The following is a 57,671-nucleotide window of genomic DNA, read 5'->3' on the forward strand; positions in this document are numbered from 1 at the left end:
TGCCGTACGCATCGGGTAGGTGAAAAACAGCCGAATGAGTTGGGCTTATACGATATGAATGGTAATGTATGGGAATGGTGTGAAGACTGGTACGGAAATTATAGTAGTGTTTCTCAGAGAGACCCGTCAGGAGCTACTAGTGGTTCTTTCCGGATGCTCCGGGGCGGTAGCTGGAGCGACGGAGCCAGGAGCTGTCGCGGGTCGTATCGTAGCTACAACACGCCTGGCGACCGTTACTACGACCTCGGCTTCCGGTTAGTATGTTAGTTCCCAACCTTCCGGTCTTAAATCGAGCTAAAAAAGAGGGAAGAAGTCGTACGGAGGGTCTCTCGGAAAGGGCGGTTGCCGCCGCCCAAAAGGGAGATCGGACGGGAGACGGTGGGTGGTACAGGCCAAAAAGGAGATTTAAATGGATCTGCCTTCGTAATCGGTACACTGCTGACGGGCAACCTTTTGGGGCTGATGGCCGGAACTCTGTTCCCGAGAAAAATTTGACAAGGAAAAACAATAGTAGATTTTATCCGAACACAAGATTCGTTCATGAATACTGTAAGAGTATCAGTCCTTTTTGAGTAAATGAAAAAGAAAGTTTAAAAAAGGTAGGAATTCTAAAAAGAGAATATAATTTTGAAGTATAAAATGTTCGGAAGGCCAGAGAGATTCGATAGGCGGACGGATTTTTTAATGAAGATAAATTTTTTCCGATGAAAAGTGTTTTAGGAATAGTGTTATTATTTTTCGTTTCTTTGGCGGAGGCCCAGCAGATTTCAGTACAATCGTTCCGGAAACTGGAGAACGATCTTTCGGCCCGAGGGAGTGAGGGGCGTACGGACCAAAATGGAGACCGGTGTGCGATTATTAAAGTGGTGACGCCGGGAACGGACTTTGTGTTTGAACCGGATGCTTTGGGAACGATGGGGACGGTGCAGAAAACAGGGGAGATCTGGTTGTATGTACCTTATGGGGCGAAACACTTGACAATTAAACACTTGGATCTGGGTATATTGCGGAATTATGCTTATCCGGAACGAATAGAAAAGGCTTGTGTATACGAAATGATATTGACGACGGGGCGGGTGAAGACGGTTGTGGAAGAAGATGTCGGCGGACAGTGGTTGGTGATTATGGCCGAACCTCAGGAAGCAATGGTGTATATTGACGAAATCTACGAAGCCGGGGAGGCCGGACGGGTACAGAAATTTTTACCCTTAGGACGGCATACGTACCGGGTGGATTGTGCCTTATATCATCCGGAGGCGGGACAGGTGGAACTTTCTGCCGAGAATAAACAGGAGTTATCTGTTCGCTTGCGCCCCGCATTCGGCTATGTGGAAATAAATTCGGAACCCGAAGCGGGAGCCCGGGTATGGATAGACGGGGAAGAGGTGGGACGAACCCCTTACCGGAGTGAGCGCTTAAAGAGTGGGGAGCATTCTGTAGAAGTGGTAAAAGCGATGTATGCGCCAATTCGTCAGACGATAAAGGTCACGGACGGAGAGACGCTTCCACTGCGGCTGAACCTGTCGGCTAATTACGGATTACTGACCGTTACGACCGACCGGGAAGCTGAAATCTGGATCAATGATGAAAAGAAAGAACAAGGAAGATGGAACGGTCGGTTGACTGCAGGCATGTATGTGGTGGAAGCTCGTCGTCCTTCCCACCGTGTCGTTCGTCAGTCTATAGAAATAAAAGCCGGAGAAAACCGTGAGTTAACTATCGGTTCGCCTGAACCGATTTACGGAACATTAAATATCAACAGCAATCCGGGAGGAGCCGATATTCTTTTAAACGGAGAAAGTTGCGGAACGACCCCTCAGATTGTTCGGCAGGTATTGATCGGAGAGAATAGAGTGGAATTAATCAAACCGGGATATGAGAAAATAACCCGCTTTTGTACGGTGGAGGAAGGGAAAGTGTCGGCACTTGACCTGACGTTATCACCGGAGAGTGCGAAAGTTTGGAACGAGGCAGACATCGACTTTTCGGGCGTTCCTTCCTACACTTCCAGAACAAATCCCCTTATCCTGGGACAACAGGCTTATGTCTTGTTTGTCCAGCGGGAGTGTTCTCCCAGCTATACGGCCTCTGTCTTTGCTAAAGACGAAGCTCAAAGTCGTGTTTCCGGAAGGACGATAAACAAATATTACCACTTTAAAGCCCATAAAGAAACGGTTTCTGTAAGGGGATTTTACAAATATGATTTTCCTTCGAAAAAGTGGATTGCCTGTGCCCTTCCTCCTTATGCAGCCCGTACGGTAGAAGTGTCAGAAAATATAAAATTTCCGTTGGGCGAAAGTCGGGTAGATTGGGGATTAGCAGCTATGGGGAATGCTATTTTTACTTTAGGACAGGATTATATTTATCAGTCGGGGCTGGATAAATGGGCTCCTGTTCCGGTTGTATGGAGGTGGACTACAAAGTATTGGTTTCAGCATAAGATTGTTTTCTCTTCCTCGGAAAAGAATGGGTATTCGGTATCCGTATATGATCCGGAGGAAAATCGTTCGGAATTAGTGCTGACGATTCCCGCCAAGAAAGGGTATTTTGCTCATTTTGCCGTGGAGGAGGGAAAAATGTATTTTGTGGTCGGACCGGCGAACAAAAAGAAGATAAATACGGTTCAGGTATATTTTATTCATGTCGGAAAGAAAAAGGCGGAACAAATAAAGGGCGTGGACGATGCATTTTACAAAAAGTTAATGGAGTCATCGGCAGACCCATATAAAATAGAATTAAAAACAAGTAATTTATAAAGTTAGCTTGCATGAAATTTATATTATTTATGGTATTGGTTATGGGTATTTCTTTGGCGGAAGCCCAGCAGATTTCAGTACAATCGTTCCGCAAACTGGAGAACGATCTCTCGGCCCGTACGGAGAAGCGTGTAGATCAGAACGGGGATATATGTGCTATCGTCAAGGTAGTTGCACCGGAACAGGGATTTTACTTTGACGGGGACGGGAACGGGATTGTTGCGGTGGAACGGAAAATCGGGGAGTATTGGGTGTATGTTCCTTATGGCTCCCGCTATCTTACCGTAAAACACGACAAACTGGGAGTGCTCCGGGCTTATGCTTATAAGGAGCGGATAGACAAGGCTTGTGTATACGAAATGGTATTGACAACGGGTAAGGTGATCACGACGGTGGAGAATGCCCTGACGGAACAGTGGCTGGTGATTCGGGTGGAACCTAAGGAAGCCATGGTTTATATAGACGATGTGTATGAGGCGGCTACGGAAGGGGTGGTACAGAAATACATGAAGTTCGGGCAGTATTCATACCGGATTACGGCTCCTTTGTACCGGACGGAAGCCGGTACGGTGGAAGTAAAAGCCGATCAAAAGGCGGAGTTGGATATACGGTTGAAGCCTGCTTTCGGATACCTGACTCTTACTTCACAGCCGGAAACCGGGGCAAGGGTATGGGTGGATGAGGAAGAAGTCGGACTCACTCCTTATAAAAGCGGACGTTTGAAAGAAGGAAAACACCGGATAAGGGTGGCCAAAAACTTTTTTCATCCGGTAGAACAGGAAGTGAATCTGACGGCCGGATCCACGGAAGATTTATCTCTGACCATGCCGTCGGCTTATGGCTTTCTAGCGGTCACTTCGCAGCCGGAAACCGGTGCGGACGTGTATATCGACGGAGTAAAGGTGGGACAGACTCCCTATAAGAGCGAGCGTTTAAAGAGCGGAGAATACCGGGTACAAGTGGTGTGTTCGATGTATCAGCCGGTGGAGCAACTGGTGACCGTATCTGATAATCAGACAGCTACCGTAGACGCCGGACTTTCGGCTAATTTTGCTTCGGTTACCGTGACGACGGATCCGGAAGCGGAATTGTGGATCAACAATGAGCAGAAGGGAAAGGGAAAATGGAGCGGTCGGTTGAGTGCTGGGGTATGCGTTGTGGAAGCCCGCAGACCTTCCCACCGGACAGTTCGGAAATCATTGGAATTACAAGCGGGAGATACCAAGGCGATTGTGCTGGAAGCTCCTCAGCCGATTTATGGAGCTTTGAATGTCAGTTCTGTGCCCGCAGGAGCGGAGATTCGCATAGACGGGAAAAAATGGGGGAATACTCCTTTGGTACTTCCGAAAGTGTTGATTGGGGAGTGCCGGCTGGAAATTTTGAAAGAGGGATATAATTCCTATGTCCGGAATCTCCGGATTACCGAAGGAAAGCTCGAAGAAGTAAAAGCGGAACTGGAAGTTTTCCGCTTTACAGCTGCGGAATTGAATGCCAAGGGAGACTCTGCAGCCCTGCTAGGCCAATACGAAGAGGCTGCCGGTTTTTACAAGCAGGCTTGTGAGCGGGGAGACGGAAGAGGATATTACAATATGGCCGTTTTATACAAAGACGGAAGGGGAGTGGAAAAAAATTCGATACAGGCTGTGCTGTTTTTTAAGCGGGCTATGGAAGCCGGGGACGAGAAAGCTTTACAGGCGAATGGAAAATTGTTTCAAAAAGGAAAATGGAGAAAGAGGGCAGCTCCTCCTTTTTCTGTCCGCTATGGGGGAATTAGTTTTGCCTTCGGACAAAAAATATATGTAGGAGGCCGGTATGGCACTGATTTTTGGGAATACGATACGGAACAGGACAAATGGTCGAAAAAAGGAAAACTGCCTCAGGAAATTTATGCTCCGGTATTTTTTGTTATCGGCGATAGAGGATATATGGGAGCGGCTTCCGGTTATAAGGGATCCCGGAAATTTTGGGAGTATAATCCGCAGACGGATAGCTGGATGGCAAAACGGGATTTTAAAGGGAATATCAGTTATAACACTTACGGATTCGCTTACCAAGGGAAAGGATATGTGGGAGAGCGGAAAAAAAACAAGTGGTGGGAATATGATCCGCGAACGGATCAATGGACGGAAAAGGGAGCTGATCCGGGAGGATATCATGGATTTTCGAATGCAGAGAAGGCCTATATTCTGGCAAATAAAAACCTCTATGAGCTGGATCCGGTAACGATGCAGAAAACGGCTGTACCGGATTATCCGGGTGCAACGCTTCATTTTGTCGGATGTGCCACTACCCAGTATTTGTATTTTTCCGGGCATATAACCGGGAAAAACAGATCCTTCTATGGCTTTGACATAAACCATAAACAATGGCAAATCTTGCCGGAAGCAGATTTTAAAGATTTCCAATGCATTTGTACCGGGCTAGGCGATAAATTGTACGTTTTTGAAGGGGAATCTACCTGGGAATACGACCCCTCGGAAATCCTGCTTCTTGAAAATAGTGGGGGAAACTCTTCGAAAACCTCCATCGATCGCAGTCAGGGAAATACGCCTCCTACGACTACGACGGAAACTAAAACATATAAGATAGGGGATTTATATGAGCGGGGAGGTTTAAAAGGTATGGTCTATCGGGTAGAAAAGGGGGGACAACACGGCTGGGCCATTTCTTTCCATCAATTAGCTGATATTTCCTGGAACGAAGCAAAAAGCTGGTGTGAAGGAAAAGGCTGGCGTTTGCCAACTCTGGAAGAAATCAAATTTTTATATTCCATAAAAAAGGCGATTAATACTTTGTTTTCCTATCTTGAAGGTACGCCTTTAGACAAGATATATTGGACTTCTACAGCTTATGGGGGAGGACTGATGTATACCTGTAGTTTTCAAACGGGTATATGTAATAATGGAAGTAAAGACAATAAACGGGCTGTTTTTGCAGTTTATAAATTTTAAAAGCGAAACGATGAAATTACTCTTGTTGCTTTTGTTCTTTTTCACTTTAGGAGGGGTACAGGCCCAACAAATTTCGGTTCAATCTTTCCGGAAATTGGAAACCGATTTATCGGCTCGGGGAAGTGAGGGACGTACGGACCAGAATGGGGATCGTTGTGCGATTATCAAGATCGTGACGACAGAGACCGGATTTGATTTTGATCCGGATGCTTTGGGCAGTATGGGCAGTATACAAAAGAAAGGGGAAGTCTGGTTGTATGTGCCCTATGGGGCCAGGCGACTGACGATCCGGCATGCCCGTTTGGGGATTTTGCGTGATTATCTTTATCCGGAACGGATTGAAAAGGCTTGTGTGTACGAAATGGTGCTGACAACGGGAACAATAGAAACAATTGTACACGAAATTGTACAAAAACAATATTTGGTTGTCACAACAGAACCGGAAGAGTCATTAGTATATGTAGATAACGAATATGTAGGAAGCGGACAGGAAATGGTACATAAATTATTGTCTTTGGGAAAACATACCTATCGGGTGGAAGCTCCGATGTATCACACGGAAGCGGGAACGGTAGAATTGACGGCGGAAAAGAAGTCAGAACTTCGTGTCGCATTGCGTCCGGCTTTTGGATTTATTAAAATTGTTACGGAACCGGAAAACGGAGCTCAGGTGATCGTGGATGAAGAGTTGACAGCTTTGATAACCCCTTGCGTAACGGAAAAAGTGAAAAGCGGTACTCACCGGATTAAAGTGATAAAATCCATGTATCAGCCTGTTGTCCGGGAGGTGACTGTGGAAGACGGGAAAACCAGCCTGGTGCATATCGATTTGCAACCCAATTTTGCCGAGCTGACGTTAATAGGAGAAGGGGGAGCTTCTTTGTGGGTCAATGGAGAGGAGAAAGGGACGGGAAGCTGGAAAGGAAGAGTGAATGCCGGGTTGTGCAGTATCGAGCAACGCATGCCTTCCTGTCGGACTCAACGGAAAGATATCGAAGTAAAAGCCGGAGAGGAGCTGACCTTGAAATTGGAACCGCTGGTCCGGATATATGGTATTCTGGATGTCAGCAGTGAGCCGGCGGGGGCTACTATTTATGTGGACGAGGAGGTTTTCGGGACTACCCCCAATTTGATTCAGAAAATGGGAGTAGGAGAGCATAAGATCCGGCTAGCCCTTGAAGGGTATAAGGACGAGGAAAAAACAGTGATGATACAGGAAGGAAAAATCTGTGCCCTGAACATGGTTTTGGAAAAAGGGCTTTCTCCGGAGACGGTGATGATTCAGGGAGAGGCTTTTTATCAGGCTGGTAATTATTCGGAGGCTTATATTTGTTTCCGGAAAGCTGCAGAAGCCGGAAATATTATTGCCCAGAATTGGGTCGGAATATTGTTGGAAACGGGGAAAGGCGTCAGGGAAAGTAAAGTACAGGCGGCTAATTGGTATCGGCGGGCGGCTTTGCAAGGGAATGCGGATGCTCAATATCATTTAGGGCGTCTGTATGAAAACGGAGAAGGGGTGGAAAGAGACCCGGCTCAGGCAGATTCCTGGTATGAGAAAGCGGCTGCTCAGGGGCAGGAAAAGGCTGCGGCTGCTTTAAAGCGAAGGAGGGGAGAGAGGGATACTTTCGTTTGTGGTGCTGTTTTTGTGGATCCCCGCGATGGACAACAGTATCCGACGATACAAATCGGGAACCAATGCTGGATGGCTAAAAATATGAATGTCGGGGAATGGGTAAAAATTCGGGATGTACAGACCCATCGGAAAGCAGGTATACAGAAGTTTGCATACGGGGATCAGCAGGCGAACAATGAGGTTTATGGCGGATTGTACACCTGGTGGGAAGCGATGTTCGGAGAGAGCACAAGCGGCATTAAATATGTAGAAGGCAGTTGGACGGAAATTCAGGGTATTTGCCCGGATGGATGGCATATACCCAGTGAAGCGGAATGGAACATGTTAGCGGGAAATTCACTCGGGCAACTGATACAAGGGATGCTTGCCGGAGGTTACCGTTCCCCGGAAGGAAGTTTTTTAAAGGCCAGTGCATACGGGTATTGGTGGTTGTCTACTTCTGTGAATAGTAATGAAGCTTATGGATTGGAACTGGAGTCTAACAGGAAAAAATATAAATTGAGTAAAAAAAGTGGAGAAAAAGAAAGGGGATTTAGTGTGCGTTGCATTCGTAATTAATATAAAACCGAGATAATATGAAAAAGACAGTCGTTATTTTGCTATTGGTTTTTCTGCCTTTTTTGGTGTGGAGTCAGAGTAAAAGAGAATTGGAAGAGTTTGCCCGTAAACAAGAACAGGAACGGGAACAGTTAAAGCAGGAACAGAAAAAGGGGCTTAGCGATTTGCTTGCTGAGTATGAAAAATATGTGAAAGCCGAACAGGAAGCCTATGCTGCTTTTAAAAAGCAGGTGGAGAAGGAATGGGGAAAAGGAAATGCCGTAGAAAGTACCAATAAAGATTGGGTAGAATATTCGGATGACCATAAAAGCCGGACTGTGGTGGATTTTGAAAAAGGGGAAGCGAAAATAGAAATAATTGTAGGAGAGAATGAGGTACAGGATACGGGGGAATTAAAACGGAAATTGGAAGAAGAGGTGACCCGTTTGATGGAGAACAGGGGGACTTCTAAAGATTACGATACGGAATACGAGAAACGGCGGCAATTGAGTGAAGAACCGGTATTGGCAGGGCAGGTGGAGACCCCGGAAGGCGGAAAAATTTCCAAGGAAAATCTTCCGGAAGCGGTGAAAGAAATTGTAGAAAAAGGAGAGCCCAAGATCGAAAAAGTAAAAGGAGAAGACGGGGAAGAGCGGGAAGTCGTTGTATTTTCCTTGCCTTTAGCTCCCGATCATATCCGGGTAAGGGCCAAACGTTATGAAACAGAGGTAGAGAACTTTTGCCGGAAATACAGCTTTGATCCGGCTTTGGTATATGCGGTTATTCATACGGAATCTTATTTTAATCCCAAGGCTAAATCTTACGTTCCGGCTTACGGTTTGATGCAAATCGTGCCCCATTATGCAGGCAAAGACGCTTATCGCTATGTTTACGGAAAAGACAAACGTCCTACGGCTAATTATTTGTACGAGCCTCATAATAATGTTGAATTAGGGACTGCTTATTTGCATTTATTGTATACGCGTTCTTTTCAGCAGGTAAAGGATTCCAAAAGCCGGATGTTGTGCGTGATTGCCGCCTATAATACGGGAGCTGGCAACGTAAGCCGGGCTTTTACCGGTAATACTCGCTTAAGTAATGCTATTTCTAAAATAAACAGCTACAGTTACGAGGATTTGTATGCTTATCTTTCCAAGCGGTTGCCGGCACAGGAAACCCGGGATTATATCCGGAAAGTAACAGAGAGAATGCAGCAATATAAGGAATGGAGATAAACCCAGAGACGGTGTTGTTTATCTTAAGGTAGATTTATTTGCTTCCCCTTCTTCGGTTGTTTGCGTTTTTCAGTCGTGCTTCACTCGCTTTTCTGTAAGCTCAAGCTCCGTTAAAACACCAAAACTTCCTCCTTTTAGACAGGCTTTGCCTGCCTAAAGTCGGCGGACAAATGGTGTTTTTTACACTCCGCTTTCGCACAGAAAGACGCTCCTTCCCGCAATGACTGAAAAACACAAACAACCTCCGATGCCCGCCACATCCTCCCCTCGTTACTTCTTTAAATGTTTTCCCGAAGCGCCTGTGTTTGAAGCCGGAGCCTTGTTTCGGGAAAGAGGTATGGCGGGAGAGAGCGTAATTTTGTCAGGAAGTCGTACTGTTAAAAAACGCAGGGTTGTCCGCCGACGTTAGGCACACGAAGTGTGACTAAAAGGAGGAAGCATCTGCGTTTTAGGGGAGACTGACTATACAAAATAGCGAACGGAGCCTCCAGCTCTTTCCCGAAATAAGGCGGAGGAATACCTAAGAAAAATAAACAAGTAAATTAAATCTGCCCTTCACTTTTGGGTTTTAAAGCTGTTTGAAGGCAAAAATGACGTATGAAAAAATTTGATTCCATACGTCATTTTTTAGATTCTTGAAGATTTAAAGACTGTCCTTAAAGCACTTTTTATCGTTAAACGATGAATCAGTAGGACACCCTTCCTCGTCCCAGAGGGTTATTTTAGCCATTTATCCAACCAGGCTTTAAATGTTCGTTGCCAGAGAATACCGTCCTGACAGCCTAACACCCAATGACATTCTTCCGGGAAATATAAATATTGGGCCGGAATACCGCGCATACGAGCAGCATTGAAAGCAGCCATTCCCTGAGAGGCGTCGATACGGAAATCTTTTTGTCCATGAATCACTAAAATCGGAGTATCCCAATTGCCCACAAATTTATGGGGAGAATTAGCATAAGTACGTTGAGCTATCTTGTTATTTTTTTCCCAAGGAGCTCCGCCTAAATCCCAGTGGGCAAACCACATTTCTTCGGTCGTATAATATTGCATTTCCAGATCGAAAATACCGCAGTGAGCGATAAATGCTTTAAAGCGGTTGTTGTGATGACCTGCCAGATAATAAACGGAATAACCGCCATAAGAAGCTCCGATACATCCCAGCCGGTTTTCGTCGATATACGGTTCCTTTTTAGCTTCGTCGATAGCTGAAAGATAGTCTTTGATATTTTGTCCGGAATAGTCTCCGCTGATTTGCTCCAGCCACTCCTGACCAAATCCCGGCAGGCCGCGCCGGTTAGGTGCTACGATGATATAACCGTTGGCAGCCATCTGCTGGAAATTCCAGCGGTAGCTCCAGAATTGGCTGACTGTACTTTGGGGACCTCCTTCACAATACAGAATGGCCGGGTATTTTTGATTCGGGTCGAAATGGGGCGGATAGATCATCCACACCAGCATATCTTTGTTGTCGGTGGTTTTTACCCAGCGTTTTTCCACTTTTCCCATCGTCAGTTGGTCCAGGAGCGGTTTGTTGATAAAGGAAAGCTCTTCATCTTTGCCGGTAGCTGGGTCTGTCCGGTAAATTTCTGCGGGTTTACTCATAGAAACCTGAGTGGTGATCAGGCTTCCGTTTACCGGAACTACGGAAGTATAATTGTGAATGCCGTCCGTGTGTTTTTTGATTTCCCCGCTCGTTGTATTGAGGGAATAAATTTCGTCTGTTGCGTGGTAGTCCGAGATAAACCAAACGGTATTATTATCCTTATCCCAAGCCAGATTGCCCACACTTTGGTCAAAATTTTTCGTAAAGTCCTTTTTCTTTCCGGTTTCCAAATCCATGACGAAAAGCCTGTTTTTATCAGCTTCATAGCCGTCCCTTTCCATACTTTCCCAAGCCATTTTTTTCCCATCCGGGGAGAGAACCGGGTTTTTATCGTATCCCATCATCCCTTCGGTCAGGTTGACGGTCGTTCCGTCAGCCGTGTTATAAGCGTAGAGGTCGGTATTGGTGGAAAAGGCATAATCGATACCATATTTTTTACGGCAGGTATAGATAAGCTTTTGGCCGTCCCGGGTCCAAGCCAGTTGTTCGGTTCCTCCCCACGGACGTACGGGGGATTCCCATTTTTCGTCCTTCATGATATCCTGTCCGGAAGTAATGGGCTGGGCGGGAGTATAATCGGCGATAAAAATATGGGTATATCCTTCTACCCAGTCGTTCCAATGCCGGTAGAACTGATCATTGATGATCCGGGCTTTGGCTTTTGGAAGGTCCGGGTGCATATCCTGTACAGTCGGTTCCATTTTTATGTCTTTGTAGTAGGCGATTTTACTCCCATCGGGGGCATACAAATAACCGTTAATACCTCCTTCGATCTGAGTAATTTGTTTTGCTCCGGAACCGTCCGGATTCATTTCCCAGAGTTGTCCTTTCGCCAAATAAGAAATTCTTTTGCCGTCCGGAGTCCAGTTGGCATCCGATTCATTGTAATCGGTATCGGTAATTTGGGTGATTTTCCCGTCTGCCAGATTCATAACATAGAGGTCCGTATAAGAACGGTCTTCCTCTTTGTTGAAATAAGTTACTCCATAGACAGCCTTGCTTCCGTCCGGAGAGATGGCGGGATTACTGATACGACCGAAAGACCAGAGTACTTCCGGTGTCATGATGTCGGAACTGAGTTTTTGTTCCGGCGTTTTATAACCTTTCCGGGCTTCCGGATTTTCTTTTTTATTATCGCAAGCCATAAGTGATAATAAGATCAGGGTGGGGTAAATAATATTTTTCATAGGTAAATGATGAGGAGTCCGTAGACTGATTGAAAAAACATTGTGTTTGTGTAAACAGTTTATTTATAGCTTATTAAATTATTTATATACACTCTTGAAGGGCGGAAATTTCCAAAAATCCAAAGAAAAAGGAGAAAGTTAATAGGTTCCGCACTTATCACTTTCTCCCTCTGTGTTTATCCTCCGCACTTTTTATTTTCGGCGGCTCATTTAACTTTCTGCAATTTCTGCATCTGTTGGATGGTATTCAGAACCGTTCATAGCGGCTACGATTTTCAGGCGCAACTCTTCTGCCAGTTCGGGATTATCCATAATCATTTGCTTAACGGTTTCGCGGCCTTGGCCGAGTTTACTATCTCCATAAGAGAACCAGCTTCCGCTTTTCTTAATCACATTGTATTCCACCCCTAAATCTACGATTTCGCCGGACAGAGAGATTCCTTCTCCGTACATGATATCGAATTCGGCTTTCCGGAAAGGAGGTGCCACTTTGTTCTTGACCACTTTTACACGGGTATGATTTCCGAGAATTTCTTCTCCGTCTTTAATCGGACCGATTTTCCGGATGTCCAGTCGTACGGAAGCGTAAAATTTCAAGGCGTTTCCACCGGTTGTCGTTTCGGGGTTTCCGAACATGATTCCGATTTTTTCCCGAAGCTGGTTGATAAAAACGCAACAGGTATTGGTCTTACTGATCGTTCCGGTCAGTTTTCTCAAAGCCTGCGACATCAGCCGGGCTTGTAAGCCCATGACGCTGTCGCCCATGTCCCCTTCGATTTCCGCTTTCGGCGTCAGGGCAGCTACCGAATCGATCACAATGATGTCGATGGCTGCTGAACGAATCAACTGGTCGGCAATTTCCAAGGCTTGTTCCCCGTTGTCCGGTTGGGAAATAAAAAGATTTTCCGTATCGACACCCAGTTTCTCTGCATAAGCGCGGTCGAAGGCGTGTTCTGCATCGATGATGGCGGCTATTCCGCCTTGTTTCTGTGCTTCTGCAATGGCATGGATAGCCAGAGTCGTTTTGCCGGAAGATTCCGGACCGTAGATTTCAATGACCCGTCCTTTCGGATATCCTCCTACTCCCAAAGCTTTATCCAAAGAAATTGAACCGGATGGAATAACCGGAATATTTTCGATTTCGTTTGCTCCCAGCTTCATAATGCTCCCTTTCCCGAAATTCTTTTCGATTTTGTCCAATGTAAGTTGTAAGGCTTTTAATTTGTCTTGATTGATTTCTTTTGAAGTCATGCTATTTAAATTAATGATAAACAATAAATATACCGGTAAAAAAAGAACTGCAGTTCTTTTTGCTAACCGATAATCTGAGAGACATGATCTTTCGTATTCACTTTAGTAATGATTCTTTCGATCCTGCCTTTTTCGTTTATAAGAAAGGTGGTACGAAGTACCCCCATATATTTTCGTCCGTACATGGATTTTTCTGCCCATACGCCGTATTTCTCCAGAATCTGCTTCTCCGTGTCGGCAATTAAATGAAAAGCCAGGTTGTATTTGGCTATAAATTTCAAATGGGAAGCCGGCGAATCGGGGCTTACTCCTACGACTTCATATCCCTGGGCTGTCAGGCTGGCATAATGATCATTCAAATTGCAGGCTTCTGCCGTACAACCGGAAGTATTGTCTTTCGGATAAAAATACAGAATGAGTTTTTTACCTTGAAAATCATTCAGTGAAATTTCTTTTCCCTCCTGATTTATACCTTTGAAGTCCGGAGCTTTATCTCCTTCTTTTAATTGAATCATGCTGATTTTTTTTCTTTTAGAATTTTCTTTTTTTCAACGCTTTTCCCTTCTTTTTCCGGGAAGACCACTTATACAAAAGTACGAATATTTTGTTGAATACGGATGTTTTTCCCCTTGTTTATTTACGGCTTATGGCTTAAAAAATCTTATCTTTGCGCATAGAATGTAAAGAGGGAAAAATGGAATTTATAGAAAGCTATCATCTGACCGGTTTGTTGATCGGGATATGTACTTTTTTAATTATCGGTTTATTTCATCCGTTGGTAATTAAATGTGAATACTATTTCGGAACACGCTGTTGGTGGATGTTTTTATTGTGGGGAATAGGAGGGATTATCGGAGCCTTATATGTCAGGGAAGTGTTTTGGTCTTCCTTGCTGGGCGTGTTTGCTTTTTCTTCTTTTTGGACCATTTTGGAAATCTTCGAACAAAAAGGCAGGGTGAAAAAAGGCTGGTTTCCGATGAATCCGAAGCGGAAGGCGGATTATGAAGACAAGTAAGGGGAATTTAGTTTGAAAAAAACATGGAAGAATATTTACAGCAATTGAGTGAAAGTTGTCGCCATACTTTGGTGGAATGGCTGGGGATGGAATTTACGGCCATTGGAGAAGGCTGGCTGGAAGTGCGTATGCCTGTAGACCACCGTACCTGTCGTCCGGACGGAGCTTTGCACGGAGGAGCGAATATGGCATTGGCGGAGACGGTAAGCGGGGCTTTGAGTTCCATATCGGTACCCCGGGAATTGCGTTATCAAGTATACGGTATTGAGATCAATGGAAACCACATAAAACGGGCTAGCGGACGTTATGTGACCGGCAAAGCGTTTTTCCTTCATAAAGGAAGGCGCACCCACGTGGTACAGGTGGAAATACGGGACGAAGACAATACATTGATCACGGTAAACCGGGTGACCAATATGGTGGTAGAAGGATAAAGGAAAATCTCACGGCCGTTTAGCCCAAGCGCTCATAACCCCATTGTTTCAAGGCGAAATCCCAGTTCTTTTCTACCAGTTCTATCGTGCGGTCTTCGTATTTGTAAGCATTCTTTTTATATCCCTTTTTCTTATCCAGGTAACGGGCAATATCTGCTTTCGCATTTTCAAAACCCGGAAGGGACAAGGTTTTATAAATCTTTTCCGTTATAGCTAAGGCGTCTTTTTCGTAGTCTTCGAATTTGATTTCGATCAGGTTGCCTGCTGGTATGAGTTGTTTGTCCTGTTCGTACCTCCGGTAAAGGCGTTTGTATACTTCTAAGATGTTATTTTCCAGTTCTTCATCGGAAATATGTTGTAATTTGAGAGGTTGTATGGTATTGCAAAAAAAACTTCGGGTGGATTCAAATACTGTGTAGGGATTTCGTACCAGATAAATGAATTTAGCATTGGGGAACATTTCCAGAATTTGCCGGATATGTCCTGTATGGGGCGGGTTTTTGGAGAGAAATTGTTCTCCTTTGGTATTCCAGAGTGAAATTTTAATAAGTTTCAAAAAAGTAGTTTTAAAAAGCTGTTTTTCTTCTGCCGTAGCCTTTTCCATCGTAAGGTATTTGTCACAGTATTCCAGCATATTTTGGGGCAGAAACCAAAAATTATAGTAGCTGTAAGGGAACATATTGGAAAGAGCGAATTCTTCTTCCTGGGGGAGGTCGACGTTCAGTTCCATATTATCTGTGGGACGTTTGTCGGGCATCAGCCAGGACATGGTCTTTTTAAAAAAGGGTTGTCCCCATAACATCAGGTGAGGGAACACGGTCTGATAGGTAGTGGTGTAGCCGAAATGTTTATCATGGGCCAAGACATTGTGGACGAAGGTTGTACCGCTGCGCCAGTGTCCGAGAATAAAAACGGGTTCCGCATTGACGGGCAGCTCTTTCAGCCTTTTTCGGTAGCGGCTGGCTTCCAGCCCGTTCAGTCGGCTTAAAAGCCAGCAAATCGCTTTGGTCAGCCGGTATTTGGTCCGGTAACCCTTGTCGATTGTTTGGTGTGCCGTGATTCCTTTAAACGTTTTCCAGTCGGCTCCTACTAAAGTATTGACTGGTAGCTTCTGAAATTCGAGTAAACCCATCTTGCTGTCTTACAATTTAATTTTTTCCGGATCTTATAATTTTTTCAGCACATCTTCTACGGAAGAGGATACTTTATTGGTTTCGGCTTTGCAGTTCGTGATGTATTTGCCGTTGGCCGAGTAGCCGATACAAATGACAATTAAGCCTTGCTTGCAGAGGGTATCTGCAACTTTTTCGATATCGGTGATTTCCCGGCTGTTCAGAACCACTACGGTTTTTCCGATATCAAACAACCGGCGTTCCAGCGTATAACCGAATTCTGTGGCCGCTTCTCCGGAAATAGCATATATATGCCCTTGCTGCTCGTAGAGACGGGCGCGGGATTCCGGACTTACGATCGAATACCCGTCCCTCATATACCGACGGTCCTCTTCGGTTATATTGGTCGATAAATCCCGGGCATTTACCTTATCGATGATCATACCGACTGCACAGGTATTGTTTGTAATCGGGTCGATCAGAATAAAAGCTCCTGTGTTTTTGTTTTTCCGGTAAGGATCGAAAAACAAAGGTTTATTGGAAGTAAATACGACTCTGCCGATTTCATTCAGTTCCAGAGTATCCGTCATGGATTGTTCCAGGGTATTTACATTGACTTTATAGCGAATCTGGTCGATTTTGACACGGGTTAGATTGGTCGTGTGTTTAATGAAGAATTGCTGTTCCGGATCCATTTTCGTTTCATCCATCCATACCAACATGGCCTCAAAATTACGGTCTATAAAAGGTAAATTGTCCGGATGCACTAACATTTCTCCCCGGGATACGTCAATTTCATCTTCCAGGGTAAGGGTAATGGCCTGAGGAGGAAATGCCATGTCCAATTCCCCGTCATAAGTGACGATCGATTTTATCCGGGATTTTTTCATGGAGGGAAGGGCGATTACTTCATCTCCTTTCCGGACAATACCGGAAGCTACCGTACTGCTAAAACCTCTGAAATCCAGATTGGGGCGGAGTACATATTGAACGGGATAACGGAAATCCGTAAAATTCTTATCGCTTTCGATCTTTACTGTTTCCAGGAATTCCAATAAAGGTTGTCCTTTATACCATTTCATATAAGGGGAGTGTTCTACCACATTATCTCCTTTTAAAGCCGATAGGGGAATACAGTGTATGTCCGGAATACCCAGAGGGGTGGCAAAATCCCGGTAATCGCTCACGATTTTATCAAACACCTGCTGGCTGTAATCCACCAGGTCCATTTTATTGACGGCCAATACGAGGTGTTGTATGCCCAGTAGGGATACCAGATAAGTGTGACGCCGGGTCTGAGTAATCACACCGGTTCGGGCGTCTACCAGGATAATGGCCAGATTGGCAGTAGAGCCTCCCGTAATCATATTGCGGGTATATTGCTCGTGTCCCGGAGTATCGGCAATGATGAATTTCCGGTTGTTAGTGGAGAAATACCGGTATGCGACATCAATGGTAATTCCTTGTTCCCGCTCCGCTTTCAATCCATCGAGTAATAAAGCGTAGTCGATATTATCCCCTGCGTTTCCGTACCTTTTGGTATCCCGTTCCAGGGCGTCGAGTTGGTCCTCGTATAATTTTTTACTGTCGAACAACAACCGGCCGATTAGGGTGGACTTTCCGTCGTCTACCGATCCGGCAGTCAATAGACGTAATAGATCCTTTTTCTCGTCCCGGTCGAGGAATTCCTTTATATTTAATTTTTCTGCCATTGCGCTTGAATTTACGATTTATGCCCGGAAGCTTCCGGAAACAGCTTCCGGTTTATCTAGTAAAAAAAGGCTTTATGCCTTTTCCGTTTTCCGGACGTTTTCTGTTTAAAAATACCCTTCCCGTTTCTTTTGTTCCATACTGGCGTCTTGGTCGAAGTCGATCACCCGCGTAGTCCTTTCAGATTTGGTTGTAGTCATCATTTCTTCGACGATTTTTTCTATGGTGTCTGCTTCGGATTCCACAGCTCCTGTCAGGGGATAACATCCCAAGGTGCGAAAGCGTACTTTTTTCATTTCCATCTTGTCGCGGTATTCTTGGGGCATACGCTCATCGTCTACCAGGATCAGATTGCCGTCTATATTGACGATCGGACGTTCTTTAGCAAAATAGAGGGGCACAATGGGTATATTTTCCATTCGGATATATTGCCAGATATCTAATTCTGTCCAATTGGAAAGGGGGAATACCCGGATTGATTCTCCCTTGTGAACCCGTGCGTTATAGAGGTTCCACAATTCAGGCCGTTGATTTTTAGGGTCCCACTGATGGAATTTATCCCGGAAAGAATAAATCCGTTCTTTTGCCCGGGATTTTTCTTCGTCCCGCCTTGCTCCTCCGAAAGCAGCGTCGAATTTATATTTGTCGAGCGCATTCAGCAAAGCCTGGGTTTTCATCAGGTCGGTATGGACTTTGCTACCGTGTGTAAAAGGGCCTACACCTTCTTGGAAGGCTTTCATATTGGATTCCACGATCAGGTCCCAGTCGTATTCTTTGGCATATTTGTCCCGGAATTCGATCATTTCCTTAAACTTCCACTTCGAGTCGATATGCATCAGAGGGAAGGGAACCTTTCCCGGGTAAAAAGCTTTTTCTGCCAGCCGCACCATTACGGAAGAATCTTTTCCGATAGAATAAAGCATGACCGGATTTTCAAATTCCGCCACCACTTCCCGGATAATGTGAATGGATTCCGCCTCCAGTTCTTTGAGATGAGTTAATTTATATTCTGACATATTTCTTGTATAATCAATAGAATCTTTCCTTCTGCCGGATTTCTTTCTTGCCGATTGTTTTATAGGCGCATAAAGATTTCAAGGCACAAATTTAATTTTCGCTTCAATGGCTTCCAATAGTATTTTTACCGATTCTTCCAAGGAATGACAGGAAGTATCTATTTCCAAAAAAGGATGAAGGGGAGCTTCGAAAGGAGCGGATATACCTGTAAAATCCCGGATTTCTCCTTTTCGGGCTTTTTTATACAGGCCTTTAACATCTCTTTTTTCGCACTCTTCCAGAGGGGTACTCACATATACTTCTAAAAAATCGTCTTTTCCGATGATTTCCCGTGCCATTTGCCGGATAGCTCTTGTGGGACTGATGAAAGCCGCAATCGTTACAATTCCGCAGTCTACAAATAATTTGGAAACTTCTGCAATCCGCCGAATGTTTTCCGTACGGTCGGCTTCGGAAAAACCCAGATTATTGTTAATACCGCTGCGGATATTGTCTCCATCCAGAATACGGGTCAGGAATCCCCTCTTGTATAATTCCCGTTCTAAAGCGATAGCCAATGTACTTTTACCCGAACCAGAAAGACCGGTAAACCAGATCATTACACTTTTCTGTCGCAACAGTTGTTCCCGGTCCGATCGTTGTAACATTTGTTCGAATATCGGGTAAATATTGGTGTTTTTTTCCATACGATATAAAAAATTTATACCCTGTCATTTGTTTGGCTTTGGGGATATTTGCTGTCTTAAACTTCTGCTTTGCTTCATTTATTTCCTTTGCCAGACAGGTCTTACATACGTGTTTAGCTGTGGTTGGCCTTCTTTTGCCGATTCCTTTTTGTTCTTTTTACTATTTAAGCTTATTTTATTCTCCTTTTCATAAAAATAACCTTTATCGGAAGGATAAAGGCAGTCTGGAAAGGATTTTTTATTTACCGTTTACTTTTCATCTTCTATACTGGTTTTACAAACCTTTCCTATTTTACAATAAACCAAGGATTGTGTAGGTCTTCTTTATTGTATTGAAGCGGAGTTTTTTCGTCTGTCTGGTATATATTTTTACCAGCCGCTAGTGCGATTGCATGTCCTGCTGCCGTATCCCATTCCATGGTGGGAGCAAAGCGGGGATAAATATTGGCGGTTCCCTCTGCAACCAGGCAAATTTTCAGAGAACTTCCGATAGAGGTTAATTTCACCTGTTTATATTCTGCTTTCAGATGTTCGATAAATTGCTGGGTCTCCGGTGTTAAATGAGAACGGGAGGCTACGATCGTATAAGGATAATTTCCTTTTACGAGAGGCAGACGAAGGGCGCGGGAACGAACTTCTGCAATAGCAGAAACACGCAATGGTTCTACTGCCAGAGCTTTATAGGCGCCGTTTTCCAGAGAACCGTAATACAATTCTTTTTTTACCGGTACATATATAACTCCCAAAACCGGACTTCCTTCAGAAATCAGGGCGATATTGACGGTAAACTCCCCGTTCCGCTTGATAAATTCTTTTGTGCCGTCCAGGGGATCCACTATCCAGAAGGTTTTCCATTGCTGCCGTTTTTCATAGTCCGCAAGCATTCCTTCCTCACTCAATACGGGGTAAGAAGTGTTTTCTAATAAATTAACAATCGTTTTGTGTGCTTCTTTATCGGCTTGCGTCAAAGGAGAATCATCTGCTTTCCGTTCAATATCCAGATGAGAAGTCGGGTCATTGTATATTTTCAGTATTGCTTCTCCAGCTCTTAAAGCGGCTTCTATAGCCAGGTTTAATAATTTTTCCATCCTTCTTTCTTTCTGTAGCCGTGCAAAGATAGTATTTATTTTGGAAAATGAGTTTATCCGGAATACGGGTTTCTCGGAGAAGATATTTTTCTTTACAAATGTGTAAAGGTATGGGGGGATAAGGAGAAAGATTTCCCAAAACTATGGGGTACTTTGTATCGGATGAATCTCCTTTTAACGAATTGCTGATGAACGAACCCTTCCTTCTGACGTATTTTCTTTTGTCAGCCGTGGGGGCGTTCATCAGCAATGATTTTACTTCCTTTGAGAAGTATTCTTTTTTGTTCCTTTAATTCAGTCCTCTTCGTTTCAATAATGGTTCGATAGAGGGGTCTTTGCCCCGGAATTCCCGGTACAATTTCATGGCATCGTCGCTACCTCCTTTGGCGAGAACATATTGGCGGAAAGCCAAAGCTTTTTCCGGGTTAAAAATATCTCCGGTTTCCTTAAAGGCTTGGAAAGCATCGGCATCCAGCACTTCCGCCCAGGTATAAGCATAATAACCGGCCGAGTATCCGCTGTCGAAAATATGAGAGAAATAAGTACTTCTGTAACGGACGGTGATTTCCGGTATCAGCCCCAGCTTATCTAAGGTTTCTTTTTCAAATTTTTCTACATGGATAGGCTCTGTTGTCTTCACTGTATGATAAGCCATGTCCAATAAAGCGGCTGCCATAAATTCCGTGGTGGCAAAACCTTGATTGAAGTGACTGCTTTTTTGCAATTTATCGATCAGTTCCTGCGGAATAGGTTCGCCGGTTTTATAATGACGGGCATATACTTTTAATACTTCGGGATCTCCGGCCCAGTTTTCCATAATTTGAGAAGGGAGTTCTACAAAGTCGTGCACGACATTTGTGCCGGCCACACTGGGATAAGTACATTTGGATAACAAACCGTGCAGGGCATGCCCGAATTCGTGGAAAAGCGTCTGGACTTCATCGAAAGTTAACAAAGCCGGTGTTTCTCCGGTCGGTTTTGTAAAATTACATACATTGGTAATAACGGGAGTCGATTCCAGTAAAAAAGATTGGGAGCGGAAAGCGTCCATCCAGGCCCCTTGACTTTTGCTGGGACGGGGAAAATAGTCGGCATAGTAAATTCCGATAAAGCTCCCGTCGGCATCTTTCAATTCGAATGCTTTGGCTTCCGGATGGGGAAGAGGTAAATCGGTGCGTGGCTCGAAAGTGATACCATACAACTTATGGGCGGTGTAGAATGCTCCTTCCCGTACTTGTTCCAGCGGGAAATATTGCCGGAGTTCATTTTCATCCAGGCCGTATTGAGCTTGCTTTACTTTTTCAGCATAATACCGCCAATCCCAAGGCTGGAGTTGGAACGAACCATCGGTTTTGTTTATCATTTTCTGGAGAGTTGCGGCTTCTTTTTTAGCGACTTTAAGTGCTGCTTCCCAGATTTGATTACACAAACTATATACATTTTCAGGGTTTTTAGCCATGTTCTCGTCTAAAACATAACTGGCATAATCCGGAAATCCCAATAGATTTGCCTTTTCCGTCTTCAAGGCGATCAGCTTACTGATTACTTCTTTGTTGTCGTATTCGTTGTTATTATTTCCCCGGTTGGTATAAGCCCGGTAGATTTGTTCCCTTAAATTCCGGTTATCTGCATATTGCAGAAAAGGCATCACACTCGGATTATGAAGTGTAAATACCCATTTCCCTTCCAGGCCGGCTTCTTTGGCTGTCTCAGCAGCTGCGGCAACTACCCCTGCCGGCAGCCCTGATAAATCTTTTTCGTTGTCGATAACCAACCGATAATTATTGGTTTCCTTCAGCAGATTGTTTCCGAATTTAATAGCCAATAGCGATAACTCATTATTGATTTTTTTCAGTTTTTCCTTGTCTTCTGCTGAAAGATTCGCTCCTCCGCGGACAAAATCTTTATAATATTTATTTAAAACCTTCCTTTGTTCTGTATTGAGGTTTTCTTTTTCTTTATTGTCGTATACGGTTTTGATGCGTTGGAACAGTTTTTCATTCAGGTTGATCCCATCTTCGTGTGCGGAGAGCAGAGGAGCAACTTGTTCCGCTATCCTTTGCATTGAATCGTTGGTATTGGCTTCCCGTAAATTGATAAAAACGGCCTGTACCTTTTGTAACAGTTGTCCGGATTTTTCCATGGCAACAATTGTATTTTCAAAAGTAGGAGCGTCCGGATTATTGACGATAGCTTCGATTTCAGTTTCCTGTTGCTTTACACCTTCCTGAAAAGCGGGCAGATAATGGCTGTTGTGGATCAGCTGAAAAGGAGGCACTCCGTGAGGCGTATCGAAATCCTTCAAAAAAGGGTTTTCCTGTTTTACTTCACTGTTACAGGCTTGTACCATCAGGCCTGCAAAGCAAATCAGATAAGTGAGTTTTTTCATTTTATACATATTTTCTAATCAGATTAATATTTGTTTATTGAAAATATCCGGATTTTAATACCTAAAAATTCAGAAAATGAATAAAGTTGTTCCGAAAAATTAAGATAAATAGCAAAAATAATATTTTTTTAACGGAAGAGAAGGAAAACCTTAGAATTAATGCATTAATTTTGAGACCCTGAATAAAAAAGTGCATGATGAACGAGAAAGGACGTGCTTGGATTTCAAAATTACCGGGGATACTTTTCCTGTTTCTGATTTTGTTTTTGATTTCTTGGCAGTATCGGCAGGAAGAGCGAAAAGAAAGCAAGGAAGAAAAAATTTCTGCGGAACAAAAAGTACCGGCAGAGATCGCCGAGGAATTTTTTCCGGGTCATACTGAATTGGTGCAGGAATCAGAAGTGTTGATGCGGGTAGAGAAAGGGAGAAAAGTGGTAGGTTCTTTTATCGTCACGACTTCTATTGCCGATGGGGTGACGGGATTTGCCGGGAAAGTACCGGTCGTCCTGGCGTTGAATACAGAAGGAAAAATCATCGGACTTCGTTTATTAGAAAACCAGGAGTCGCCGGGTTTTATAAAACGGATAGCCCGCAAAGGTTTTTTCGATTCGTGGAACGATAAAACGCCTGAAGAAGCTTTGGAGTTGCAGGTGGAAGCGGTGAGTGGGGCTACTCTGTCGAGTGAAGCGGTAAAAGAGAATGTACGGAGAGCATTGACGTATTATTTACAACGGGAGGCGGAAGGGAAAGAGGTCCGCTGGATGGATTTGCTCAAAAATGGCTTGGGTTTTGTGCTAGTGATGTTCGCTTTATTGAGCATGTTTCCCATAAAAATATTAAAAAAATACCGTTGGGTATTGATGGCCGGTTCGGTCTTGATTTTAGGATTTTGGAACGGCTATTTTCTTTCTTTCACCTTATTATACGGGTGGTTGACTCACGGTATCCCCTGGGGAGGGAAAATCTTGTTGCTGGTTATGGCATTTCTGGCTTTTTTCATTCCTTTATTCTTTGGTAAATCTTACTATTGCTATTACCTCTGTCCTTTTGGAGCTGCTCAGGAACTGGCTGGTAAAATCAGAAAAAAGAAAACGATACCGAAGGGGTATTTGAAGATCATTTTAAAATACAGTCGTTGGGTTTACTTCAGCGTAGTAGTGGGCCTTTTATTGGTGGGAGTAACCCTCGATTTGACATTATTTGAGCCTTTAGCTGCTTTTATGTTCAATGCTGCAGGACGTTGGATACTGGCTTTGGCTTTGACCTTTTTATTTCTATCCGTATTTTTTTCCCGTCCTTGGTGTAATTATTTTTGTTTAACAGGGCAATTATTAGAAATAATTCGTCGCGGGAAAGTGAATAAAAGTAACCGGAGAATCTGGATAGAATGGAGTAGTATATTGATATTAGTAGCCCTTGTCCTATTTGTCGTCTGGTAATTTCCTGCAGAGAAAAAATAGGATACTCTAGAGAAAGAGGAGAAAACAATTGTGTATTTATTTTATTATTTAGGAATAAATAATTGCAAATTTTTTTCTCTGAATATTTGATTATATGGATAAAAAGCACTTAATTTGCAACCTGTTTGGAAAGCGTTTAAAAAAAATACTGAGAGATGTCAAGAGTTTGTCAAATAACCGGAAAAAAAGCAATGGGTGGAAACAGTGTATCTCACTCTAAGAGAAGAGTAAAGAGAACATTCTCGATCAACCTGTTTAAGAGAAATTTTTATTGGCCGGAAGAAGACAGATGGATTCGTTTGAACGTATCTGCTGCTGGTCTTCGTCTGATTAATAAGAAAGGTCTGAATGCATGTTTAAAAAATGCGACGGCTGAAGGATTAATTAAAAATGTTTAAAATCACTGAAGATGGCAAAGAAAGCTAAAGGAAATAGAGTACAGGTGATTCTTGAGTGTACAGAACATAAAGAATCCGGTATGCCGGGAACTTCACGGTATATTACTACCAAGAACAGAAAGAATACTCCGGAGAGATTGGAACTGAGAAAGTACAATCCGATATTGAAAAAAGTAACTTTACACAGAGAAATTAAATAATTTGAACTATGGCAAAGAAGGTTGTAGCAACATTGAAGACCGGAGACGGCCGGGGATACGCTAAAGTAATTAAAATGGTGAAATCTCCGAAATCGGGTGCCTATACGTTCAAACAACAAATGATAAGCACCGACGAAGTGAAAGCTTATTTCAAAAAATAAGATCTCATTCATTTATATAAAAAGTCGTCTTGAATCAAGACGACTTTTTTATTGTTCAAAGGTTTAAGAAGTTCGGCATTTAATCTGATAAATTCTCATTGACCGTCCGTTATGGATGGAAAAATCAGCAGTCTTCATTTCTTTGAAAGAGAGGATTCTTTCGATAAAGGAATGAGAATTTTCGAATAGTTAAACATTTAAGAGGAGCTGTATCCTCACAATAAAATCAGATGCATTTCCAGAAGAGAGAGGATTTTTTTCTTGAGAGTTTTGGCATCTATCGGTTTGGATGCATAATCGTTAAATCCGCTTTGCAGAATCTGCTGTTCATCTTCGGCATAGGCATAGGCTGTCACCGCGAGAATGGGAACAGTGATAGAATACTTCCGAATTTCCCGGGTTGCTTCAAAACCATTCAGGACAGGCATATTGATATCCATCAGAATTAAATGAGGTAAATGTTCCTGGAAGAGTTCCACTGCTTCCTGACCGTTTCGGGCATGAATTAATTGATACTCTTTTTTCAAAATAGATTCAAATAACTTATAATTACTATTGTTATCTTCTGCAATCAGAATTTTCAATTTATCTTTAGTTATTGTTTCCGGTTCAAATGGCAGAGACGGAGGGAGTATATCGGTTGGTTTAGCCGATTTATAGGGTAGGGTAAACCAAAATCTGGATCCTTTTCCCATTTCGGATTCTACTCCGATTTCTCCGCCTAATTTGTGGATGATGGTTTCGCAAATAGAAAGTCCTAGACCTGTCCCCTGGGCAAAATCGTTTAATTTGACAAAACGTCCGAAAATGGTATCTTTCTTTTCTTGAGGGATACCGCAACCTGTATCGGTGACATGAAAATAAAGAAATTTACTGTCCGTCGATAAATGATAACCGAAATGAATATTCCCTTCCGATGTAAATTTAATAGCATTATTAAGCAGGTTCAGAATTACTTGCATCAATCGGTTTTTATCCGTATGAATCCGGCAATGAGGCAAAGAATCGGTGAAGGATAATTCTACTTTGTCCCGGTTAATTTTTAGCAGGGAGGTTTGTTCAATTTCTCTTAATACTTCGTTGAGGTTAAAATCGGAAGGAACGAATTCCAAGGTGCCTGCTTCGATTTTGGAAAGATCCAGAATATCGCCGATGAGTTGTAATAATAATGTATTATTGTTTTCAATGATATTGATGTATTCCTTTTTCTCATCTTCTCCTTCTGCTGTAGATAAAATATTAGAAAATCCGATGATGGCATTGAGAGGTGTCCGGATTTCATGGCTCATATTGGCTAGAAAAGCGGATTTTAGGCGATTGGATTCTTCTGCTTTTTCTTTGGCCTCCCTCAATTCGTTTTCCATTTTTTTCCGTTCTGTAATAAGCACAGAAGAACCCACTAATGTTTTGGGGCGTCCGTTCGGATAACGGGAATCAACCGTAGCCTGAGCTTCCACCCATTCCAGTCCGGTATGCTGTTGTTGTTTGTGTAGGATCCGGAATTCTTCTTTTACTTTGTGGATACGTCCTTCCACCAAATTACGGTAGGCCTTTTCTACCCGGTCCCGGTCCTGTTTGTGTATCTTAGCGAAATATTCCGATTCCGGGACAGATAAAACTTCTTCGCTCATTTCTTTATCTTTCAGTTCGACGGGACGGTTCACATCGCAGAGTATAACTTTTTTTTCCAGGTCCCATTTCCAGGGAACGACATTAGCTACGTCGAGAGCCATCACTAGTTTGTGATTGACAGATTCGAGTAAAGCACTCATTTTTCGGATTTTGGTCGTATCTACGCAAAAAACATCCAATATATCTTTTTCGTTAGAAGTGACCCATGCTTCGTAATATCGGTCGGTTTCCGGATAATAATATTCAAAGGTGTAAGAACGCTTATTTCCGACAACTTGTTTACAAAGTGTCAGGTATTCAGGTAATATAAATTTAGCCATTTGTTTTCCATACATTCCGATAGCTTTTTCTTTCGGTATAAAATATTTTTCAAAAATATGGTTTACATCCAGAATAACATAATCGACCATTTCTCCCTGTTCGTCATATATTATTTTTTCCTGAATATAAGCAATCGGCATACTATTAACCAGATTTTTGAATTTTATCAACAGTTGCATTTCCGAAAGACGTCTCTTTTTTTCCCGGGTCATGGAGCGTATATACATGTACATAAGCCATAGCAAAAGAAGCAGGAAAATAATCCCCATGATAGTATATCGGTTTGTTTCCCAGAAACTCTGAGGTTTCATATAATAATGAGCATCTTTGGGATAAAGTTTAGGGGATATTCCTGCTTTCTGGAGTACATTGTAGCACAAATAATTTCCTTCTTCTCCTGCGGTATACCAGGAATCTACGGGTTGATTGGATAAAATTCTTTTGAGTGTATTATCGAGGGTTTTATCGAGGTCCTGATTACAATAGAAATGGCCGCCGGCCATCGTTCCGTCATGTACGCCAATATCTATAGGAGTAAACAAAGGATGAGCGGTGAGATTTACAATATTTTTATAATTATTGGTGGTTAAATATTTATATCCCGATTGCATATTTTTCTGGAACCAGCTATAATACAATATACCGGTAAATTCGTCATACCTTTTCAAGGTATCGATCACCTCATCCATTGTCAGCTGTCCTTCTGTGAGATAATCGACCTGGATCTTCGGAAAATAGTTTTCTATTGTTTCTTTCATTTCTTTACGACCGATAGTACTCACATAACGTCGATCGGAAATAAAAGCTATTTTTTTCATCTTTGGAAGGAGACGTTGCATGAGTTGGATAGTACCTTTCAGGTGAACAGGACAATCGATAACGGTCACCTTTGTTTCCTGAATACTCTCTCGTAAAGGGCGTAAAGAATCCCAGGGAATTTCTTTTTCCAGATAGTAACAGCTTGGAGGAGCCAGTTCTTGTCCGTCAGCACACAATACAAGGGGGATATCTTTCCAAAGGGTCTGGACCTCTTCCTGGAAAAGGGCCCAAGCTCCATTTCCGAGAAAAACGATGACAATAGGTTTGATGTCCTTGTATTTACGTCTTATGTCCTGTTTTATTTCCTCCATTTCTTCTTTAGCATCAATATCCAGGATATGGAGGGATTCGGTATATAAGTTCAGATTTTTTCGAGGTTCTGAAATATCGTTTCGGATTTTATCGATGATATGGGAAGACCAAGGGCTGGAATCCAGATAAGTATTTATAACTAATATATATCCTTTTTTCTCTTGGGAAACTTCTTGACAAAAGGCTATCAGGGATAAGCTTAATACAGAAAGTAATAAACTTAATCGTTTTAAAATTGAATACATGTTTTATTATTAATGGCGAATAAGCGGACGAAGTTATAAAATAACTGAAATTTAAGCATAAATCTATCGGATAATTTCAGGAAAAAAGAGTTAATTCGTAAATTCAAAAATTTATGGATTGAGGCGTTTACAGAATAGCAGTGTTAAAAGGATCTCTTAGGAGATAAATGCAATCTTAGAAGATATAAATAAACCCATCAAAAAAGTGCTCGGCAGTGAACAAAGAAACGCTTATCGTTTTCCGATAAAGCCGGAAAAACCGACTCGAAATCATTTGTGTTTTTTCAAAATTCGCCCTTTTTGAACCTTTCTCTATTCGCCTTTTTGAAGCTTTTCGTCAGTTATTTTCCTTTTTTTCAAAAAAAATATTAGATATAATATACTGATTATTAGATGTCTATTAAAATAAATTATTTTTTTTAGAAAAAAAGAGGAAAAAATGTAACCCGGACTTATTTCTTCCCGTTAAAGAGAGTGTAAATGATGATTGAAATTTATGATTTTATTTAGCTGTTATTTAGATTAAATTATTTAGCACACACCACGAGGGAGGGGATAGCTTATAAACAAGCTGGTTTTCAAAAGAGTTCTTTAAATGATTGGAATATGGCCTACAGGACAAATATTACACCACGCACATACACACCACACACAGACGCACGCACACATACATACAACATCTTTTCATAGTCCTACATATTTCGGCTTTAAAGATTCTGCGGGATGCCTCCCTTTTATTTTTATACGTTCAGGTTTTCGAACGTTTTTTGAAAATTTTATCCCAAAATACAAAGGCTGTCGGTTTTCGACAGCCTTTTTTCATTTAAAATTACACATTAGGGACGTGCCCTAATGTGTAATTTTCCGTATTTTCATTCTGTCTCGTTTGTTTTTCCGATTCTTGGAGAGAAAATATAATTCTTCCCTTACGCGTAATACTATTCGTTTTGTCCTGAACTTTGGCTGCTGAGAGAGGAGAATAAATTTATATCGGAAAATTATTTATAGTCTTTTCCTTTCCAGGATTACGTTGTTTTTTAGAAAAAAATAATGGTTATCCTTTGTATCTGATTTTACGAACGTTTTTTAGGGAAAATTAGGTTTCCTCTGTTTACAAATGTTTTCTTTTACGATGTATTTATTGTAAATTTGCAGGTTCTTAAAAAAGAAGGAAATATGAAGGAATATCAGGAAGAGGAGGGGGTTATTGCTATTTACGGTGCCAGGGAGCATAATCTGAAAAACATAGATTTGACTATCCCGCGAAACAGTTTGACGGTTATTACCGGGTTAAGCGGAAGTGGAAAGTCATCTCTTGCTTTCGATACGATTTATGCGGAAGGACAGCGTCGGTATATGGAGACGTTCTCTGCTTATGCCCGTCAGTTTTTAGGGGGAATGGAACGTCCGGACGTAGATAAAATAACAGGATTAAGTCCTGTCATCTCGATAGAACAAAAGACAACCAATAAAAATCCTCGGTCTACCGTGGGAACTACCACTGAAATATACGATTTTCTGCGTTTATTATTCGCGAGGGCTGGAGAAGCTTATTCGTATATGACGGGGAGTAAGATGGTAAAATATACGGATGAAAAAATCATCGAATTGATTCAGAGTGATTTTGCCGGGAAAAAAATTTTATTACTGGCACCCGTTGTAAAAGGCCGTAAAGGAAATTACAAAGAGTTATTCGAAAATTTGAGAAAAAAGGGATTTATTTCCGTTCGGGTAGATGGAGAGATTCGGGAGATTACGGTAGGGATGAGTGTAGATCGGTATAAAATGCACGATATTGAGATCGTTGTCGATAAGATTGTAATTGACCAGCCGGATCTGAAACGTTTGAAAGCTTCTGTGGCTACGGCTATGAAATACGGGGAAGGAGTGCTGACGATCAAAGATTATGAAAGCGAAGAGATTAAATATTATAGTCGGCGGTTAATGTGTCCGGATACCGGGATTTCTTATAAAGATCCGGCTCCGCATTCTTTTTCTTTCAATTCGCCTCACGGAGCCTGTCCGAAGTGTAAAGGGTTGGGGTATGTGACTGCTGTCGATATGGAAAAAATTGTTCCGGATAAGACCTTATCCATCTACCAGGGGGGAATTCTGCCTTTGGGAAAATATAAAAACAGTATTTTATTTTGGCAGATTGATACGGTTTTAAAGAAACATGGGGCAACTATACATACCCGCATTCAGGATTTACCAGAGGAAGCTTTGACGGATATACTTTATGGGTATCCCGGTCAAATTCGTTTGGAAAATAAAGAACTGGGTGTTCTTTCCAATTCGTTATACACTTTCGAAGGAATTATCAAATACATTACCTTACAGGAAGAGAATAGTACTTCCAAAAAAGCGAATAAGTGGGCGGAGCAATTTATTTCGGTGGTAAAATGTGATGTTTGTCAGGGGCAGCGGTTAAATCAGGCTTCTTTGCATTTCAGGATTGCAGGGAAAAACATAGCAGAGTTGGCTCAGATGGAATTGACGGATTTGTACGACTGGGTTTGTGAAACAGAGTCCCGTTTAGAAGAGAAACAGCGTCAGATTGCCGGAGAAATATTTAAAGAAATTCGAACCCGTTTGAAATTTTTACTGGATGTCGGATTGGAATATCTTTCTCTCGACCGGCAGTCGATGACGCTCAGTGGGGGGGAATCCCAGCGGATTCGGTTGGCTACTCAAATCGGCTCTCAGTTGGTAAATGTATTATACATTTTAGATGAGCCCAGTATCGGATTGCACCAGAAAGATAACCGGAAATTGATCCGGTCTTTGCAACAATTGAGGGATGCCGGTAATTCTGTTATCGTTGTAGAGCACGATAAAGAGATGATGGAGCATGCAGATTATATTGTAGATATGGGACCTCTGGCTGGCCGAAAGGGGGGAGAAGTCATGGCTATTGGTCCGATAGAAGAGATACAGAAAAGTAATAGTTTGACGGCCCAATATTTAAATGGGCAAAAAGAAATCCGGATTCCGGAAGAAAGGCGTTCGGGAAACGGGAAATTTCTGATACTAAAAGGTTGCACTGGAAACAATCTGAAAGAAGTGGATGTCCGTATTCCCTTGGGAATGCTGGTGTGTGTGACCGGGGTGAGTGGAAGTGGTAAGTCTTCTTTGATTAACGGGACTTTACATCCGATTCTAAGTGAGAAGTTCTACCGGGCAGTGGTGACGCCCTTACCTTATCAGTCGATAGAGGGAGTAGAAAATATTGATAAGGTGGTGGTGGTGGATCAAAGTCCTTTGGGGCGTACCCCTCGTTCCAATCCGGCTACCTATACCGGTATTTTTTCCGATATCCGGAAAATTTTTGAAAAATTGCCTGAATCCCAGATCCGGGGATATTCTGCGGGACGTTTTTCTTTCAATATTCCCGGGGGACGTTGTGAAGAGTGTAAGGGAGCTGGTGTGAAGACAATTGAGATGAATTTTTTACCGGATGTATACGTACATTGTGAAGCTTGTAACGGGAAACGCTATAACAAAGAAACACTGGAAGTCCGTTATAAAGGAAAATCCATTGGAGATGTGCTGAATATGACGATCAACCAAGCCGTAGAATTTTTTGAAAATGTTTCTTACCTTCAGCAGAAATTAAAAGTTTTGCAGGATGTGGGACTGGGGTATATTAAATTGGGACAACAGTGTACTACGCTTAGCGGAGGCGAGTCCCAACGGATCAAATTGGCCACCGAACTTTCCAAAAAAGATACGGGAAAAACCTTATATATTCTGGATGAACCGACTACCGGATTACATTTTGAGGATATCCATATCTTGTTGGAAGTCATACAGAAATTGGTGAATAAGGGGAATTCCGTGATTATCATAGAACACAACCTGGATGTGATTAAGGTTGCTGACTATCTGATCGATATGGGACCCGGTGGGGGAAAAGAAGGGGGAAGGATAGTAGCTACCGGTACTCCGGAAGAAGTGGCTAAAGTGAAAGAATCGGAGACCGGGAAATTTCTGGAAGAAGAATTGAAAAAAATAAAAAACGTCCGTAGGAGCAGTGGAAAAAGCGAGGTACGAGCTTTCAGAAAGACCAGTCCGTAAGGCCGGAGGAAGAGGCGGACACAAACTTTTAAATAAAAATCCTATGATCAGATTAAATGTATTTGTAAAAGTGAAATCCGAAAATCGGAAAGAAGTTTTGGACACTTTATTGGAATTGGCAGAGCAGTCGCAGAAAGAAAAAGGGTGTATTGCTTATGGAATTTTTGAAAGCAGTACGGATAAGGAAGTTTTGATGATTTGTGAAACCTGGTCCGGAGAAGAAGAACTGTCTGCCCATGAAAAAACCCATCATTTCGTTACTCTGGTAGGTAAAACACAGCAATTAGCCGAAATGAAGCTGGAACGGTTTATGTTTTAAAAACATAAATAGTTGAGTACTCCAAAGTTAATTCTTCATTCAAAGTTTTGGTAAAGGAATAAATAACTTTTCTTTTACCAAAACTAGAGGTATACTAACGAGAGAGCTGCCGGACGAATCTCAATCGTTCGGTCATTTACCTTCCCGAAAAACAAAAAGCATTTCTTCCTTCCCTGATAGTACTGCGTAGATAGGTGTGCCTACGATGCTGGGCAGCGAACCTTTGGGTTGAATGGAGTTTGCTGTTTTTCAATCTTAAATTTTTCTCAAAAACATAAGTTTCGTTAATTTTCGAATCGAATACGCGTATTTAGCTAGCATGGATGGCTATTCGTTATTTTTACATTCAAACCTGAACTTCCGGTTGTGGAATTCTCCTTTCCAGTTGTCAAACCTTATTCAGGATTCCTAAAACATTCAGGAGGATCAATAAGATACAGACCGGAGCTATATAGCGGAGAATAAAGACATAGAGTTTGAAAAAATAAATTTTCAGACTACCGTTATTGCTGATCTCGCTGTAAAGTATTGCTTTATTGAGATACCAGCCAGCAAAGATACAGATTAAGATACCTCCTATGGGTAATAAAATGTTGGAGCAAAGATAATCGCAGGCTTCGAAAAAAGACATCCCGAAGAGGTGTACTTCTTTAAGGGGGCCGAAAGATAAGGTATTAAAACTGCCTAAAAAGGTAATGGCGAAAGTGGCTATTAAAGAAGCCAAGGGGCGTCGTATTTTCTTCTCTTCCACCAGATAGGCAACGGGCACTTCCAGTAGAGAAATGGCAGAAGTCAAGGCAGCAAAAGTGAGGAGGATAAAAAAGAGGATCGCCCATATTTGTCCGGCCGGCAGACTTTGGAAAACTTTGGGGAGGGTCAGGAACACCAGTCCCGGACCAGCCTGAGGATCAATATCAAAGGAAAAGACGGCGGGTAAAATAGCTATTCCCGCCAATATAGCGACGAGCGTATCGGTAAAAATGACTTTTAAAGATATTCCGACCAGATTGTCGTTTTTGGGAATATAGGAAGCATAGGTAAGCAATATACCCATACCGACCGAAAGGGAAAAGAAGGCCTGTCCCAAGGCCGATAAAATGCTATCTGCTGTCAATTCGGAGAATTTCGGAAAAAATAAAAATTCCAGACCTTTGCGGGAACCGCTGAGTGTACAGGCACTGATACTCAAAGCTATGATAATAATGAATAACAACGGCATCATGATTTTAGTATAGCGTTCAATGCCTTTTTGTATACCAGCCATTACAATTGCTCCTGTGAGTAACATGAATCCGGTTTGCCAGAGGACAGCTTTGTAAGGATGGGAGATAAACGTATTGAATATCGTATTGATATCCTCGGCGCTCTGGTCTTTAAAGGCATTACTCAGGGATAACCATACATACTCCAGGGTCCAGCCGGACACTGTTCCGTAAAAAGACAATATTAGAGAGGCGGCAATAATCGATAAAATCCCAAAAAGAAACCATTTGGTTTTAGGGGCCAAGGTTTGAAAAGTGCCGAAGGCATTCCGCTGAGACCGGCGTCCTAAAGAGAATTCTGCCAGCATAACCGGAAATCCGATGGCCAATGTAAAAAAAATATATACTATCAGGAAAGCGCCTCCTCCATTGCTGCCGGCTTCGTAGGGAAACTTCCAGATATTTCCCAAACCTACGGCAGAACCCGCCAGGGCAGCTATGGCCCCGAATTTTGATTTAAAACTATCTCTCGTATTAGAATGCATGTTTTTATCCGTATTTTGCTTTCAAAATTAACATATTCCTGTGTTTAAAAGAGCAAGATCGCAAAGTTTAACAATTTGTTTTGCAGTATATTACATAAAATAACTTTTCACTTACGATTTGATACTATTCTGCTCTATATTGGTAACGATTTTACATTTTAAAAGGAAAGAGAGGAAGCACTGCCCTTGCTTTTTCAGCTTCCAACTTTTTACTTTTTCCCTTAAAAAGTTATCTTTGTCCTGTCGAATAGGGAATATAAAAGAAAGAAAAAATACTGTCGGGAGATTATCCTTATTCGTTAAAGACTTAGAGATGTAAATCAGCCATTTATAATACCTAATACAATGCAGGAAAAAATTTTGATATTGGATTTCGGTTCGCAATATACTCAGTTAATTGCGCGCAGAATACGGGAACTGAATGTTTATTGTGAAATTTATCCTTATAATCACTATCCCGCTCCGGACGAATCGGTAAAAGGAGTAATCCTCTCGGGAAGTCCTTTTTCCGTTAGGGATAAAAATGCTCCCCGGCCCGACTTGAGTGGTATAAAGGGGAAATTACCTTTATTGGGGGTTTGTTTCGGAGCCCAATATCTGGCTCAGCATTTTGGAGGAGAAGTGAGAGCTTGTAATAAGCGGGAGTACGGAAGGGCTAATTTGGCTTATATCGACAAAGAAAGTTTATTATTTAATGGAATCAGTGAACATTCCCAGGTATGGATGTCCCACGGGGATACGATTGAAAAACTGCCGGTTGACTGCCGGATAATTGCCAGTACTGCTGATGTCAAAAACGCTGCTTTTAAAATAGAGGATGAGATAACCTATGGGATACAGTTTCATCCGGAGGTATATCATAGTACAGAAGGAAAATGGTTGTTGCGGAATTTTGTCGTGAATATTTGCGGTTGTTCGCAAAATTGGACTCCTGATTCTTTTGTAGAAACGACAGTAAAAGAATTAAGGGAAAAACTGGGGACAGACCGGGTAATTTTGGGCTTATCCGGGGGAGTGGATTCAACGGTAGCAGCGATGTTGTTGCATAAAGCTGTCGGGGAAAACCTGACCTGTATTTTTGTCGACAACGGTTTGTTGCGGAAAAACGAATTCAAAAACGTATTGGAGAATTATAAAGAGTTGGGATTGAATGTAGTGGGAGCAGAAGCCGGGGATTTGTTCCTGGATCGTCTGGCCGGGGTAAAAGAACCGGAAAAGAAGCGGAAAATTATTGGAAGTACCTTTATAGATGTTTTTGATAAAGAAGCTTCTAAGATAAAAGATGCAAGATGGCTGGGACAAGGTACCATTTATCCGGATGTTATTGAATCTCTTTCGGTAAACGGCCCTTCTCAGACCATAAAGTCGCATCACAATGTGGGTGGGTTACCGGATTATATGAAGTTGAAATTAGTGGAACCTTTGCGTTTGCTTTTTAAAGATGAGGTAAGAAGGGTGGGAAAGAGCTTGGGTTTGGCCGATAAGTTTTTGCAGAGGCATCCCTTTCCTGGCCCGGGATTGGCTATTCGTATTCTGGGAGAGATTACCCGTGAAAAAGTAACCTTACTGCAGGAAGCGGATCATATTTTCGTCTCCATGTTGCAGGAAGAGGGACTTTATAATCAAGTATGGCAGGCCGGAGTGATGTTATTACCGGTGCAAAGCGTTGGTGTAATGGGGGATGAGCGTACTTATGAAAGTGTGGTTGCTTTGCGGGCTGTTGAATCCACGGATGGGATGACTGCCGATTGGTGTCATTTGCCTTACGACTTTCTGGCCCGGGTATCCAACCGCATCATCAACAACGTCAGAGGGATTAACCGCGTGGTTTACGACATCAGTTCCAAACCACCTGCCACGATCGAGTGGGAATAAAAGCGGGTCAATAACCCTGCTAAAGAGTATATCTCAATCCATTCAAACCAGTCATTTGCATGTAAATGACTGGTTTCCTTTTTATCGTGTTTTTGAAAATGAATCTTTGGTGAGTTTCTTATAATACCTTCTTGCGGCTGTAGTGAATTTCTTAAACTTTTTAATATATTTTCATTTCCTTTGGGCGGGAATAAAAAAATATTTACCTTTGTCCAATCAATCCCTTTTTAAATTTTAAACAGATGTTCCTGATGCCTGCCGGCAGAAAGGAGATTTTTATTTTATTCATTATGGACGGATTGTTCTGATTGTGTTAAACAGTTGAAATGGCTCGAAGGCTTGGGAAAATTTCCCCAAAAAGGGGGAATTATGCCTTGAAATGTCCTTTGACAGGCTGTTTTAAAACAATGTTTAACATTAAAAACCAGAACGATGGAAAAAAAAGATTGTGTTTTAGTTGCTTTTACTTTTCAAGGGAGAGTTGAAATTTTCGGAAAATCTTTAGAAGAAGTTTTTCAATTGCATCGGAAGGCCATTGAAAAAGCAAATCGTCCGGACTTAAAAGCTATAGAAATGGGACGTTATGTCATTTTTATGCTAGAGCAATGGAGAAATTTCGGAAATCATAGTTTGGAGAGGAGGCGGATAATAGCAGATCTTCTGAATTATGCCGTGACGACTTTGCAGGAGGATGGCAGGAGAAATTACAGGGAATCTCCTATTTTGAAGCTGTTTCAGGAAAAACTAGGGGAAGCGATGGAGTTTGCCTATTCCTGTGAAGAAAGAGGAGCGGCTTAAACCGGGAAGAATGTGGACAGGTCGGAAAAACAGTTTTTCCGAACCTGTTCCTCCAAACCAGCGAAGTGTTTGGCGACAGAAGCGGGTGAAGGAGACTGGCCTTCCCGATTTCCTCTGCTTCCGGACTGTCGTTAATCAGAGAGATGTGGGACAGGATTTCGTCCGGTATGAAAGAGTTATGGGCTACTTCATTCGAAAATTGTTAGGAAAAATAAATTCGTAAAAACAGAAGTCGGGTAAATAATCCTATCTTTGCAAACTTAATTGTAATCAGTTATCGAATATTATTCCGTTTGTATATGGAGCAGATTTATAAGGAAATAGAGCGATTAAAGCAACGGTTAGCGCAGGAAAATTTAAAGGCTGTTATTATTCCGCATATTTCTCCTGACGGGGATGCGGTGGGCGCATGCTCGGCTTTTTATACGGCCTTGACAAAGGCTGGGATTGTCTGTCATATTCTGACTTGTGATTATTTTCCGGAATACCTCCGATGGTTGAAAAATATTACCCGCTCTGTTTCTTTTCAGGACAAGCCTGATGTGTGCAGACGTCTGATTGCCGGTGCCGATTTGCTTTTTATGCTGGATCATAACACTGTAAAAAGGGAGGGGGATTTAGAACCTTTTGTTTCAGTTTTCAGAGGAGATAAGGTGATTATCGATCATCATCCGGATCCGGAGGAGGCGGAGTATATGATTTCGGATATACGGGTATCTTCCACCTGTGAACTTTTGTATACGGTTATTACCGGAATATGGGGAAGGGAAGCCATTGATCCTGATATGGCGAACGCTTTGTATACCGGTATTAATACGGATACCGGCGGTTTAAGTCATAATTCCTCCCGTCCGCAAACCTATCGGGTGATTGCCGATTTGTTGGAATTAGGGTTGAATAAGGAATTGGTACATCATTATTTGTACCAAATGAATAAATTAACCCGTTTGCGGCTTATCGGACATGCCTTATTGAATAAGCTGACCGTAAATCCGGATTTTCCGCTGGCTATAATTCCCATTACCTTAGAAGAACTGGAAAAGTATAATTACCGGGAGGGGGATTTGGAGGGATTGGTGAATATACCTCTTTCTGTCGAAGATATTTGTGTTTCCATACAGATTACACAACGAAAAGAAAGGGTAAAATTATCTTTCCGTTCTAAAGGAACAGTTCCGGTAAACGAATGGGCTAAAACATTTTTTAAGGGGGGCGGGCATTTAAATGCGGCCGGAGGTCAGATGAATCTTCCGCTTGAACAGGTGATCCAGAAAATTAATGAGACAGCTCCTTGGTTTTTTCAGACTTATGTAAAGCGATAAGGTATTCTATCGCGGCATACTCCTAGCCCGGAAGAGCCTTAAAATTTCTCTTTAATTAGCGATGACTATGGGGGTATGGATAACTTTGTTAAAATCCTTGAGGACTTCTTTGGCTTTTTTATAGCCGATTTCAAAAATTTCCTCGATATGATTTAAATCGAACATGCCGTATTTGATCATATTCTCCGGAGAAATAAAAATATCGGATAATTTTTTGTCAATGCGGGTGTTGGCCGCCAGTCCCAGATGAAAAGAACGTTCTGCCATATGGATCATATTGCTGACTTTTTCATGGGAATCGATGGAATTGATTTCTACGGCAATAATTTTTTCACAAATATCCCGTATGGGGCGGACCGGTAAATTCATGAATAATCCCCCGTCTACATAAATAATTCCATTGATTTCGACCGGAATAAAGATCACAGGAATGGAACAGGAAGCCAATACACAGGGTATCAGTTCGCCTGCATTGAAATGTACCGATACAGAATTGTTGATATCACTGGCTGTGACCACTAAAGGGATCGGCAATTCATCAAAGGTTTTAACACCTAAGAACTTTTTCAGCTTTTCTTCCATACCACACATCGACATAAGTCCCATTTTCGACATGGTGAACCGGGCGAACTGGAGGACTTTCGTATGGTGAAAAAATTCGATACATTCTTCCGGGGTTTTCCCTGCAGCAATCATTGCTCCGACTAAAGCTCCGGCACTTGTTCCAGAGATGATATCAGGTCTGATTCCGTATTCGTTCATGGCTTTTATCACACCTAAGTGGGCAAATCCCCTGGCACCACCACCGCTTAATGCAAGTCCCAGCTTGTATTTTGTCTTTGTTCGGACTGTATTCATATCGTTTTCTACTTCCATATATTTACGCTTTTTAGGGGCAAGTGTTACGGACAATTCTGTTTACAAAGATATAAAAATTAAAAATTTGAATAAAGAAGAGAAGGCCAAAGGAGAAATTTAGAGAACGAGGGGGGATAAGGCAAAAAAGAACCGACCGGAAGTTCTGTTTCCGGTCGGCTTCTGGATTCTTATCGTATGTCTGCTCCTAACAAATGTTTATAGGCGCCGATCAATTTATTCATGATCTTGTCGATTTGTTTATCTGTCAAGGTTTTTTCATCGTCTTGCAGGGTAAAACTAACGGCATAGGATTTTTTGTCCGGACCGAGTTTTTCGCCTTCGTATACGTCGAAGAGACTTACATTTTTCAGTAAAGTTTTCTCTGTGCGCAGGGCGATTTCCTTCACTTCTTTAAAGGTGATATGTTTGTCCAGTAATAAAGCCAGGTCCCGTTTTACGGACGGGAATTTAGGCATGGGAGTGAAGCGTATGGTATGGTTTTTCAGTTCTTTCAATACATTTTCCCAGGAAAGTTCTGCATAATATACTTCCTGATCGATATCCATCGCTTTTAAAAGCTTATGGCTGATGCTGCCGATGCTCAGCAGGAGTTGACCGTTCTGGGTATATCTCAGGCCTTCCCGGAAGATATCTCTGGTATCTTCTTCCGTCGTCAGGTAGTCGACCGAGAAGCCCAGACGATTCAATATTGTTTCACTATAGGCTTTTAAAGTATAAAAATCGGTTTTGTTTTCTTTAGCGTTCCAGGAAGCAATATTTTTGTTACCGGTGATAAATAAAGCCAGTTTATTTTCTTCCCGGTATTGTTTCAGGGGATTACCTCCCTCTTTTTTGTGGAAAGTATAGGTTTTCCCGAACTCAAACAATTTGAGATTTTCGTTCTTCCGGTTAATGTTGTAGGCAATGGATTCCAAACCTCCGAACAACAGGCTTTGGCGCATAGCATTCAGATCCGAACTCAGGGGATTGAAAAGAAGAACCGTATTTTCCGGCTTATACGTATCTAGTCCTTCGAAATAAGAGGCTTTTGTCAGGGAGTTGTTCATGATCTCGTGAAAGCCTTTGGCGGCTAACAGGTCGCCAATAATGTTTTTTAACCGATAATCGTCCGGTTTTTGTGTATAACTCAGCGTAGAGTTTACTTTTGCCGGTACTTCTACATTATTGAAGCCATAAATCCGGAGGATGTCTTCGATAACATCTGCTTCCCGGCGGACATCCACCCGGTAGGGGGGAACATGTAGCAGCAAACTTTCTTCAGTTTCCTGTACAATTTTTATTTCCAGGGCTTTTAATATTTTCCGGATATTTTCTTTTCCGATTTCTTTTCCGATCAGTCGGTCGATATGCGTATATCTAACTTCGATTTCGAAATCTTTTACCGGTTGCGGATAAATGTCAATGATTTCAGAAGTGATTTCTCCTCCTGCTAATTCTTTAATTAATAAGGCAGCCCTTTTCAAAGCATAGAGGACTATATTGGGGTCCGTTCCTCTTTCAAAACGGAAGGAAGCGTCTGTATTCAGGCCGTGGCGGCGGGCTGTTTTCCGTACGAAAACGGGGTCGAAACAGGCACTTTCCAAAAATACATTTTGCGTTTGGGGGGTGATCCCGCTGTCCAGACCACCAAATACGCCTGCAATACACATGGGTTCTTCGGCATTGCACACCATAAGGTCATCCTGGTTTAATTCCCGTTCTACACCGTCCAGTGTGACAAATTTGGTACCCGTAGGAAAACTGCGGATAACCACTTTATTCCCTTTTATTTTGTCTTTGTCAAAGGAGTGGAGAGGTTGTCCTAACTCAAAAAGAATGAAATTAGTGATATCTACAATATTGTTGATCGGATTCAGACCAATTGCCTTTAACCGGGTTCTTAGCCATTCCGGAGATTCTTTTACTTTCACTCCTTCGATACAAACACCAGCATAGCGGATACAGGCTTCCGGACGTTGCACTTCTATCGTCAGACCGGCAGTGTTTCTGTCCGCAGCAAAATGATCTACGGAAGGAAGGGAATAGGAAATGACTTGTCTTTGTTGCAAATAGGCTGCCAGGTCTCTCGCCACTCCTAAATGAGAAGCTCCGTCTGCCCGATTGGGGGTAATGTCGATTTCAATTGTATAATCTTCTGTAATGCCGTAATAAGCTGCAGCCGGGGTTCCTACTTTTGCATCAGAGGGTAATACGATAATTCCGGCATGGTCATTGCCAATACCGATTTCATCCTCTGCACAAATCATTCCTTCCGATTCCTGTCCCCGGATTTTTGATTTTTTGATGACGAATTCTTTATCGGCTTCGTAAAGTGTCGTACCGATAGTTGCCACTACAACTTTCTGGCCGGCGGCTACATTCGGAGCTCCGCAAACAATCGGTGTAAGGCGTCCATCTCCCAGATCGACAGTTGTAATATGCAGGTGATCGGAATCGGGATGAGCCTCACAGGTCTTTACTTCTCCGATAACTAATCCTCTTAAGCCGCCTTTAATAGATTCAATTTTTTCATATCCGGCTACTTCCAGCCCAATGCTGGTGAGGATCTCACAGATTTCTTTCACATCCAGATCAATTTTCAGATACTCTTTCAGCCAGTTTAATGAGATATTCATATTTTTGATTTAATTGATTTTCAACATTCTTTCTATCGGAAGTTTCGCTTTTTCCCGGATAGCTTCGGGGACTTTCACTTCGTATTGTTCTTTTTCCAAAGCTTCCCATACATTTTCAAGCGTTACTTTTTTCATTTGTCCGCATATGGTTTGGGGATGTATCGGGATGAATTCTTTCGTCGTATTGTCTTTTTTCAGTTTGTATATGGTTTCGATTTCCGTCGCAATGATAAATTGTTTTTTAGAAGAATGAAAAGCGTGTTTAATCATGCCGGCTGTGGAATACATATACGCTTGAGGTAAATTCAGAATCGCATCGTCGTGTGAACAATGGGATTCCGGGTGGATCAGGATGTCGGCTTCCGGGTATTCCTGGCTTTTCTGCAGAATCATTTCGGAAGTAATCCGTTCGTGCACACAGCAATCTCCTTGCCATAATTCCAGTGCGCGTCCTGTTTTTTTCTGTATCCAGGCGCCCAGATTTTTGTCCGGAACAAAGAGAATTTTCCGGTCTTCCGGTAAACTTTCCACGACTTTCAAGGCATTGGCAGAAGTGCAGCAGATGTCTGTCCACGCTTTTACCTCGGCTGTTGTGTTGACATAACTGACGACGATCCCCTCCGGATTGGCTTTTTTCCATTCCCTCAGTTCGTAACCGGTAAGACTTTCGGCCAGGGAGCATCCGGCATGCTGAGCCGGGATAAGTACTTTTTTATCGGGAGATATAATAGACGCCGTCTCTGCCATAAAATGTACTCCGCAGAAAACGATAATATCCGCTTTTGTTTTTCCCGCTTCCTGCGACAAGCCCAACGAATCGCCCAGGTAATCAGCAATATCCTGTACTTCCGGACGAGTGTAGTAATGGGCTAAAATAACGGCATTTTTTTCTTTTTTCAGTTGTTTGATCCTGTCGGTTATCTCCGTATGAGTCATAGCTTTTCGATTTTCGGGCCAAAGATAGCAAAAAAGTGCAAATGTTTAGGGGTTCCCTTGTTCAAAAGTTCAAGGGGGAAAATGAGCAGATGTAAAAATGTTTAAACCTTTGCAGGCTCCATTTAGGAGAGTTTATTCACTCTGTACCGGAAAATAGCAGCATCGACCGGATTAAACATTTTTACAGGAAAACTTCATTAAGATTTGATATTCATACTGATGTCCAGGGCAGTTACCGAGTGGGTTAAAGCTCCTACACTGATAAAGTCGACTCCGGTAGCGGCTACTTCTTTCAGGCGGGGAATACTCATATTCCCGGAAGCTTCGGTTTGGGCTTGCCCGTGAATCAGTTTGACGGCTTCAGACATCGTGGCATTGTCCATATTATCCAGCATGATGATATCGGCTTTTGCTGCCAAGGCTTCTTTCACTTCCTCGAGATTAGTTGTTTCCACTTCAATCTTTATACCGGCCGGAAGATTGGCTCTTACAGCTTTTACTGCATTCGGAATGCCTCCGGCAACTTTAATATGATTGTCTTTGATCATAGCCATATCGTATAAACCCATGCGGTGATTGGTGCCTCCTCCGTCTTTAACAGCCATTTTGTCGAGTAGGCGGAGCCCGGGTGCCGTTTTACGGGTATCCAGCAGTTGAGTCCGGGTCCCGGCTAATTCTTTGACATATTTGGCCGTTTCTGTCGCAATTCCGCTCATGCGCTGTAAAATATTCAGAGAAAGTCGTTCCCCTAACAGAAGACAACGGTAACTGGCTTCTATGCGAAGGATAATTTCTCCTTTTTGGACCCGATCGCCGTCTTTGACCAGCGGAGTCCATACGATATCTTTTTCGAAACGTTCGTACACCCGCCGGATGACTTTTAAACCGGAAACCACTCCGTCGGCCTTCATTTTCATTTCGGCAATTGCTCTGGAATGAGCCGGAATGATAGAATTGGTCGTTACATCTCCGCTGGCAATGTCTTCTTTTATAGCAAGGTCGATCAATTGATCTATTAATTTATCAGATTCCATAAATTCGTTACAATTTGATTTTAAAAATTTGTATTTTACCGTTTACTTGGCTTTACCTTTGTTTTTGAAGTTTATTTTCTACTTTTGGCTGCTTTTTCCGGGCTTTCTTTATTTCAGCTTATTGTTTACTGGAATTTTTTGAATCTCTTTTCCTTTTTGTTGTACAATATGATAGAGATAAGCATCGTCGTTTTGGGGAAAATCTTCCCGGTAATGCCCGCCTCTGCTTTCTTTCCGATAGAGGGCGGAGCGGATGATGAGCTCAGCCACTAAAATCAGATTCCGGCTGATAAGATTATAGTATTCGTTATTTTCCTGAGGCAATTGTTCGGCTAATGTTTCCAGTTTACAAAGGCCTTGGTACAACAGTTCTTCATTCCGGATAATCCCGGCATGCTCTGTCATAATGGTAGAGATTTCTTTTTTCAACTGTATGTAACTTTCTGCCCGGTTTTCATTAGCATAGTAGATCGGTTGAAAGTCAGGTATAGTCGTATCTTCCACATTTTTTCTGGCTGTTTCCACGGCCCGTTTTCCGAATACCAGGCATTCGATAAGGGAGTTGGAGGCTAAACGATTGGCTCCCATAATACCGGAGGAAGCGAGTTCTCCGCATACGAAAAGATGTCCGATATTCGTTTGGCCGTTGATATCAGTACGGACACCTCCTACTGTGTAGTGGGCAGCTGGTGCGACCGGAATGCGGTTGCACATGTCTATACCCAGTTCCTTACACTTTTCGTAGATGTTGGGGAAACGGTGTTTTACCAGTTCCGGATTGAGGTGCTTTAGAGAAAGCCAGACAAAATTCTGGTGAAACTTCTGCATTTGCCGGTAGATAGATTGGGCAACGATATCCCGGGGAGCGAGTTCAGCCAGTTCGTGTATGGCGGGCATAAAGCGCTCTCCATTCTGGTTGATCAAATGAGCCCCTTCGCCGCGTACCGCCTCGCTGATCAGAAAAGCTTCTTCCGATTGAGTATAAATGGCGGAAGGGTGAAACTGGATAAACTCCATATCTGCGATTTCACAACCGGTGTTATAAGCCAGGGCCAATCCGTCTCCGATAGTGGTGTGTGGATTGGTGGTCCGTTTGTAGATGGCCGATGTTCCTCCTAAAGTAAGGAAAGTATTGGTACCCAGGAAAAGCTCTTCTTTTTCAGTTGTCAGATTCCAAGAGCGGACACCATAACAACGTTTTTCATTTTTCAATAATCCGATGACCGAATGATTTTCGAATATATCGATATTGGAATTATTGATGACTTTTCCGATCATAAAGCTGGTCACCATTCTACCCGTAGCATCTCCGCCGGCATGTAGAATCCGTTTTTTGTGATGTCCGCCTTCCAAGCCGAGGGCCAGGCTTCCGTCTTCCATATCGAAATGCATACCGGCGTTGATTAAATCCTGTATGCGTTGGGGGCCTTCGTTGACCAGAATATTTACAGAAGGGTAATCGCATAAGCCGCGTCCGGCTATAATGGTATCCTCAAAGTGGAGAGCCGGAGCATCGTCTTCGTCTGTAACGGCGGCAATCCCTCCTTGTGCAAAATAGGAGTTACTTTCAGTAATTCCGCATTTAGTTAGTAAGGCAACCTTTCCGTAAGCAGCCGCCAGATAAGCGGTATAAAGACCTGCCAATCCGCTTCCTGCTATAATATAATCATAATGACGCATTTTCGAAATATGTAAATTAGTGCGAAAGTATCATTTTTTTGTAAAAGGAAGATGAATTCGGGAGATTTTTTTGGATGAAAAGATGATTTAAGGAAAACAGTAAAAGCTTAATTTTCGGTTTTAATTCTCCGTTTTCCATTATTTTGTCGTATTTTTGTCCAAAATTAATTAAAAACAGAAAGAATGATTACAAAGAATAAAGTTGTATCGGTAAGCTATGAATTGAAAACAGAGCCGGACGGAGGTATTTTGGAAACTGCAGATGCCGGTCATCCGCTGGAATTTATTTGCGGACAAGGGCAAACCCTGGAATATTTTGAAATGAATTTACTCAATAAAAAAGTAGGGGATAAATTCGATTTTAAAATTCCTGCAGCTCAGGCTTACGGAGAAGTGAATGAAGATATGGTAGTCGATCTTCCCAAAGATATCTTTAAAGAAGTTCAGCCTGAAGATATGGTGGTCGGAAATGTATTACCGATGATGGACAGTATCGGTCGGCATTTAGAAGGAAAAATCGTTGAAATCGGAGAAGAAGAGGTGCGGATTGATTTTAATCATCAGCTGGCAGGTAAAGATCTTTATTTCAAAGGAGAAGTATTGGCTGTACGGGATGCTACAGATGAAGAACTGGAAGCGTTGAAGTCGCATAAATGTGGGGGATGCAGTGGTTGCGGTTCAGAAGGAGGATGCGATTCTCATGAAGACAGCTGTGGCTGCGGAGGATGTCATTAGTAGGATTTGTAAACAGCAGAAGCTGGAAATAAAAGAATGCCCAAAAAGTCCCTTTAGTTGAGTAACGGCGTATTGTGATTGATTTATATGGGTCTGATTCACAGATTAGAAACTTTCGGTTCGGTTGAAGGTTTTCTCCGGTTGGGAATTTTTAGTGAATTAGCAGAATATTTATCGACTTCCGGGAGGAAGCATTAATCAGTTGTTTCAATAAAGGGCTTCTCGGGCATTTTTGTATGGAATAAAGGGAATTTTTTTTTATTTTTAACCCTCATTTCAGGAGAATGGCAGGAAATTTATTTGGTAAATTATATCGGCTGAGTTCGTTTGGGGAGTCACACGGAGCAGCAGTAGGGGGAGTGATTGACGGATGTCCGGCAGGCATAGCCTTGTCGGTGGAAGGTATACAACAGGAATTAAACAGGCGAAGACCGGGACAGTCGGATGTATCCACCCCCCGTTATGAAGCGGATGAAGTGGAAATTCTTTCGGGTCTTTTTGAAGGGAGGACAACGGGGATGCCTATTGCTTTTATCGTTTGGAATAAAAATCAGAACAGTAAGGATTATACGGATTTAAAAGAACTTTACCGTCCTTCTCATGCCGATTATTCCTGGCAGCAGAAATATGGGATAAGAGATTACCGGGGGGGAGGGCGCTCGTCTGCCCGGGAACATATTGCCCGGGTGGTAGGAGGAGCGGTGGCGAAGCAAATTCTGGCGGGATATGGAATAGGTATTTACGCCTATACTTCTCAAGTAGGGGGGATCTGCCTGCCTTGTTCTTACCGGGAAATAGATATTGAAAAGAGAGAGACCAATATCGTACGTTGTCCGGACGAAGAAACGGCAAAGCGAATGATCGGGTTGATACGGGAAGTAAAAGAGGCTGGAGACAGTGTGGGAGGAGTCGTCAGCTGCCTTATTCGCGGAGTAATGCCCGGTCTGGGAGAGCCTGTATTCGATCGTTTTCAGGCTCGCTTGGCTCAGGCTGTAATGAGTATCAATGCTACCAAGGGATTTGAATACGGGACGGGTTTTTCGGCTGCCGGTATGCGGGGAAGCGAGCATAACGACCCTTTTGTGATCCGGGACGGACAGGTGAGGACCGAAACAAACCGGTCCGGAGGGATACAGGGAGGAGTGACAAATGGCGAAGATATTTATTTCCGGGTAGCTTTTAAACCGGTCGCTACGATTATGCGGGAACAGGAGACTGTCAACCACAGGGGAGAAGAGATTACCTTTGAAGCACAGGGCAGGCATGATCCTTGTGTCGTACCGAGAGCCGTGCCTGTTGTAGAAGCAATGGCTGCCATGGTCGTGTTGGATATGTTGTTGGAATCCAGAACTGTAAGATAATTTTATGTGGAAACGAATCCCTCTTTATGTAAAGATTTTGCTCGGAATGACGGCCGGCATTTTGCTCGGATTTATAGCTTGTGCCCTGCATTTTGAAGGATTTGTTTCAGATTGGGTGAAACCCTGGGGGACGATTTTTATCCGTTTATTAAAGTTTGTGGCAGTGCCTTTGGTTTTTATTTCCTTGATCAAGGGGATAGGCGGACTGAAAGATATCAGCCGTCTTTCCCATATGGGATTTAGAACCGTTGCGATTTATATCGGTACCACCGTAATGGCTATTACAGTCGGTTTGCTACTGGTGAATCTCATCCATCCCGGAAAAGTCTTTCCGCGGGAAAAAGCAGAAGAATACCGCGGACGGTACGAGCAAACGGTAGATGAAAAAAAGAAGGCAGCCGAGGAGATTAAAGATGCGGGCCCTCTGGCTTTTCTTGTGGATATGGTGCCTGAAAATCTGATTCAGGCCGGATCGGATAATACAAAAATGTTGCAAATTATATTTGTGGCCTTATTGTTTGGAATTGCCATGGTAGCTGTCGGAGGCGAGAAGATGAAAGTTCTGATGTCGGCTTTGGATGCTGCCGATACAGTTATTTTGAAGATTATTGATTATATTATGGAATTTGCTCCATTGGGGGTGTTGGGATTAATGGCTTCTTTGGTAGTCGATTCTGCAGGGAATGGAGAAATTTTTGCGGCTTTGGGGATGTATGCTTTTACCGTGGCATTCAGTTTATTCTTGCTGATTTTCCTCTTCTATCCGGCCTTGCTTCGTCTGTTTACCTCTGTCAAAATCAAGCAATTTTTTTGGGCAATGTCTCCCGTGCAACTATTGGCTTTTTCTACCAGTTCGAGTGCCGCGACTTTGCCTTTAACGCTGGAACGGACTGAACAGGAATTGAAGATTTCCAATGAAGTAGTTTCTTTTGTCCTGCCTGTAGGAGTAACCATTAACATGGATGGAACCAGTTGTTATCAGGCTGTGGCGACTGTTTTTATTGCTCAGGTAATGGGATTGGAGCTGACTCTTTCCCAGATGTTGCTGATCATTTTTATGACAACTTTATCCTCTATTGGTACGCCGGGAATCCCGGGAGGGAGTATCGTCATGTTTGTCATGGTCCTTTCTTCGGTCGGAATTCCCGTAGAGGGGTTGGCTTTGATTTTAGGTATGGACCGGCCTCTGGATATGTTACGTACGGTGGTGAATGTAACGGGAGATGCGACGGTGGCTTGTATGGTGGAAGAGGGAGAGAAAAATCGTAAAGGGAAGCACCGGCTTAGGGGTACGGATAGTTAACTACTTAATACCACCCAACCTCATTTTCAATTTTTTCTTCGGTGTATTTGATTCTATAAAGAAGTTTATAAACGTTGTCCCCTTGAAAAAGAAATAAGAGTCTATTCCTGACAAATAATACATGGGGATGGTGCTTGACGGAAAATAGGCGACCCGGATTTACTTAAAGCAGAAATTCCTTGTCTGTTCCGTACTGGCAGCAGTTAAAAGACTGCTTTAACAATGGGGAAGAAATAAATAATAAATTCGGGCTTACCTTGGAGATTTTCCGTTTTTAGTAAAACAGGAGCAATCTTCCGGTAAGCCCGAAATTTATTTTTGAATTCAATTAGTTAATTCGTTTCATACGGTAATATATACTGGCAGATGCAATTTGATCTACAACTGTTTTAAAGGTTGCATCCTTTGCTGCTAGAGCTTGTAAGAGTTTCATATAAGAATCTCCAGCAAAAGTTATTTTCAGTACATTGTCCGTTAAATCGATGTCGCCCAGCAGGTCGGGAACTCCGGCCATCGGAGAAGCGATGGACATGATACCGTCATTTAATACATACTGGTAGGTTTTAGACTGAGTAGTCCCTCCATTTACGGATAAAGGAAAAGTTACGGATTTGTTTGTAATCACAATCCGGGAATTGACAGCAATCAAGAGGTAATTGGCAATTTGAGACTCTAATTGTTCCTCCGTTTGGGTTGCTGTAGCCACAGGTGTTACATCCGCTTTCGATTCTACCAGATTCCAGGTTCCGATAACTGTTGTTTGGTCATTTTTGTCATCATCGTCACAGGCAGCTGTAAGAAATACCGCGGTGAAAACGATCCCCGCCACAATCATAATTCTTCTTATTGTTTTCATAATAGGTATTAGTTTAATTGGTTTATTCGTAGGATTAAACGTTGTAACTTATACTAAGTTTGCAGAATCAGCGATTTTTAACTTTAATCTGTTTTTCTTATTGAATAAGGGAGAATTAGCCCTCAAAAAGTGCCGTTTTTAAAGGTTTGTTCGCATTCGTTAAACGTAGATAGGGTAAAATAAAAACAAAACAACCTTTTTACTAGACAGAAGACGACTGGGGTTATTTTAGAATTTTGCTTGGGATGGGGTAAAACAGGAGACAACAAATAAGGAGGATATACTTAAAATATCGTTCGTTTTTTATAGCAATCCTTTTAAATATTTTGTAACAAAATTAAACAATTTATTGAAATCTCAAAATCCTTTGGCTCAAAATATTATTGGTTTACTTCCTAAACTTATCTGATGTTATAATTCATCCAATTTTAACGAACATTTATATTTGTTTGTATATTTTAAAAATAGATTTTATTCCTAACTATAAAGCCAGAAGTTATTGTTAAGGAAAAAATAAACCGAGTATTCATTAAAACTAAACTGCCTATGAAAAAATCGTTTCAACCGTTTATTATCTTATTTTATGAATTTTATCACTGTTGGAAAGACAGTTTGTAAGAGATTGAATTGAAAAATAATTAATCTTTTATTTTTATGGCGGGTGTGCATTCTATCGGCTAGTTCGTCATGAAATTCTAACTAAATCAACTAACTAAATTCTTCAACATTATGAAAAAACTTTATCTGATACTGGGAATAGCCTTATTGTTCGCTTGCAGTGACGATAACACGGAACCTCCCGCTCCTGTGCCTGTTGAGCCGGACGAAGCAAGTGTAGAACTGAATTTAACGGAGGTTCAAATCCCCCGTGCCGGCGGTTCTGCAGAAGTAACCGTTGTGTCAAATTATGAGGACTGGGAGGTGGAGTGTGGAGAGACTTGGCTTTCGATTCAAAAGTCTGGGAACAAATTAATCCTTTCTGCTGCCGAAAACGCTTCCTTAAAACGTAATGTTGCTACGGTTACTATTACGGTTCAGGGAGAAGGGGAGAATAATACGGCTTCTGCTACGCTCAGTGTTATACAGAATGATGCCGCTTTAGTTATCGGGATAGAATTGCCGGATGGGGCGAAAATGACGGCTCCGGTCGTAGGTCAGATGAATTGTACGATAGATTGGGGAGACGGTACGGTAGATGCGATCGAAGGATATTTCGACGGACTTTTTACACCGCAACCTTCACACATATATAGGAAAGGCGGAACTTATCAGATCCGTATTGCCGGACAGATGCCGATGATGGATATCGGATTGTCGTTTGACGATATTCAGGCCGGTTATATTACCGAAGTAATTCAATGGGGAAATACCGGTCTCGTTTCTATGGACAGGGCGCTTAAAGGTTGTGTCAATCTGATTCGCATACCCGGTGATACAGATGGTTCTTTTACGGAAGTAACCGAATTCTCAAATGCTTTTTATAATTGTAAATCGCTGACAAAGATCCCGGCTGATTTGTTCGTGAATTGCAGTAAGGTTACGACTTTTGCATTTTGTTTTCAGGATGCGGGATTGAGAGCTGTACCAGCTGGTTTGTTTGACAATTGTAGTGCGGCAAAGACCTTTATTAGTGCTTTTTCGAATTGTTATATGAACTCTTTGCCGGACGAGCTTTTTAGTAAATGCGTTTCGGTTACGACGTTTAGTAGCGTATTTTATCGCTGTCAGTTGTTGCAAAGTATACCTGAAAATCTATTTAAAGGCTGTGAAAATGTGGAAAAATTTTCTTATGCTTTTCGCGGTTGTCCTTCGCTGACAGAGATCCCGGAAGGTTTATTTCGTTTTTGTCCGCTTGCTAATGATTTCAGTGGTGTATTTACAATGTGTTATTCTCTTAAAACGCTCCCCGAAGGTCTGTTCGCTGGTAATCCGAAAGCTGAAAGTTTTGGATATTGTTTTATGGATTGCACTTCTTTGGCTGAGATCCCTGCCGGATTATTCTCCGCTAACCGGGCGGTTAAGAGTTTCCAGGGGACGTTCCGCGGTTGTCTTCGGGTGAGTGGAGAGTCGCCTTATGTAGTGGTGAACGGGACGAAGGTGCACCTTTATGAACGGAGTAAATATGGAGGACAGTTTATCGCTCCCGACAAATATGAATATTGTTTCAGTGATTGTACCGGACTGACGGATTATTCATATATGGAAAAGAATTATCCGGAATGGTCGAATACCTATCTTAAGTAAAAACGATAACCTATAAAATTCAGACAAATGAAAAGATGTATACGATATATATCCGCTTTACTTGCGGTATTGGCTTTTTTTGCATGTTCTGATGACGATGAACCTGCTTTTATTCCGGCTTCGTTCGAACTGATATCCGGAGAAGGAACGGCAATCGATATCGATCCGGACGGTACAACGGGTACCGTAAAATTTTCGTATGAAAAAGATTCTGTTTCTATTCAAGTGAAGACCAACCAGGAAAATTGGCAGTATACTTTCGAACAACCCGCAGAGCATTTTACTGTTGTACGGGAAGGCGATAAACTGACGATTTCTGTTCCGGAAAATAAAACCTCTCTTTTTTATAAGGGTACTCTGACCCTTACTACCGGAACCGAAAGTAATTTTGCTCGTTGTGTATTGTCTCTTTCTCAATCCCCCGCTCCTGATCCTGAAGTCACTGTCGAACCCGGAATTGTTGAATTTCCTTATCAGGGTGGAGAAACGGAACTGACCGTTACGACAACTCACGAACGGTGGACCGTCCGTAAAATGCTGGATAATTATACGGATGATTTTATTATTGTGTCCCAAGTAGGGGATAAGGTCATTGTAAAAACACAGGAGAATCATACCCCATTGCTGTTAAATGGTACGGTGATTGTTACTTGCGGAGAAGGTGACCGTATCGTCGAAGCAGAAGTATCTGTAACCCAACAGGGAGCTCCTCCTGTCTCTCTTAGCGTGGATAAGACTTCGATTGAGTTTACCTCAGAAGGCGGAACCGATACTGTTGCTGTAACTGTGGAAAATGTTGAAGATTGGAATTTTCAGTGTAAGGAAACCTGGTTGACGGTTAAGCGTGAGGGTAACTTCCTATTGCTTACCGCTCCCGCAAATCATTCGGCCAATACTCCTACTGCAGAAATATTAGTGTACGCTGGTAATAAAGATTATAAGAATTATGATGAACGTCGCATTACAATTACCCAGAAAAGTTGGGAAAATGCCGGTGCATTGGTATTTGAGCTCACTATCCCTGAACCCCAGGACGGAGGGGTTACCGCATTGCTGCCTTTGATTGGGTTGACGAACTGTACAATCGATTGGGGAGACGGAAGCGAACTCGCCCATCCGACTGAAAAAATTCCGTCGCATATATATGCCGCAGCCGGTGTATACAAAGTTGCTGTCAGGGGAGGTGTGGAAAAATTATATAGTCAGGATTTTGCATTTTCTTATCCGTATAAAGAGGCTCCGGGCTATATAACAGCAATACTGAGCTGGGGAAATACCGGTCTCATATCGATGGAAAGAGGACTCTATAAATGTTATAATCTGAAGCGTATTCCGGACGATACAGAGGGCGCTTTTACCAATGTGACTACTTTCTCTGATGCCTTCAATGGATGCGAATCCCTGGAAAGTATTCCGGCTGGCTTATTTACGTATGCGAAATCCGCTCAGGATTTTAGGGGATGTTTTCAGTATTGCAATGCTCTCAGAGAAATCCCAGCCACATTGTTTATCCATTGCGAGTCTGCTGAAAAATTCTACGGCACGTTTTCCAGTTGCGAAGAACTTACTTCAGTGCCCGACGGTTTGTTTGCCGGACGTTCGAAAGTAACGACGTTTACAAGTGTATTCGGTCGTAATCCTAACTTGGAAACTGTAGGAAAGGATGTTTTCAAAGGTTGTACGGAGAATACTTCTTTTAATCAGGCATTTTCCAGTTGTGAAAAACTCAGGTCTGTGCCTGCAGATATCTTTGACGACTGCCGTAAAGTAACGGATTTCCGCTTTGCTTTCCGTTATAATACTGCCATGAGTGGCGAATCCCCCTATACCTTGGTGGATGGAAAAAAGGTGCATCTTTATGAGCGGAACGCTTATCCGGATCATTTTAGTGCCATACCTAACTATAAAAGCTGCTTTACTGATTGTACAGGGCTTTCCGATTATAATGCTATCGTGGAGGCCGGTTGGAATTAAAAGATTCTGCTTTATATAAATGGAAGAGGGATCTCTCCAAAGGTAAAATGTTACTTTTTAGGAGATCCCTCTTTCCTTTAAACTTGCATAAAGGAAGGATAATGTTTATTCTGTTTTGTCGTTTTTAAGGTGTTTGTCGAAGAATTTTTCCATGGCCCGGTAAAATTCGAAACGATTTTCTTCGTTATGGAATCCGTGGCCTTCGTTTTCTTTCACCATGTAATCGACTTCAACTCCCCTTTGTTTTAAAGCAGCTACCATCTGGTCTGATTCTGCTTTGTTGACACGTGGATCATTGGCTCCCTGTACGACGAACAGAGGCGCTTTTATCTTATCAGCATGTAAGGCAGGAGAATAGTTTGCCAGCATAACGCTGTCCTGTACCGGATGGCCTACCATTTCATACATCATGTCCAGCATCGGTTTCCAATAAGGAGGAATGGTATTCAAAAAGGTGAAAAGATTGGATACTCCTACATAATCCACGGCGCAAGCATACAGATCCGGTGTAAAAGCAAGGCCGGCCAATGTGGCATAACCTCCATAACTACCTCCGTAAATGGCAATTTTGGAAGGATCGACAATTCCTTGTTCAATGAGCCATTGAACGCCGTCAGTGATGTCGTTCTGCATGTTTTGTCCCCATTGTTTATAAGAGGATTCTGTAAATTTACGCCCATAACCGGTAGATCCCCGGAAATTCATCTGTAATACAGCATAACCGCGGTTTGCCAGAAATTGGACTTCCGGATTATAACCCCACATATCTCTTGCCCAAGGTCCTCCGTGCGGATTTACAATCACCGGTAAATTACGGGCATTTTTCAGCGTATAACCTGACGGCAGAGTGAGATAACCTTCTATTTCCAGTCCATCGCGGCTTTTGTAGGTAATCGGCAGCATGGAGGCCATTTCATTCGGATTGATCCAAGGAGCGAGATCTGCGATTTTTGTCAGCTGATCTTTGTTTACGTCATAGAGATAGTAACTTCCCCGGGTTTTGTCGTTTGCTGCATAGATAATTTTCATATCTTCCGCTTTATTCATGGCAGTAGTTCCGATTTCGTAATCTGGAAGCTGAGCTTGTATTTTTTTATACTGAGTTTCCGCTTCTTTGTCAAAGAAATGGCGCTTCATACCTTTGTGTGCCAGATATCCGGTATTGGTGATCTTTTTCTGTGCATTCGAATAACCTATTCCTGCAATGTCATAACGATCGTTGGCATATAATTCTTCTATTTCCTGGCAGGTGGAAGGATCCACTATGACCAGAGCAGCTTTATCGCGTCCCAGATTAGATACAGCGTATACCAGTTTATTGTCCGGAGTGAAAGTCTCAAAATTCAGCTCTTCTTTAAAAGAAGTCGTTAAAACCGGGCGAAAAGGCTCTTTTTCTGTTTCTCTGTAGAGGATCTGAGTATTTACACCGTCGACAATAGCGTAGGCTACCCGTAATTTCCCGTCGTGATCTGTCATCCAGCCTTGGATATTTCCTGGATTTTCCGCCAATAACGTCATTTCTCCGGTTTCCAGATTCAGTCGATAGGGGTCGAAAACTTGCGGGTTTCTTTGATTGGTACCGATAATAATTAAGGAATCGATTTCTTCCAGCGGATCAATGATAGTCGTTCTTACGCCCGGAATGGCCGTATAAGCTTTAGCATCGCTTCCGTCTAAATTGATACCGTAAAGTTGATAATTTTCATCTCCTCCTGTATCCTTGAGGTAGAGAAGACGATTGTTATTTCCCCAGAAATATCCGGCAATATCCCGTTCTGTTTCGTTGGTGATCCGTATCGCAGTATCCCTGCCCACTTCCTGAATGTATATATTCAGGCGATTCTGGTAGGGAGCCATATAAGAAAAATATTTTCCGTCGGGGGAAATCGAATAAGAAGTTTTTTCAGAATTTTTGAAAAAATCTTCTAAAGGGATCTGACGTACTTCCTTAGGGGTACAGGCATGTAGGAAAAACAGGGCGAATGTCCATATTCCTATATTTAAATAATTACTTTTCATAGGCTTAGATTTAATTGATTATTCTTTGTTTTTTGTTTATTATAGATAAAATATAGTTTATAAAAATGAGGAATCTGATGCCAGAGGAGTGGACAAACAAAAGTAATAAAATATTTAGTTATGTCAAGATAAGAAAGATAAAAACATATATTTTCCAATGGGAAAGTATGCTTAAAAGAGAAGAGATGGTGATATGTTTATGGGGCCACTTGCCGGACAAGGTGTTTTCCGTGCTGAAAGAGTGAAATTAACCGGAAAGGGAGTGATTTTCAGGTGCGAATTATTCTTCTGCTTCCGGAGTGAGCTGGGATTGTTTTCCCTTTGAGGCTTTCCACACTTGAATCTTCAGACAAATTATTAAAAAGAAAAATTTGTATCCCACAAATGCTTTTTATACTTTTGAGAAAATTTAAACGAAATGCATTATGGCAAGTATTAGAAGACTCAAGAAAGATGTAGATTATCTGACTTTTTCAGTAATAGGCGACTGTTTTAATTATAGCATCATAAGCGGTAAAAATAATCCTCATGTCAGTGAAATTGTGAAAAATATCATTGCTACCCGGAACGATTTGAGGGATAGGATTAATGCAGGCAGAAAAAAACAGGAGAAAAAAGAGGTGAAAAAGTATTACGATGCTATTTTTAATGATTTATTAAAGAGTGTGGACCAGGCTTTTACTGAACTGAGTGAGGCAGTGAAAAAAGCAGAATAAATGATTTTTTGATGAATAAAAATTCGGACTTTTGTTTTCCGAATGTTCGATGTAAATAGTTAAAGAAGCCGGAAAAAATTGTTTTACGGCTTCTTTTCTTTTAGAAAAGGGGGAGATATGGAATTTGTCGATGTGGAAGGAGTTGGGAAAGTTAAAGTAAGGAGAGGAGCTCATATTCGTTTTCTTACAGTCCGGGTAGCCGCTGGAAAAGGAGTGTGGGTGACAGTACCACGTGGTGTCAGTAAACGGCAATTAAGGGATTTTTTAGTAGAGAAGAGGGATTGGATTCTGCAGACGGGAGAGCAGATGAAACAATACGAACGGGAAACCGGATTGGGGATAAAGATCGGGGCTGAGATAAAGACTAAGTTACATGTATTGAAGATTGCAGAATCGGAGGGAGAAAAACCGGCTTACCGGATCGAAGGAAAGTATATTACACTTTGGGTCCCCCGAGGAATAAACCTGTCCGGAGTGGAAGAGATTGTTAAAAAGTTTGTGCTGGAAATATACCGGCTGGAATGCCGTCGGCTTTTGCCGGAGCGTGTCCGTTTATTTGCGGAGAAATATGGTTTTACATATACCCGTCTGTCGTTTCGGAATAATGTATCGAATTGGGGGAGTTGTTCCCAGGACGATCACATCTGCTTAAATATCAAACTGATGAAACTTCCCGATGAATTGATCGATTATGTGATTCTTCACGAGTTATGTCATACTTTAGAAAAGAACCATTCTGCGGCTTTTTGGGCATTGGTCAAAAAAGTTTGTCCGGATTATGCGGCGTACAGAAAGGCCCTTCGTGCTTACAATACCCGTCTTTAGTTTTGTCGTTGCATAAAGTAACTTACGTTAGCAGACAAAATACGGTCGTAAAAAGAGGGATGTAACAGCTGGAGAATAGACATATAGGACTCCGTAGTCAGTGTAAATTGTAGCACCGGATTTTGGAATTCAACGCTGCCTTCCAAGAGTAAAGGCAGTTGATCCGGAGGTGTGATTTTCAGGTAATTTTTGTGATACGAA

At 42.3% G+C, this 57,671-nt stretch carries 42 protein-coding genes (1 of these 42 only partly in view); 23 read left to right on the forward strand and 19 right to left on the reverse strand.

Features of this window, described 5'->3' with window-relative positions; genetic code table 11:
• The 5 genes from HMPREF9449_RS03930 to HMPREF9449_RS03950 all read left to right on the forward strand — a co-directional run.
• The coding region (locus HMPREF9449_RS03930) for a formylglycine-generating enzyme family protein (RefSeq protein WP_009135933.1) at positions 1-267 on the forward strand (267 nt) is incomplete at its 5' end.
• 437 nt (positions 268-704) lie between these two features.
• Positions 705-2,756 (forward strand): PEGA domain-containing protein, encoded by a 2,052-nt coding sequence (locus HMPREF9449_RS15810; protein ID WP_009135934.1) that lies wholly within the window; start codon positions 705-707, stop codon positions 2,754-2,756.
• A gap of 11 nt (positions 2,757-2,767) precedes the next feature.
• Complete coding sequence (locus HMPREF9449_RS15815; RefSeq protein WP_009135935.1) at positions 2,768-5,707, forward strand: PEGA domain-containing protein; 2,940 nt, start codon at positions 2,768-2,770, stop codon at positions 5,705-5,707.
• A 10-nt stretch (positions 5,708-5,717) separates the two neighbouring features.
• Positions 5,718-7,898 (forward strand): PEGA domain-containing protein, encoded by a 2,181-nt coding sequence (locus tag HMPREF9449_RS15820; protein ID WP_187118585.1) that lies wholly within the window; start codon positions 5,718-5,720, stop codon positions 7,896-7,898.
• 17 nt (positions 7,899-7,915) lie between these two features.
• Positions 7,916-9,112, forward strand: coding sequence for a murein transglycosylase domain-containing protein (locus HMPREF9449_RS03950; protein WP_009135937.1), 1,197 nt, complete (start codon positions 7,916-7,918; stop codon positions 9,110-9,112).
• A gap of 717 nt (positions 9,113-9,829) precedes the next feature.
• Here the strand turns inward: HMPREF9449_RS03950 and HMPREF9449_RS03960 are convergent.
• From HMPREF9449_RS03960 to bcp, 3 genes are all read right to left on the reverse strand, one after another.
• Positions 9,830-11,905, reverse strand: a complete 2,076-nt coding sequence (locus HMPREF9449_RS03960) for a S9 family peptidase (RefSeq protein ID WP_040611201.1) — start codon at positions 11,903-11,905, stop codon at positions 9,830-9,832.
• A 210-nt stretch (positions 11,906-12,115) separates the two neighbouring features.
• A complete protein-coding gene (gene recA, locus HMPREF9449_RS03965; protein ID WP_009135939.1) occupies positions 12,116-13,156 on the reverse strand; it encodes a recombinase RecA in 1,041 nt (346 codons plus the stop codon).
• Positions 13,157-13,218: 62 nt separating this feature from the next.
• Positions 13,219-13,671 (reverse strand): thioredoxin-dependent thiol peroxidase, encoded by a 453-nt coding sequence (bcp, locus tag HMPREF9449_RS03970; RefSeq protein ID WP_009135940.1) that lies wholly within the window; start codon positions 13,669-13,671, stop codon positions 13,219-13,221.
• Positions 13,672-13,850: 179 nt separating this feature from the next.
• Between bcp and HMPREF9449_RS03975 the strand changes: the two genes are divergently transcribed.
• On the forward strand, positions 13,851-14,171 hold the full coding sequence (locus HMPREF9449_RS03975) for a DUF4491 family protein (protein ID WP_009135941.1): 321 nt from the start codon (positions 13,851-13,853) through the stop codon (positions 14,169-14,171).
• Positions 14,172-14,194: 23 nt separating this feature from the next.
• Positions 14,195-14,605 (forward strand): PaaI family thioesterase, encoded by a 411-nt coding sequence (locus tag HMPREF9449_RS03980; protein WP_009135942.1) that lies wholly within the window; start codon positions 14,195-14,197, stop codon positions 14,603-14,605.
• A 19-nt stretch (positions 14,606-14,624) separates the two neighbouring features.
• On the opposite strand, the gene HMPREF9449_RS03985 is transcribed toward HMPREF9449_RS03980, so the two are convergent.
• From HMPREF9449_RS03985 to HMPREF9449_RS04010, 6 genes are all read right to left on the reverse strand, one after another.
• Complete coding sequence (locus HMPREF9449_RS03985; RefSeq protein ID WP_009135943.1) at positions 14,625-15,737, reverse strand: sulfotransferase family protein; 1,113 nt, start codon at positions 15,735-15,737, stop codon at positions 14,625-14,627.
• Between the two features lie 33 nt (positions 15,738-15,770).
• The gene (gene cysN, locus HMPREF9449_RS03990; protein ID WP_009135944.1) at positions 15,771-17,429 is read right to left on the reverse strand and encodes a sulfate adenylyltransferase subunit CysN; all 1,659 of its coding nucleotides are present in this window, start codon (positions 17,427-17,429) and stop codon (positions 15,771-15,773) included.
• A 105-nt stretch (positions 17,430-17,534) separates the two neighbouring features.
• Positions 17,535-18,443, reverse strand: coding sequence for a sulfate adenylyltransferase subunit CysD (cysD, locus tag HMPREF9449_RS03995; protein ID WP_009135945.1), 909 nt, complete (start codon positions 18,441-18,443; stop codon positions 17,535-17,537).
• A gap of 78 nt (positions 18,444-18,521) precedes the next feature.
• Positions 18,522-19,130 (reverse strand): adenylyl-sulfate kinase, encoded by a 609-nt coding sequence (gene cysC, locus HMPREF9449_RS04000; RefSeq protein ID WP_009135946.1) that lies wholly within the window; start codon positions 19,128-19,130, stop codon positions 18,522-18,524.
• Between the two features lie 287 nt (positions 19,131-19,417).
• Positions 19,418-20,218: a 3'(2'),5'-bisphosphate nucleotidase CysQ gene (gene cysQ, locus HMPREF9449_RS04005; protein ID WP_009135947.1), complete on the reverse strand. Its 801-nt coding sequence runs from the start codon at positions 20,216-20,218 to the stop codon at positions 19,418-19,420.
• 289 nt (positions 20,219-20,507) lie between these two features.
• Positions 20,508-22,607, reverse strand: a complete 2,100-nt coding sequence (locus HMPREF9449_RS04010) for a M3 family metallopeptidase (RefSeq protein ID WP_040611618.1) — start codon at positions 22,605-22,607, stop codon at positions 20,508-20,510.
• Positions 22,608-22,804: 197 nt separating this feature from the next.
• Between HMPREF9449_RS04010 and HMPREF9449_RS04015 the strand changes: the two genes are divergently transcribed.
• The 4 genes from HMPREF9449_RS04015 (at position 22,805) to HMPREF9449_RS16145 (ending at position 24,826) form a co-directional block, all read left to right on the forward strand.
• The gene (locus tag HMPREF9449_RS04015) at positions 22,805-24,046 is read left to right on the forward strand and encodes an FMN-binding protein (protein WP_040611202.1); all 1,242 of its coding nucleotides are present in this window, start codon (positions 22,805-22,807) and stop codon (positions 24,044-24,046) included.
• Between the two features lie 176 nt (positions 24,047-24,222).
• Complete coding sequence (rpmB, locus tag HMPREF9449_RS04020) at positions 24,223-24,465, forward strand: 50S ribosomal protein L28 (RefSeq protein ID WP_009135950.1); 243 nt, start codon at positions 24,223-24,225, stop codon at positions 24,463-24,465.
• A gap of 11 nt (positions 24,466-24,476) precedes the next feature.
• Complete coding sequence (gene rpmG / locus HMPREF9449_RS04025; protein ID WP_009135951.1) at positions 24,477-24,665, forward strand: 50S ribosomal protein L33; 189 nt, start codon at positions 24,477-24,479, stop codon at positions 24,663-24,665.
• Between the two features lie 8 nt (positions 24,666-24,673).
• Entirely contained in the window at positions 24,674-24,826 is a 153-nt protein-coding gene (locus HMPREF9449_RS16145; protein WP_009135952.1) for a DUF4295 domain-containing protein, read from the forward strand.
• A 215-nt stretch (positions 24,827-25,041) separates the two neighbouring features.
• Here HMPREF9449_RS16145 and HMPREF9449_RS04030 read toward each other — a convergent pair whose 3' ends face one another.
• A complete protein-coding gene (locus HMPREF9449_RS04030) occupies positions 25,042-28,155 on the reverse strand; it encodes an ATP-binding protein (protein WP_009135953.1) in 3,114 nt (1,037 codons plus the stop codon).
• A gap of 1,176 nt (positions 28,156-29,331) precedes the next feature.
• Between HMPREF9449_RS04030 and uvrA the strand changes: the two genes are divergently transcribed.
• Positions 29,332-32,232: an excinuclease ABC subunit UvrA gene (gene uvrA, locus HMPREF9449_RS04035; protein ID WP_009135954.1), complete on the forward strand. Its 2,901-nt coding sequence runs from the start codon at positions 29,332-29,334 to the stop codon at positions 32,230-32,232.
• 43 nt (positions 32,233-32,275) lie between these two features.
• On the forward strand, positions 32,276-32,551 hold the full coding sequence (locus HMPREF9449_RS04040; RefSeq protein ID WP_009135955.1) for a putative quinol monooxygenase: 276 nt from the start codon (positions 32,276-32,278) through the stop codon (positions 32,549-32,551).
• A gap of 388 nt (positions 32,552-32,939) precedes the next feature.
• Here the strand turns inward: HMPREF9449_RS04040 and HMPREF9449_RS04045 are convergent, their stop codons facing one another.
• Positions 32,940-34,298, reverse strand: coding sequence for a sodium-dependent transporter (locus HMPREF9449_RS04045; protein WP_009135956.1), 1,359 nt, complete (start codon positions 34,296-34,298; stop codon positions 32,940-32,942).
• 345 nt (positions 34,299-34,643) lie between these two features.
• Between HMPREF9449_RS04045 and guaA the strand changes: the two genes are divergently transcribed.
• From guaA to HMPREF9449_RS04060, 3 genes are all read left to right on the forward strand, one after another.
• Positions 34,644-36,173 carry a glutamine-hydrolyzing GMP synthase gene (gene guaA, locus HMPREF9449_RS04050; RefSeq protein ID WP_009135957.1) on the forward strand — a complete coding sequence of 510 codons (1,530 nt, stop codon included), beginning with the start codon at positions 34,644-34,646 and terminating at the stop codon, positions 36,171-36,173.
• A gap of 432 nt (positions 36,174-36,605) precedes the next feature.
• A complete protein-coding gene (locus tag HMPREF9449_RS04055; protein ID WP_009135958.1) occupies positions 36,606-36,971 on the forward strand; it encodes a hypothetical protein in 366 nt (121 codons plus the stop codon).
• Positions 36,972-37,270: 299 nt separating this feature from the next.
• Positions 37,271-38,293, forward strand: coding sequence for a DHH family phosphoesterase (locus HMPREF9449_RS04060; protein ID WP_009135959.1), 1,023 nt, complete (start codon positions 37,271-37,273; stop codon positions 38,291-38,293).
• A gap of 51 nt (positions 38,294-38,344) precedes the next feature.
• On the opposite strand, the gene HMPREF9449_RS04065 is transcribed toward HMPREF9449_RS04060, so the two are convergent.
• The 5 genes from HMPREF9449_RS04065 to nadB form a co-directional block, all read right to left on the reverse strand.
• The gene (locus tag HMPREF9449_RS04065) at positions 38,345-39,169 is read right to left on the reverse strand and encodes a patatin-like phospholipase family protein (protein WP_009135960.1); all 825 of its coding nucleotides are present in this window, start codon (positions 39,167-39,169) and stop codon (positions 38,345-38,347) included.
• A gap of 170 nt (positions 39,170-39,339) precedes the next feature.
• Positions 39,340-41,787: a phenylalanine--tRNA ligase subunit beta gene (gene pheT, locus HMPREF9449_RS04070; protein WP_009135961.1), complete on the reverse strand. Its 2,448-nt coding sequence runs from the start codon at positions 41,785-41,787 to the stop codon at positions 39,340-39,342.
• A 9-nt stretch (positions 41,788-41,796) separates the two neighbouring features.
• Positions 41,797-42,723 carry a quinolinate synthase NadA gene (nadA, locus tag HMPREF9449_RS04075; protein ID WP_009135962.1) on the reverse strand — a complete coding sequence of 309 codons (927 nt, stop codon included), beginning with the start codon at positions 42,721-42,723 and terminating at the stop codon, positions 41,797-41,799.
• 197 nt (positions 42,724-42,920) lie between these two features.
• Positions 42,921-43,757, reverse strand: a complete 837-nt coding sequence (nadC, locus tag HMPREF9449_RS04080) for a carboxylating nicotinate-nucleotide diphosphorylase (RefSeq protein ID WP_009135963.1) — start codon at positions 43,755-43,757, stop codon at positions 42,921-42,923.
• Positions 43,758-43,865: 108 nt separating this feature from the next.
• Entirely contained in the window at positions 43,866-45,437 is a 1,572-nt protein-coding gene (gene nadB / locus HMPREF9449_RS04085) for an L-aspartate oxidase (protein ID WP_009135964.1), read from the reverse strand.
• Between the two features lie 183 nt (positions 45,438-45,620).
• Between nadB and HMPREF9449_RS04090 the strand changes: the two genes are divergently transcribed.
• The 3 genes from HMPREF9449_RS04090 (at position 45,621) to HMPREF9449_RS04100 (ending at position 48,836) form a co-directional block, all read left to right on the forward strand.
• Entirely contained in the window at positions 45,621-46,172 is a 552-nt protein-coding gene (locus tag HMPREF9449_RS04090; protein ID WP_009135965.1) for an FKBP-type peptidyl-prolyl cis-trans isomerase, read from the forward strand.
• Positions 46,173-46,456: 284 nt separating this feature from the next.
• Positions 46,457-47,533, forward strand: coding sequence for a chorismate synthase (gene aroC / locus HMPREF9449_RS04095; protein WP_009135966.1), 1,077 nt, complete (start codon positions 46,457-46,459; stop codon positions 47,531-47,533).
• A gap of 4 nt (positions 47,534-47,537) precedes the next feature.
• On the forward strand, positions 47,538-48,836 hold the full coding sequence (locus HMPREF9449_RS04100) for a dicarboxylate/amino acid:cation symporter (protein WP_009135967.1): 1,299 nt from the start codon (positions 47,538-47,540) through the stop codon (positions 48,834-48,836).
• 328 nt (positions 48,837-49,164) lie between these two features.
• Here the strand turns inward: HMPREF9449_RS04100 and HMPREF9449_RS04105 are convergent, their stop codons facing one another.
• Entirely contained in the window at positions 49,165-49,692 is a 528-nt protein-coding gene (locus HMPREF9449_RS04105; protein WP_009135968.1) for a lipocalin-like domain-containing protein, read from the reverse strand.
• Positions 49,693-50,421: 729 nt separating this feature from the next.
• Between HMPREF9449_RS04105 and HMPREF9449_RS04110 the strand changes: the two genes are divergently transcribed.
• Complete coding sequence (locus tag HMPREF9449_RS04110) at positions 50,422-51,936, forward strand: leucine-rich repeat protein (protein ID WP_009135969.1); 1,515 nt, start codon at positions 50,422-50,424, stop codon at positions 51,934-51,936.
• Between the two features lie 27 nt (positions 51,937-51,963).
• Positions 51,964-53,910, forward strand: coding sequence for a BACON domain-containing protein (locus tag HMPREF9449_RS04115; RefSeq protein WP_009135970.1), 1,947 nt, complete (start codon positions 51,964-51,966; stop codon positions 53,908-53,910).
• 105 nt (positions 53,911-54,015) lie between these two features.
• Here HMPREF9449_RS04115 and HMPREF9449_RS04120 read toward each other — a convergent pair whose 3' ends face one another.
• Positions 54,016-55,929, reverse strand: coding sequence for a S9 family peptidase (locus tag HMPREF9449_RS04120; protein WP_009135971.1), 1,914 nt, complete (start codon positions 55,927-55,929; stop codon positions 54,016-54,018).
• 425 nt (positions 55,930-56,354) lie between these two features.
• On the opposite strand from HMPREF9449_RS04120, the gene HMPREF9449_RS04130 reads away from it, so the two are divergent.
• Positions 56,355-56,645 (forward strand): hypothetical protein, encoded by a 291-nt coding sequence (locus tag HMPREF9449_RS04130; protein WP_009135973.1) that lies wholly within the window; start codon positions 56,355-56,357, stop codon positions 56,643-56,645.
• 117 nt (positions 56,646-56,762) lie between these two features.
• A complete protein-coding gene (locus HMPREF9449_RS04135) occupies positions 56,763-57,470 on the forward strand; it encodes a M48 family metallopeptidase (protein ID WP_009135974.1) in 708 nt (235 codons plus the stop codon).
• Here the strand turns inward: HMPREF9449_RS04135 and HMPREF9449_RS04140 are convergent.
• Positions 57,467-57,671 carry the 3' end of a hypothetical protein gene (locus tag HMPREF9449_RS04140; protein WP_009135975.1) on the reverse strand. The gene runs 293 nt beyond the window's last position, so the window shows 205 of its 498 coding nt (coding positions 294-498); its start codon lies off the right edge, out of view; it ends in the stop codon at positions 57,467-57,469. The genes HMPREF9449_RS04135 and HMPREF9449_RS04140 overlap by 4 nt on opposite strands.

The sequence above is a fragment of the Odoribacter laneus YIT 12061 genome (genome assembly GCF_000243215.1).
Lineage (GTDB): Bacteria > Bacteroidota > Bacteroidia > Bacteroidales > Marinifilaceae > Culturomica > Culturomica lanea.

Coding starts and splice junctions, on each gene's coding strand:
- nadA (WP_009135962.1), bottom strand. CDS start 42,723: ATGACTCATACGGAGATAACCGACAGGATCAAACAACTGAAAAAAGAA.
- HMPREF9449_RS03980 (WP_009135942.1), top strand. CDS start 14,195: ATGGAAGAATATTTACAGCAATTGAGTGAAAGTTGTCGCCATACTTTG.
- nadC (WP_009135963.1), bottom strand. CDS start 43,757: ATGGAATCTGATAAATTAATAGATCAATTGATCGACCTTGCTATAAAA.
- HMPREF9449_RS04090 (WP_009135965.1), top strand. CDS start 45,621: ATGATTACAAAGAATAAAGTTGTATCGGTAAGCTATGAATTGAAAACA.
- HMPREF9449_RS03975 (WP_009135941.1), top strand. CDS start 13,851: ATGGAATTTATAGAAAGCTATCATCTGACCGGTTTGTTGATCGGGATA.
- HMPREF9449_RS04065 (WP_009135960.1), bottom strand. CDS start 39,169: ATGGAAGTAGAAAACGATATGAATACAGTCCGAACAAAGACAAAATAC.
- HMPREF9449_RS04135 (WP_009135974.1), top strand. CDS start 56,763: ATGGAATTTGTCGATGTGGAAGGAGTTGGGAAAGTTAAAGTAAGGAGA.
- recA (WP_009135939.1), bottom strand. CDS start 13,156: ATGACTTCAAAAGAAATCAATCAAGACAAATTAAAAGCCTTACAACTT.
- HMPREF9449_RS04105 (WP_009135968.1), bottom strand. CDS start 49,692: ATGAAAACAATAAGAAGAATTATGATTGTGGCGGGGATCGTTTTCACC.
- bcp (WP_009135940.1), bottom strand. CDS start 13,671: ATGATTCAATTAAAAGAAGGAGATAAAGCTCCGGACTTCAAAGGTATA.
- cysC (WP_009135946.1), bottom strand. CDS start 19,130: ATGGAAAAAAACACCAATATTTACCCGATATTCGAACAAATGTTACAA.
- HMPREF9449_RS04120 (WP_009135971.1), bottom strand. CDS start 55,929: ATGAAAAGTAATTATTTAAATATAGGAATATGGACATTCGCCCTGTTT.
- HMPREF9449_RS04045 (WP_009135956.1), bottom strand. CDS start 34,298: ATGCATTCTAATACGAGAGATAGTTTTAAATCAAAATTCGGGGCCATA.
- HMPREF9449_RS04100 (WP_009135967.1), top strand. CDS start 47,538: ATGTGGAAACGAATCCCTCTTTATGTAAAGATTTTGCTCGGAATGACG.
- aroC (WP_009135966.1), top strand. CDS start 46,457: ATGGCAGGAAATTTATTTGGTAAATTATATCGGCTGAGTTCGTTTGGG.
- HMPREF9449_RS15815 (WP_009135935.1), top strand. CDS start 2,768: ATGAAATTTATATTATTTATGGTATTGGTTATGGGTATTTCTTTGGCG.
- HMPREF9449_RS04015 (WP_040611202.1), top strand. CDS start 22,805: ATGAACGAGAAAGGACGTGCTTGGATTTCAAAATTACCGGGGATACTT.
- cysN (WP_009135944.1), bottom strand. CDS start 17,429: ATGGCAGAAAAATTAAATATAAAGGAATTCCTCGACCGGGACGAGAAA.
- pheT (WP_009135961.1), bottom strand. CDS start 41,787: ATGAATATCTCATTAAACTGGCTGAAAGAGTATCTGAAAATTGATCTG.
- HMPREF9449_RS04060 (WP_009135959.1), top strand. CDS start 37,271: ATGGAGCAGATTTATAAGGAAATAGAGCGATTAAAGCAACGGTTAGCG.
- HMPREF9449_RS04115 (WP_009135970.1), top strand. CDS start 51,964: ATGAAAAGATGTATACGATATATATCCGCTTTACTTGCGGTATTGGCT.
- HMPREF9449_RS04030 (WP_009135953.1), bottom strand. CDS start 28,155: ATGTATTCAATTTTAAAACGATTAAGTTTATTACTTTCTGTATTAAGC.
- HMPREF9449_RS03985 (WP_009135943.1), bottom strand. CDS start 15,737: ATGGGTTTACTCGAATTTCAGAAGCTACCAGTCAATACTTTAGTAGGA.
- HMPREF9449_RS15820 (WP_187118585.1), top strand. CDS start 5,718: ATGAAATTACTCTTGTTGCTTTTGTTCTTTTTCACTTTAGGAGGGGTA.
- HMPREF9449_RS15810 (WP_009135934.1), top strand. CDS start 705: ATGAAAAGTGTTTTAGGAATAGTGTTATTATTTTTCGTTTCTTTGGCG.
- HMPREF9449_RS04130 (WP_009135973.1), top strand. CDS start 56,355: ATGGCAAGTATTAGAAGACTCAAGAAAGATGTAGATTATCTGACTTTT.
- HMPREF9449_RS04055 (WP_009135958.1), top strand. CDS start 36,606: ATGGAAAAAAAAGATTGTGTTTTAGTTGCTTTTACTTTTCAAGGGAGA.
- rpmB (WP_009135950.1), top strand. CDS start 24,223: ATGTCAAGAGTTTGTCAAATAACCGGAAAAAAAGCAATGGGTGGAAAC.
- HMPREF9449_RS03950 (WP_009135937.1), top strand. CDS start 7,916: ATGAAAAAGACAGTCGTTATTTTGCTATTGGTTTTTCTGCCTTTTTTG.
- HMPREF9449_RS03960 (WP_040611201.1), bottom strand. CDS start 11,905: ATGAAAAATATTATTTACCCCACCCTGATCTTATTATCACTTATGGCT.
- HMPREF9449_RS04010 (WP_040611618.1), bottom strand. CDS start 22,607: ATGAAAAAACTCACTTATCTGATTTGCTTTGCAGGCCTGATGGTACAA.
- HMPREF9449_RS04110 (WP_009135969.1), top strand. CDS start 50,422: ATGAAAAAACTTTATCTGATACTGGGAATAGCCTTATTGTTCGCTTGC.
- guaA (WP_009135957.1), top strand. CDS start 34,644: ATGCAGGAAAAAATTTTGATATTGGATTTCGGTTCGCAATATACTCAG.
- cysQ (WP_009135947.1), bottom strand. CDS start 20,218: ATGGAAAAATTATTAAACCTGGCTATAGAAGCCGCTTTAAGAGCTGGA.
- nadB (WP_009135964.1), bottom strand. CDS start 45,437: ATGCGTCATTATGATTATATTATAGCAGGAAGCGGATTGGCAGGTCTT.
- HMPREF9449_RS04040 (WP_009135955.1), top strand. CDS start 32,276: ATGATCAGATTAAATGTATTTGTAAAAGTGAAATCCGAAAATCGGAAA.
- HMPREF9449_RS16145 (WP_009135952.1), top strand. CDS start 24,674: ATGGCAAAGAAGGTTGTAGCAACATTGAAGACCGGAGACGGCCGGGGA.
- cysD (WP_009135945.1), bottom strand. CDS start 18,443: ATGTCAGAATATAAATTAACTCATCTCAAAGAACTGGAGGCGGAATCC.
- rpmG (WP_009135951.1), top strand. CDS start 24,477: ATGGCAAAGAAAGCTAAAGGAAATAGAGTACAGGTGATTCTTGAGTGT.
- uvrA (WP_009135954.1), top strand. CDS start 29,332: ATGAAGGAATATCAGGAAGAGGAGGGGGTTATTGCTATTTACGGTGCC.